This is a genomic window from Microcoleus sp. B4-C1 (assembly GCF_036705285.1).
Classification (GTDB): domain Bacteria; phylum Cyanobacteriota; class Cyanobacteriia; order Cyanobacteriales; family Microcoleaceae; genus Microcoleus.
In genome coordinates this window covers 21,713-79,383 of the sequence record NZ_JAUBUC010000024.1, presented here as the reverse complement: position 1 = coordinate 79,383, position 57,671 = coordinate 21,713, and the positions used below count along the sequence as shown (strand labels likewise).

Annotated in this window: 51 protein-coding genes (1 of these 51 cut by a window edge); 32 read left to right on the top strand and 19 right to left on the bottom strand. The window is 45.5% G+C overall.

Annotated features, from left to right (window positions below; translation table 11 throughout):
* The 5 genes from QUB26_RS12420 to QUB26_RS12400 all read left to right on the top strand — a co-directional run.
* Positions 1-1,109, top strand: partial view of an RNA-guided endonuclease InsQ/TnpB family protein gene (locus QUB26_RS12420; protein WP_445299603.1) — the 3' portion only. It extends 73 nt beyond the left edge of the window; the window shows 1,109 of its 1,182 coding nt (coding positions 74-1,182); its start codon lies beyond the left edge, outside the window; it ends in the stop codon at positions 1,107-1,109.
* 127 nt (positions 1,110-1,236) lie between these two features.
* Positions 1,237-3,249 carry an excinuclease ABC subunit UvrB gene (gene uvrB / locus QUB26_RS12415; protein ID WP_333318211.1) on the top strand — a complete coding sequence of 671 codons (2,013 nt, stop codon included), beginning with the start codon at positions 1,237-1,239 and terminating at the stop codon, positions 3,247-3,249.
* Positions 3,250-3,265: 16 nt separating this feature from the next.
* The gene (locus QUB26_RS12410) at positions 3,266-3,469 is read left to right on the top strand and encodes a DUF433 domain-containing protein (protein ID WP_333318208.1); all 204 of its coding nucleotides are present in this window, start codon (positions 3,266-3,268) and stop codon (positions 3,467-3,469) included.
* Positions 3,466-3,810 carry a DUF6883 domain-containing protein gene (locus QUB26_RS12405; protein WP_333318206.1) on the top strand — a complete coding sequence of 115 codons (345 nt, stop codon included), beginning with the start codon at positions 3,466-3,468 and terminating at the stop codon, positions 3,808-3,810. Before QUB26_RS12410 ends, QUB26_RS12405 begins: the two co-directional genes overlap by 4 nt.
* On the top strand, positions 3,807-4,205 hold the full coding sequence (locus QUB26_RS12400) for a DUF2281 domain-containing protein (protein WP_333318205.1): 399 nt from the start codon (positions 3,807-3,809) through the stop codon (positions 4,203-4,205). The genes QUB26_RS12405 and QUB26_RS12400 overlap by 4 nt, the downstream gene beginning before the upstream one ends.
* On the opposite strand, the gene QUB26_RS12395 is transcribed toward QUB26_RS12400, so the two are convergent.
* Both QUB26_RS12395 and QUB26_RS12390 read right to left on the bottom strand, forming a co-directional pair.
* The gene (locus tag QUB26_RS12395; protein WP_333318200.1) at positions 4,202-4,882 is read right to left on the bottom strand and encodes a DUF433 domain-containing protein; all 681 of its coding nucleotides are present in this window, start codon (positions 4,880-4,882) and stop codon (positions 4,202-4,204) included. The two genes, QUB26_RS12400 and QUB26_RS12395, sit on opposite strands and share 4 nt — an antisense overlap.
* An 87-nt stretch (positions 4,883-4,969) precedes the next feature.
* Positions 4,970-5,206 carry a hypothetical protein gene (locus QUB26_RS12390; RefSeq protein WP_333318199.1) on the bottom strand — a complete coding sequence of 79 codons (237 nt, stop codon included), beginning with the start codon at positions 5,204-5,206 and terminating at the stop codon, positions 4,970-4,972.
* Between the two features lie 437 nt (positions 5,207-5,643).
* Between QUB26_RS12390 and QUB26_RS12385 the strand changes: the two genes are divergently transcribed.
* Complete coding sequence (locus QUB26_RS12385; RefSeq protein WP_333318197.1) at positions 5,644-6,129, top strand: helix-turn-helix domain-containing protein; 486 nt, start codon at positions 5,644-5,646, stop codon at positions 6,127-6,129.
* A 188-nt stretch (positions 6,130-6,317) separates the two neighbouring features.
* Here the strand turns inward: QUB26_RS12385 and QUB26_RS12380 are convergent, their stop codons facing one another.
* Positions 6,318-6,908 carry a hypothetical protein gene (locus QUB26_RS12380; protein ID WP_333318195.1) on the bottom strand — a complete coding sequence of 197 codons (591 nt, stop codon included), beginning with the start codon at positions 6,906-6,908 and terminating at the stop codon, positions 6,318-6,320.
* A gap of 163 nt (positions 6,909-7,071) precedes the next feature.
* Complete coding sequence (locus QUB26_RS12375) at positions 7,072-8,109, bottom strand: NADP(H)-dependent aldo-keto reductase (protein WP_333318193.1); 1,038 nt, start codon at positions 8,107-8,109, stop codon at positions 7,072-7,074.
* Positions 8,110-8,296: 187 nt separating this feature from the next.
* Between QUB26_RS12375 and QUB26_RS12370 the strand changes: the two genes are divergently transcribed.
* The 5 genes from QUB26_RS12370 to QUB26_RS12350 all read left to right on the top strand — a co-directional run bounded on the left by QUB26_RS12370 (position 8,297) and on the right by QUB26_RS12350 (position 15,503).
* Complete coding sequence (locus QUB26_RS12370; protein WP_333318191.1) at positions 8,297-9,436, top strand: DegT/DnrJ/EryC1/StrS family aminotransferase; 1,140 nt, start codon at positions 8,297-8,299, stop codon at positions 9,434-9,436.
* Positions 9,437-9,725: 289 nt separating this feature from the next.
* A complete protein-coding gene (gene crtB, locus QUB26_RS12365) occupies positions 9,726-10,601 on the top strand; it encodes a cyanoexosortase B (RefSeq protein ID WP_333318217.1) in 876 nt (291 codons plus the stop codon).
* Positions 10,601-11,320 (top strand): cyanoexosortase B system-associated protein, encoded by a 720-nt coding sequence (locus tag QUB26_RS12360; protein ID WP_333237163.1) that lies wholly within the window; start codon positions 10,601-10,603, stop codon positions 11,318-11,320. Before crtB ends, QUB26_RS12360 begins: the two co-directional genes overlap by 1 nt.
* A gap of 132 nt (positions 11,321-11,452) precedes the next feature.
* The gene (locus QUB26_RS12355) at positions 11,453-13,030 is read left to right on the top strand and encodes a polysaccharide biosynthesis/export family protein (protein WP_333318189.1); all 1,578 of its coding nucleotides are present in this window, start codon (positions 11,453-11,455) and stop codon (positions 13,028-13,030) included.
* A gap of 187 nt (positions 13,031-13,217) precedes the next feature.
* Positions 13,218-15,503, top strand: coding sequence for a lipopolysaccharide biosynthesis (locus tag QUB26_RS12350; RefSeq protein ID WP_333318187.1), 2,286 nt, complete (start codon positions 13,218-13,220; stop codon positions 15,501-15,503).
* A gap of 605 nt (positions 15,504-16,108) precedes the next feature.
* Here QUB26_RS12350 and QUB26_RS12345 read toward each other — a convergent pair.
* The gene (locus QUB26_RS12345) at positions 16,109-16,387 is read right to left on the bottom strand and encodes a hypothetical protein (RefSeq protein WP_333291133.1); all 279 of its coding nucleotides are present in this window, start codon (positions 16,385-16,387) and stop codon (positions 16,109-16,111) included.
* 610 nt (positions 16,388-16,997) lie between these two features.
* Between QUB26_RS12345 and lpdA the strand changes: the two genes are divergently transcribed.
* Positions 16,998-18,434, top strand: coding sequence for a dihydrolipoyl dehydrogenase (gene lpdA / locus QUB26_RS12340; RefSeq protein ID WP_333237172.1), 1,437 nt, complete (start codon positions 16,998-17,000; stop codon positions 18,432-18,434).
* Between the two features lie 445 nt (positions 18,435-18,879).
* Here lpdA and QUB26_RS12335 read toward each other — a convergent pair whose 3' ends face one another.
* The 5 genes from QUB26_RS12335 to QUB26_RS12315 all read right to left on the bottom strand — a co-directional run bounded on the left by QUB26_RS12335 (position 18,880) and on the right by QUB26_RS12315 (position 30,546).
* Entirely contained in the window at positions 18,880-20,751 is a 1,872-nt protein-coding gene (locus QUB26_RS12335) for a tetratricopeptide repeat protein (RefSeq protein ID WP_333318185.1), read from the bottom strand.
* Positions 20,744-24,835, bottom strand: a complete 4,092-nt coding sequence (locus QUB26_RS12330) for a tetratricopeptide repeat protein (RefSeq protein WP_333237177.1) — start codon at positions 24,833-24,835, stop codon at positions 20,744-20,746. The genes QUB26_RS12335 and QUB26_RS12330 overlap by 8 nt, the downstream gene beginning before the upstream one ends.
* 24 nt (positions 24,836-24,859) lie before the next feature.
* Positions 24,860-27,691, bottom strand: coding sequence for a tetratricopeptide repeat protein (locus tag QUB26_RS12325; protein ID WP_333237179.1), 2,832 nt, complete (start codon positions 27,689-27,691; stop codon positions 24,860-24,862).
* A 433-nt stretch (positions 27,692-28,124) separates the two neighbouring features.
* Complete coding sequence (locus tag QUB26_RS12320; RefSeq protein WP_333237181.1) at positions 28,125-28,988, bottom strand: calcium-binding protein; 864 nt, start codon at positions 28,986-28,988, stop codon at positions 28,125-28,127.
* Positions 28,989-30,354: 1,366 nt separating this feature from the next.
* Entirely contained in the window at positions 30,355-30,546 is a 192-nt protein-coding gene (locus tag QUB26_RS12315) for a hypothetical protein (RefSeq protein WP_333237183.1), read from the bottom strand.
* A 1,698-nt stretch (positions 30,547-32,244) separates the two neighbouring features.
* Between QUB26_RS12315 and QUB26_RS12310 the strand changes: the two genes are divergently transcribed.
* Positions 32,245-32,559, top strand: coding sequence for a hypothetical protein (locus tag QUB26_RS12310; protein WP_333237185.1), 315 nt, complete (start codon positions 32,245-32,247; stop codon positions 32,557-32,559).
* A 710-nt stretch (positions 32,560-33,269) separates the two neighbouring features.
* Positions 33,270-33,470 (top strand): hypothetical protein, encoded by a 201-nt coding sequence (locus QUB26_RS12305; protein ID WP_333056545.1) that lies wholly within the window; start codon positions 33,270-33,272, stop codon positions 33,468-33,470.
* Positions 33,471-33,618: 148 nt separating this feature from the next.
* On the opposite strand, the gene QUB26_RS12300 is transcribed toward QUB26_RS12305, so the two are convergent.
* Entirely contained in the window at positions 33,619-34,368 is a 750-nt protein-coding gene (locus QUB26_RS12300) for a pentapeptide repeat-containing protein (RefSeq protein WP_333056487.1), read from the bottom strand.
* Between the two features lie 54 nt (positions 34,369-34,422).
* Here QUB26_RS12300 and QUB26_RS12295 point away from each other — a divergent pair, with 54 nt between their 5' ends.
* Complete coding sequence (locus QUB26_RS12295) at positions 34,423-34,935, top strand: phosphoribosyltransferase family protein (protein ID WP_333237187.1); 513 nt, start codon at positions 34,423-34,425, stop codon at positions 34,933-34,935.
* A gap of 358 nt (positions 34,936-35,293) precedes the next feature.
* Here QUB26_RS12295 and dxr read toward each other — a convergent pair whose 3' ends face one another.
* A complete protein-coding gene (gene dxr, locus QUB26_RS12290; RefSeq protein WP_333237190.1) occupies positions 35,294-36,484 on the bottom strand; it encodes a 1-deoxy-D-xylulose-5-phosphate reductoisomerase in 1,191 nt (396 codons plus the stop codon).
* Positions 36,485-36,611: 127 nt separating this feature from the next.
* Here dxr and QUB26_RS12285 point away from each other — a divergent pair, with 127 nt between their 5' ends.
* Complete coding sequence (locus QUB26_RS12285) at positions 36,612-38,195, top strand: DUF2079 domain-containing protein (protein WP_333237192.1); 1,584 nt, start codon at positions 36,612-36,614, stop codon at positions 38,193-38,195.
* Positions 38,196-38,203: 8 nt separating this feature from the next.
* On the top strand, positions 38,204-39,640 hold the full coding sequence (locus QUB26_RS12280) for a DUF2079 domain-containing protein (protein WP_333237194.1): 1,437 nt from the start codon (positions 38,204-38,206) through the stop codon (positions 39,638-39,640).
* Between the two features lie 173 nt (positions 39,641-39,813).
* Here QUB26_RS12280 and cas6 read toward each other — a convergent pair whose 3' ends face one another.
* From cas6 to QUB26_RS12265, 3 genes are all read right to left on the bottom strand, one after another.
* A complete protein-coding gene (cas6, locus tag QUB26_RS12275) occupies positions 39,814-40,581 on the bottom strand; it encodes a CRISPR system precrRNA processing endoribonuclease RAMP protein Cas6 (protein WP_333302430.1) in 768 nt (255 codons plus the stop codon).
* A 15-nt stretch (positions 40,582-40,596) separates the two neighbouring features.
* Positions 40,597-40,752, bottom strand: coding sequence for a hypothetical protein (locus QUB26_RS12270; protein ID WP_333237196.1), 156 nt, complete (start codon positions 40,750-40,752; stop codon positions 40,597-40,599).
* Positions 40,753-40,874: 122 nt separating this feature from the next.
* Positions 40,875-41,093 carry a hypothetical protein gene (locus QUB26_RS12265; protein WP_333237198.1) on the bottom strand — a complete coding sequence of 73 codons (219 nt, stop codon included), beginning with the start codon at positions 41,091-41,093 and terminating at the stop codon, positions 40,875-40,877.
* Positions 41,094-41,404: 311 nt separating this feature from the next.
* Here QUB26_RS12265 and QUB26_RS12260 point away from each other — a divergent pair, with 311 nt between their 5' ends.
* The 5 genes from QUB26_RS12260 (at position 41,405) to QUB26_RS12240 (ending at position 45,346) form a co-directional block, all read left to right on the top strand.
* Positions 41,405-41,767, top strand: a complete 363-nt coding sequence (locus tag QUB26_RS12260; RefSeq protein WP_172186333.1) for a ferredoxin-thioredoxin reductase catalytic domain-containing protein — start codon at positions 41,405-41,407, stop codon at positions 41,765-41,767.
* Between the two features lie 147 nt (positions 41,768-41,914).
* Entirely contained in the window at positions 41,915-42,322 is a 408-nt protein-coding gene (locus QUB26_RS12255; protein WP_333237200.1) for a DUF309 domain-containing protein, read from the top strand.
* A 314-nt stretch (positions 42,323-42,636) separates the two neighbouring features.
* Complete coding sequence (locus QUB26_RS12250) at positions 42,637-43,107, top strand: LptA/OstA family protein (protein ID WP_333237202.1); 471 nt, start codon at positions 42,637-42,639, stop codon at positions 43,105-43,107.
* Between the two features lie 173 nt (positions 43,108-43,280).
* Positions 43,281-44,009, top strand: coding sequence for an LPS export ABC transporter ATP-binding protein (gene lptB, locus QUB26_RS12245; RefSeq protein ID WP_333237204.1), 729 nt, complete (start codon positions 43,281-43,283; stop codon positions 44,007-44,009).
* 170 nt (positions 44,010-44,179) lie between these two features.
* Entirely contained in the window at positions 44,180-45,346 is a 1,167-nt protein-coding gene (locus QUB26_RS12240) for an LptF/LptG family permease (RefSeq protein WP_333264167.1), read from the top strand.
* 72 nt (positions 45,347-45,418) lie between these two features.
* Here the strand turns inward: QUB26_RS12240 and QUB26_RS12235 are convergent, their stop codons facing one another.
* Positions 45,419-46,786, bottom strand: a complete 1,368-nt coding sequence (locus tag QUB26_RS12235) for a hypothetical protein (protein ID WP_333318183.1) — start codon at positions 46,784-46,786, stop codon at positions 45,419-45,421.
* A 463-nt stretch (positions 46,787-47,249) separates the two neighbouring features.
* Here QUB26_RS12235 and pgl point away from each other — a divergent pair, with 463 nt between their 5' ends.
* From pgl to QUB26_RS12205, 6 genes are all read left to right on the top strand, one after another.
* The gene (gene pgl / locus QUB26_RS12230) at positions 47,250-47,969 is read left to right on the top strand and encodes a 6-phosphogluconolactonase (protein WP_333237210.1); all 720 of its coding nucleotides are present in this window, start codon (positions 47,250-47,252) and stop codon (positions 47,967-47,969) included.
* Between the two features lie 204 nt (positions 47,970-48,173).
* Positions 48,174-48,965, top strand: a complete 792-nt coding sequence (locus QUB26_RS12225; RefSeq protein ID WP_333237212.1) for an FHA domain-containing protein — start codon at positions 48,174-48,176, stop codon at positions 48,963-48,965.
* An 82-nt stretch (positions 48,966-49,047) separates the two neighbouring features.
* Positions 49,048-49,539 (top strand): FHA domain-containing protein, encoded by a 492-nt coding sequence (locus QUB26_RS12220; protein WP_333153305.1) that lies wholly within the window; start codon positions 49,048-49,050, stop codon positions 49,537-49,539.
* Positions 49,540-49,594: 55 nt separating this feature from the next.
* Positions 49,595-50,332, top strand: coding sequence for a PRC-barrel domain-containing protein (locus tag QUB26_RS12215; RefSeq protein WP_333226425.1), 738 nt, complete (start codon positions 49,595-49,597; stop codon positions 50,330-50,332).
* A gap of 284 nt (positions 50,333-50,616) precedes the next feature.
* A complete protein-coding gene (locus tag QUB26_RS12210) occupies positions 50,617-51,189 on the top strand; it encodes a hypothetical protein (protein WP_333237215.1) in 573 nt (190 codons plus the stop codon).
* Positions 51,190-51,257: 68 nt separating this feature from the next.
* Positions 51,258-51,638 (top strand): FHA domain-containing protein, encoded by a 381-nt coding sequence (locus QUB26_RS12205; RefSeq protein ID WP_445299602.1) that lies wholly within the window; start codon positions 51,258-51,260, stop codon positions 51,636-51,638.
* Between the two features lie 141 nt (positions 51,639-51,779).
* On the opposite strand, the gene QUB26_RS12200 is transcribed toward QUB26_RS12205, so the two are convergent.
* Positions 51,780-52,358, bottom strand: a complete 579-nt coding sequence (locus QUB26_RS12200; RefSeq protein WP_333237219.1) for a DUF1997 domain-containing protein — start codon at positions 52,356-52,358, stop codon at positions 51,780-51,782.
* Between the two features lie 208 nt (positions 52,359-52,566).
* On the opposite strand from QUB26_RS12200, the gene pheA reads away from it, so the two are divergent.
* Both pheA and QUB26_RS12190 read left to right on the top strand, forming a co-directional pair.
* On the top strand, positions 52,567-53,514 hold the full coding sequence (pheA, locus tag QUB26_RS12195) for a prephenate dehydratase (RefSeq protein WP_333237222.1): 948 nt from the start codon (positions 52,567-52,569) through the stop codon (positions 53,512-53,514).
* 34 nt (positions 53,515-53,548) lie between these two features.
* Complete coding sequence (locus QUB26_RS12190) at positions 53,549-54,190, top strand: pentapeptide repeat-containing protein (RefSeq protein ID WP_333237225.1); 642 nt, start codon at positions 53,549-53,551, stop codon at positions 54,188-54,190.
* Between the two features lie 33 nt (positions 54,191-54,223).
* Here QUB26_RS12190 and QUB26_RS12185 read toward each other — a convergent pair whose 3' ends face one another.
* Positions 54,224-55,162, bottom strand: a complete 939-nt coding sequence (locus QUB26_RS12185; RefSeq protein WP_333318181.1) for a PspA/IM30 family protein — start codon at positions 55,160-55,162, stop codon at positions 54,224-54,226.
* 208 nt (positions 55,163-55,370) lie between these two features.
* Positions 55,371-56,012 carry an LON peptidase substrate-binding domain-containing protein gene (locus tag QUB26_RS12180; protein WP_015174045.1) on the bottom strand — a complete coding sequence of 214 codons (642 nt, stop codon included), beginning with the start codon at positions 56,010-56,012 and terminating at the stop codon, positions 55,371-55,373.
* Between the two features lie 227 nt (positions 56,013-56,239).
* Between QUB26_RS12180 and QUB26_RS31980 the strand changes: the two genes are divergently transcribed.
* On the top strand, positions 56,240-56,380 hold the full coding sequence (locus QUB26_RS31980) for a helix-turn-helix domain-containing protein (protein ID WP_445299371.1): 141 nt from the start codon (positions 56,240-56,242) through the stop codon (positions 56,378-56,380).
* A 162-nt stretch (positions 56,381-56,542) separates the two neighbouring features.
* The coding region (locus QUB26_RS12175) for a DUF4347 domain-containing protein (RefSeq protein WP_333318179.1) at positions 56,543-57,671 on the top strand (1,129 nt) is incomplete at its 3' end.

The following is a 57,671-nucleotide window of genomic DNA, read 5'->3' as shown; positions in this document are numbered from 1 at the left end:
CTCAATTCGTTCGGAACAAGTGCATCCGATTTTGGATCGACAACCGAGGAGTAGGGCAAAAAGACTTGTATCGGCACAGCACTGCGCTCAGAGAAGAGTTTGCCTTTGTCAAAGATTTGAATTCTAGTGCTTGCCAAGCTTCTGTGGAAAGAGCTTATTCTGCGATTGCTCGGTTCTACGACAACTGCAAGAAAGCCGTTCCCGGAAAGAAATGCTATCCGACTTTCAAGAAAAACAGTCGGTATGTTGAGTACAAAGTCAGTGGCTGGAAACTTTCAGAAACTCGGAAGCAAATAACATTCACTGACAAAAAGGGAATTGGCAAGCTCAAACTAAAAGGGACGTGGGATCTTAACTTCTACCAAATCGATCAGATCAAGCGACTTCGCTTAATATGTCGCGCTGACGGCTACTACGTTCAGTTTGCAATCAGTGCTGATCACAATGTAGATACAACGCCAGCAGGTAAAACAGTTGGATTGGACGTGGGCTTGAAAGAGTTTTATACAGACTCCGACGGTCATACTGAACCAAATCCCAAGTTTTACCGAACAAGCGAGAAACGGTTGAAGTTTCGACAGCGACGTGTCTCTCGCACAAAGAAAGGCTCTGCCAACCGAAAGAAAGCAATTAATCGATTAGGGCGAGCACACCTCAAAATAAGTAGGCAACGTGAAGAACACGCTAAGAGACTGGCGCGTTACGTAATCCAATCTAACGATTTGGTCGCCTACGAAGATTTGAGGATTAAGAATCTTGCAAAGAATCACTGTCTGGCTAAATCGATTAACGATGCTGGTTGGTATCAATTCAGGAAGTGGTTGGAATATTTTGGCGTAAAGTTTGGCAGGGTAACGGTTGCTGTCAATCCTGCTTATACTTCGCAAAAATGTTCTAACTGCGGTGCAATCGTCAAAAAATCCCTATCAGTAAGAACCCACGTTTGTGAATGTGGATTTGTTATGGATAGGGATTGGAACGCCGCGATTAACATTCTGAAATTAGCCTTGAGTACGGTAGGGCATACCGGAACTTGGGTCAAAGACCCGAACGCTTTGGGAGATTCGACCTCTACTTTGGCTGGAGAAATCCAGTCGCAAGCAAGTTGAGTCTGTGAACAAAGAATCCCCTCGCCTTGATAGCTGGGGAGTGTCAAAAAGTCTAACTATTTTCTTAGAGAAATTGCAGAATATCTGCATTTTTGTTAAGATTTATGGGTAATAGCTACATTTTCCTATGGTAACTGCGGCAGCATCTTTTCAATTGCAAGCGCCCTTCCAGCCCACAGGCGACCAACCGCTAGCGATCGCCCAACTCGTCAAAGGCATCGAAGCGGGCGATCGATTTCAAACCTTACTCGGTGCCACAGGTACGGGCAAAACCTTCTCCATTGCCTCGGTGATTGAAAAAGTCGGCAGACCCACCTTAGTCCTAGCACACAACAAAACCCTGGCAGCTCAACTGTGCAACGAACTGCGAAATTTTTTCCCGAACAATGCAGTCGAATACTTTGTCAGTTATTACGACTACTACCAACCTGAAGCATACATCGCCGTCACCGATACTTTCATTGAGAAGACGGCAGCAATTAATGACGAGATCGATATGTTGCGGCACTCAGCCACGCGATCGCTCTTTGAACGCCGCGACGTAATTGTAGTTGCTTCAATTAGCTGCATCTACGGTTTGGGAATGCCCGCAGAATACCTGAAAGCTGCTATTCCTTTGCGAGTAGGAATGGAAGTAAACCAGCGGCAAGTTTTGCGAGATTTAGTCAACGTCCAATACAGCCGCAACGACATAGATTTAGGCAGAGGCAAATTTCGCGTCAAAGGCGATGTTTTGGAAATCGGCCCCGCTTACGAAGATAGAATTATTCGCGTTGAATTCTTCGGCGACGAAATCGATGCCATTCGCTACGTTGACCCCGTAACAGGTAAAATTCTGCAAAGTTCAACGGCTTTAAATATCTATCCAGCGCGCCACTTTGTCACGGCAGAAGATAAATTAGAGGCTGCTTGCCAAGGAATAGAACTCGAATTAGAAGACCGATTGGCAGAATTTGAAAAACAGGGTAAACTATTAGAAGCTCAGCGGTTGGAACAGCGGACTCGCTACGATTTGGAAATGCTGCGCGAGGTAGGATACTGCAACGGAGTTGAGAATTATTCGCGGCATTTAGCCGGGAGAAATGCCGGGGAACCGCCAGAATGTTTGATTGATTATTTCCCGAAAGATTGGATGTTGGTGATAGATGAATCTCACGTCACCGTGCCGCAAATTCGGGGAATGTACAACGGCGACCAAGCGCGCAAAAAAGTATTGATTGAACATGGTTTTCGCTTGCCCAGCGCGGCTGATAACCGCCCTTTAAAAGCAGAGGAATTCTGGGCAAAAGAGAATCAGTGCATCTTTGTTTCTGCTACGCCTGGGGATTGGGAAATGGAAATATCTGAAGGCAGAGTTGCAGAGCAAGTAATTCGCCCTACCGGAGTAATAGATCCGACAATTTTCGTGCGCCCGACGGAAGGACAAATTGATGATTTGTTGGGGGAAATCAAGGAGAGAGTAAGTCGGGATGAGCGAGTTTTGGTGACGACTTTAACGAAGCGGATGGCGGAAGATTTAACCGAATATTTGCAGGAAAGGACGATTAGAGTTCGGTATTTGCACTCGGAAATCCAGTCGATTCAACGCATCGAAATTATCCAAGATTTGCAGGATGGTAAGTTTGATGTATTGATTGGCGTTAACTTGCTGCGAGAAGGTTTGGATTTGCCGGAAGTGTCGCTGGTGGTAATTTTGGATGCGGATAAAGAGGGGTTTTTGCGATCGGGACGTTCGTTGATTCAAACGATTGGAAGGGCGGCGCGGCACATTCAGGGACAGGCGATTTTGTACGCGGATAATTTGACGGATAGTATGGTTAAGGCGATCGACGAAACGGATCGACGCCGGGGGATTCAGCTAGCGTACAATAAGATGCACGGGATTACGCCGCAGCCGATCGCGAAAAAGCGATCGAGTAATGCGATTTTGGCATTTTTGGATGTGTCGCGCAAGCTGAATTCTCAGCAGTTGGAGGAGGTTTACGAACAGGTAAACGAGTTATCTTTGGATGAGATTCCTCAGTTAATCGGGCGGTTGGAAGCGCAGATGAAGGCGGCGGCGAAGAAGTTGGAGTTTGAGGAGGCGGGTAAATTGCGCGATCGGATTAAGCATTTGCGGGATAAGCTATTGGGACATTAAGGAAGAGTGGGAGGATATGATGTTCGATCGCATTACCTTCGATCCAAAAATTATGGGAGGAAGAGCTTGCATTCGAGGAATGCGAATTACTGTTTCTTTGGTAGTGAGTTTAGTAGCAAATGGGATGAGTGTAGAGGAAATTTTGGCAGCTTATCCTTATTTGGAAGCAGAGGATATTAAAGCTAGTCTCCACTATCAACTCTCAACCTCAATGCTATGAATGCACCCACTCGTTTAGAGTTTCCCATTGCTAAGGCGCAATATCTCTTTAGCAGTGGCACGGAAGCAGGAGTAGGCGGAGATAAGCAGAAATTCTGGCGGGAGGTGATGGGGTTTGAGTCGCCGGAGGCGATTCGAGACGCAATTATAGCCCAAATCTCGCTAGAATTGTTACAGCCAGCCGGACAGAATGACTATGGAGAACGCTACCAAGCTATTATTTTAGTTACAGGGCGATCGGGGGTATCTTGGCAAATACGTACAGGCTGGATTGTTTTATCTGGTGAAGATATTGCTAGATTTGTTACCGCATTTCCTCAACGCTTTGGGAGACAGCAATGAGCAAATTTCAGTTATTGGATGCAGTGACTTTAACCGAAGCAGTCGCCCTCGCTGATGGCGAGATTGCACCGCCACAAACAGCAGGGACAATTGTTGAGGTTTTCAAGAACGGTGAAGCTTATTTAGTAGAATTATTTGGCGGATGGGTTAAAGCGGAAGTTGGCGGGGATTTTGTGCCTGCCGCTCAGGATGAACCGGGCGCATTTATGGAAACGATTGGTGTTGAAACAGTTTATCCGCATCAGTTGCAATTAGTAAAATCTGCCGACGAAATGATGGGGATTCGAGAGCATTTACTGTCGGTTTTAAATAATTTACCTGACGAGTTAGTGGCTGAAGTCTGCGATTTTGCGGAGTTTTTGCAGGAAAAACAGCAAAAAGTGCGATCGTATTAGGTAGCTGACTCACAAATTTTCTCTACCTTTTTATTGCCAAGGTCGATCGGGTTTGTTTCTTGAATCCGCCACGCAGCATAGGCTAGAACTTCTTTAAAGTCTTCTTCTTCAAGTTCTGGATAAGTTTGGCGTATTTCTGCTGTCGAATAGTGAGACGCCATCATTGAGATGATAGTTTCAACTGGTATGGGTAAGTTGCGAATGCAAGGTTTTCCCGCCATGAATTGTGAATCGGAGGTAATTCTAGTAAATTGCTGGATATCTTCTTTGCTATTCGTTGCAATTTCATTGTCCAGAATTACCATTCCAAGTCCCGGTATATACCGCACGGGTTGACCAAGTTTCATGGGGTCTACATCTCCCCAATCATAGGGAGGAATTTCATTATCGACGAGGTAAAGTTGACGCCAAGGCGATTTTGCCAATGCTTCCTCGGAAATGTCAGGAAAAAATATTAGCACTTCTGCGATGCCAACTGGAAAACCATTGAGTTTGCTCAAGCCATCTATAATGGCGGCTAAGACGGATAAGTCTAGATGGTTGAGGTTTTCTGCTTTTTCGATCAGTTGGTATACGGTTTCAGGATTGAGTGTTTCGCCCACAGCTTCGACTAAGTTTTCGGGGGTGAAACCTCGACATTTCAAGTATTCAGCTAGTTGTAAGCGAATTGTACTCATGGGTTTAGTTGAGAAAGATTCTAGGGTGAAGTGCGATCGCCCTTTACCATTGTCCTATTTTTTCGATGGAAAGGGCGATCGTACTTTTTACCAGCTTCCTAGTTCTTCGGATGAATATTCGCGTTCCAAGGAGTCCGCTTTTGATGAACCATTGTTATCCCAGGAATCTGACTCGTATTCCCATCCACGGTTTTTATCTTTCCGATCCTCATCTTCAGAGTGTAAGCGTTCTAAGGTAGTCACTCTGTCTTTGAGTTTTTGCATACCGCGCTGAATGTCCGAGAGTATAAGCTCTTGACGATTTGGGTATGACCCATAAACCATACGGGCTATCTCCCAACCATGAGGATGATCGAGCAGCTTTTCGAGTAGCGAGCGCGGGTCATTGTGTGGTATCATTGTTATAAGTCTGTAAAAAACAGCAGAATCTTTAGTGGCCTGATGCATACGAGCGCAGCCACTCTAGGATTCGATATTACGAAAAATAGAAAATTAGAGCGTCCTCACGACCTGCCAGTCTGAGGACGTTTTGTTTTCTATTTTAAAACTGTAACACCTTTGATCTGAATTGGCAAGATTATGTGCAGCAGTCTCTCGCAAAAATAAATGCACGACCGGAAGTGTAATACCTTGTCAAGTAAATACCTGTTAAATATTTAAAAAATAATCATTAAATATATAACCTGACTTACGCATCAAGTGCATATTAGCTAGACATCAAGTGCATATGTTAGCATATGCACTTGATGCACATTAAAGTCATGCACATAAAACATATGTCGATCGAGAAAAATCACCAAGATGACGGGGAAGACTGGGAGGAGTCGCCAACAGAGAAGATGTCGTTGGACTATGACTTGCTTAAACAGCTCGCTCAGCCTACGGATAAGAATCCCAAAAATGACTCACCCCTGCCGCTTGTTCATTCAGACCTGGACGAGTATGGTCTAGACCCCTACGAGTTCCGGCTCTATGCCCATGTTGTTCGCAGGACAGGAGGAAAACTCCACGGTGAGTGTTTTGCTAAACTGAAGAAAACAGCAGAAATCTGTCATATGAGCGTCAGAAAAGCCCAATATGCCCTAAAAACTCTGTGTGATGCGGGTTTAATACTGAAAGAACAGCGTAGGGGACGTACTGACGTGTACAGACTAACTCCCAAAAGCAACTGGAAGCCAAAAGAAGAACTCAAGCAGATTCGACAGAAAGCCAAAGAGTCTAAAGTTGAGGACTCAGAAGAAGAGTAAAATGCAAACAAGCTAAACCGTGGTACGGGCGGGACACCCGTACATCATCTGCGGTTAAAATATTCATTGACAACAAAAAGTGCGATCGCCTATTCCCAGCGCTGGGAAGGGATGTTAAACAAGGTTAAAATATTCATTAACCACAAAAAGGTCGATCGCCCAAAACAGCACCAAAACAAACTACTTGCTCAATACCGCAGCATCCGTACTGCTAGCAAAAACCGGACTAATAAACTCCTCCTTCTCTTCCAGCGTGATGTAACTTCAGCAAGTTGACTACAATAATCGACCTCAAAACCACTAATAAACTCCTCCTTCTCTTCCAACGTGATGTAACCCTTATCTACAGCTAGCTGCATCACTTCCTGAAGAAAACCTCTCAGCACATCTAATACGTGAATGCGATCGCACTCAAACTGCTTTTCCCAGCACGAAGTCCCAAACTCGATCCAAGTGCAGTTAATCTTATTGTCGATCGGTACCAACATAATAGTGAACCAACTCTCACCAAAGTCTATTTCTATTGGTTTACCTTGCGATAGCTTCGCAATTTCCTTGGGAAAGTAATTGTCAATCATCATACAGATATCTGGATCTAAAAATACCTCTTTTTGAGCATCACCTATTTCTATGAAAACTTTATGGTTGTATTCAAAACAGAAACATCGCCATCCCATTTCAAAATGAGAAAGCTCTCCCAATGGATCTTCAGGAGGATCTGCGTAGTTTTCTAAAAAACGTTCTCCTAATTGAAAAGTAAATTTTTGATGGCTATTCATCGCTGCTCATCCTAAACCATATAAAAACTTAATAAGTTGGGTTTCGTTTCGTGACCTCAACCCAACCTACTAATACCAAATTCGGGTTAAATTTCCCCTCTATCTCTTAGTCCGCGCAGGCGGACTTTGTGTGTGTAGAAGCGGTTTCAACCGCCGAGATATCTTACGGTGTCGGGTTCGGATACTTAGCGTGCACCGCATCGATTTCCGCTACAATCTCCCGATCCAAATTCACCTCCAAACTACCGATATTTTCCTCCAACTGTTCGAGACTGGTTGCACCGATAATAGTGCTCGTGACAAACCAGCGCGATCGCACATACGCCAAAGCCATCTGCGCCGGACTTATCCCATGTTTCCCCGCAATCTCAACATACGCTTTCACCGCATCATTCAGATTAGTTTTATCGTAACGCTGACCAAATCCCGCGAATAAAGCCAACCTTGAATTTTCGGGAATTCCATTCAAGTATTTACCCGTTAACAGCCCAAATCCCAAAGGACTGTAAGCCATCAATCCCACATTCTTAAAACGGCAAGTTTCTGCTAAATTTAGGTGAAATGTGCGATTGCTCAAACTGAAAGCATTCTGAATCGAAACAACTTTCGGCAAACCGTGTTTTTCCGCCAAGGTGCAGAACTCGCAAACTCCCCAAGGAGTCTCGTTACTCAAACCCAAATAGCGGATTTTGCCAGCTTTAATTAAGTCAGCAAATACCTCTAACTGTTCCAAAATCGGTACAGTTTCGTGTTCTTGGGCGATATCATAATCCGGGGCACCAAATAAGGGCACGTAGCGATCGGGCCAGTGGATCTGATAGAGGTCGATATAGTCAGTTTGCAAGCGCTTCAGGCTGTCATTCAGGGCTTTTTCGACATTTGGGCGATCGATCTGGTTTTTCCCTTCCCTAATCCACTTTAATCGAGTGCTTCTGCCCGCTACTTTAGTCGCTATAATGACTTTATCCCGCTGCTGTTTCGCCAACCATTCCCCGATATATTCCTCTGTTTTGCCCTGAGTTTCCGGTTTTCCAGGGACGGGATACATTTCTGCCGTATCGATAAAGTTGATGCCTTTGGCGATCGCAAAATCGAGCTGTTGGGCCGCTTCTGCAACGGTGTTCTGCTGGCCATAAGTCATCGTACCCAAACAGATTTCAGATACTGATAAATCGCTGTCGCCTAGTTTTTTGTATTCCATGAGTTTGATTGCGGGAAAAATATCTGATTCTATATTACAGAAAAACCTTGATTTAATTGAAAGCTCCAGAAAAGTGCGCGAGGCTTTCTCCTCTCTTCCTCTGTGCTCTCTGCGCCCTCTGCGGTTAAAAAAATAAAAAATATCCGCACTTAAATGTTAATATAAATAATTCGTATTCCTCTGATGTATGAGTAGTCGCCCGCCAAAAGTTCCGTTTGTAAATCTCTCCCTGCAACACCAGCCAATCCAATCCCAAATAGCAGAAGCTATTAGAAAAATTATCGAGCAAGGAGACTTTATTTTAGGCCATGCACTCGCAGAATTTGAAACAGCATTTGCAGCAGCTTCAGGAGTAAAATACGGCGTAGGAGTGGCTTGTGGAACAGATGCGATCGCTCTGGGACTCCAAGCTTGTGGCATTAATCCGGGCGACGAAATTATCATACCCGCTAACACTTTTATCGCCACCGTGATCGCCGTCCTCGAAGCCAAAGCTATACCTATTCTTGTAGATTGTGACCCGGAAACCGCCCTGATTGACCTCACAGCAGCCGAAACAGCAGTTACCTCGAAAACTAAAGCAATTATCCCGGTACACCTTTACGGTCAAATGGTATCGCCCCGGCAGCTTTTAGATTTTGCGAAGCGCCACGATTTAATCATATTTGAAGATGCCGCCCAAGCGCATCTAGCTTCCAGAGAAGGATACCGCGCGGGTGCCATTGGCAAAGCAGCAGCATTCAGCTTTTATCCCAGCAAAAACCTTGGTTCTTTTGGCGACGGCGGGATGTTAATTACTAACGATGCAGAGCTCGCAGAAAAAATGCGAACTCTCCGCAATTACGGAGCACCCAGCAAATATTTGCACACCGAAATCGGCAGCAACAGCCGCCTCGACAATTTGCAAGCCGCCGTGCTCAATGTTAAATTGCCTTACTTAGAAAAATGGAATCGCGATCGCACCGCCGCCGCCCAATACTACAATAGTCTATTAGAACCCCTGAAACGCAAAGGCATTGTACCCATCGCCAACCACAGCAGCAGCGGTCACATTTATCACCTATATGTTATCAAAATTACTGAGGAAAGCTCGATCGACCGCAACACCCTTCAGGAAAAACTCGCCCAACACGGCATTCAAACAGGCATACACTATCCCGTACCTTGCCACCTGCAACCCGCCTACCAAAACTTAGGTAATCGGGGCGACTTCCCCCACGCAGAAACCCTGTGCCAACAAATTTTATCATTGCCAATGTATCCCGGATTGAGCAATACTCAGATCGAGCAAGTTGTTCGGGCGATCGTACTATCATTGAATTGCTAATTGTTCATAAAAGTTATGCGGAACCTGTTTCCAGCAGTAGAGTGCAGTTATAAAAGCATTTAAGTTCCGAATTAACTCACATCAGGCACCCATATCAAAAACCCGTAGGGGCGGGTTCACCAATAGCTTTAAAGGGTGCAGACAGGTTAAATAAACCCGCCCCCACCCTGCGCGAGAGTCCTTTATTGATATTGATGCCTGATGTCGGGAATTAACAAATCTTTAACTCACACTTTAAAACCCCAAAGCGTTGCGAATCCAGCGCGGCAATCTTAAAACTTCTCAAACCATGCACATCCAGCGCAAAATTCGCATTGTTTTCAAGCGATACCTCCTGGCGGAAGGTATCACGGTGCTCCTAGTGCTGCTGTACGCCCCCCTGCTAGTACACTGGTACGACGGCTGGTTGAACAAAAGTATCAGCCTCGAACACGAATATTTCAGCCACGGACTAATTGGTTTGCCCTACGCAGCTTATATTGCTTGGATGAACCGAAAGTGCTGGCGCAGCTTGCCCAACTCACCGCATCCTTTGGGAGGCTTTTTGCTGGTACTAGCCACGCTTTTTTATCTGAGTCGCTTGAGCGATTTAGTAAATTTATCCCTCCCCATAATGCTGGCCAGCATTTGCTTATCTTTAAAAGGAATTCCCGGCTTACAATTGCAGGCGATGCCACTTTTATTCGTATTTCTGGCCTCGCCAAACCACATTCCTTACCTCATAGAACCCTACGCCTTGCCCTTACAGCAATTCATTGCTGAAACATCAGGCTGGATATTAATTAAGGTTGGTATCAACGTGAGAGTGGAAGAAATTTATCTGTACGTAAACGATCGCATTGTAGAAGTTGCTCCACACTGTGCAGGCTTAAAAATGCTGTTTACCAGTCTTTACGTTAGCTTAATTCTGCTGGATTGGACGGGAGTTTGGAACTCGGGCAAAAAAAGTCTTTTGTTTTTAGTGATTACATCCATTATTAGCATCACTTCCAACATTTTTCGCAATACTTTGCTAACTTACTTTCACGGAACCGACAGAGAGACGCTTTTTAATTGGCTACACGCCGGATGGGGCGGAGATTTGTATTCTGCTTGTATACTAGGGTTATTGGTACTTCTCCTCAACGGGATGGAAAAGTATTTCCCAAGTCAGTCTGGCAATTAATGAAACAGATGATTTCAGCACAGAAACTCCTGCGGCGGTATCAATTATCTAAAATTATGGTACTGGTGTTTTTGCTGGTATTAGTTGGAGCAGTAGCAATTCCAGGCTACGCGACGGGAAGGTGGCCTTGGACAAACCCGCCAACCCTTGCCAACCTCAAGCAATTAAGAAGTGTGCGCCAAAACGGGATAAAAATTCCTGGGTGGCAGGTTATAGCCGTTCAGAATAACGTTCAAATTGGCACTCACAGATGGTTAGTTCAAGAAATTAAAAAGGATAAAACAATTGCCATTTTATTGCTGTTGCCTCAAAATTACCCCAAAAACCAGCCCCAAGTAGAATGGCTAGATATCGATGGATTTCACCGATGGCAAACCGATTCTCATCGCACTTTGAGGTTTACAGTTAAATTAGCACCAATACCCGGCCAGCCACCGCCTACTGTCGAGGCGAGGTTTTTCCGAAGCTGGACTCCCCAACAAACTTTTGCTGTCGTGCAGTGGTACGCTTGGCCTAACGGGGGTTCTCCAGCAACCAGTCGCTGGTTTTGGGAAGACAGCATGGCTAGACTCTCGAACCGCCGCGCCTCTTGGGTTGCTGTCAGTATCATCCTTCCCATTCAACCGCAGGGCGAGATTAAGATAGCTCAACCATTGCTGGAATCTCTTGCCGAAAGTGTCCAGGCTAAATTAATTACAGAAACTTTTCGGTTTCAGTAAGCAGGTAGGTGCAAATAAATCAGTCTAGCGCGTGGGCGAGTTTTGCCAAAATCAACTGTTTTTTAGTAAATATCCGGCGGATTCAACTCGCCCCTAAAATATCTTATTGTTTTTTCTAGTCGCTATATTTAGATGAAACTTACAAATCAGGTCATTATTCAAAATATTACTTTTTTAAATCCTCTGAAAATGCGGCAAAAATCCACTATTAAAAATCGCCTCGCTTTTTACTTGGCAGGCCTGCATTCAACTGCTTGGACTCTATCTTTTGCTGCTGTATTCTGGGGTTTTAATAGCAAAAATTTTTCGCAAACGGCTTTAGCTCAATCTGTTGTTCCCAGAGACGAGCGACTCGTGGCGCCACCGCCACCGCCTGTACCGCCACCGCCGCCTGCCAATTTCAACCGGGATATTAACCCAGCTTTTCGGAATCGGCCCTACCGCCTGGGGCCGGGAGACCAGATTTCTGTTCAAGTTCAGCGCTTCCCAGAGCTAGGTTTTACGGGTGCAATCAGCCCTGAAGGGGTAATTGTACTGCCGCTAATCGGAACAGTAAATGTGCGCGGCCTTACTGTCGAAGAATCACAGCAGCGCCTCCGGGAGCGTTTTGGCCAATTTATCAAAAATCCTCAAGTCTCGGCTGCTTTGCTGGTTCAGCGCCCCGTAGTGGTGACGGTGACGGGGGAGGTGGCGAGACCGGGTTTTTATCCGCTGCAAACCCCCCAGCTTCCTGCGGCTTTGGCGGCGGCTGCTGGGACTAATCCTACGGCGGAACTGCGGGCGGTGCGGGTGCGGCGGACTCTGCCGTCCGGTGCTGTGGCGGAGCAAGTTGTTGATATTTTGACACCGTTGCAAACTGGTATTGCTCCGCCGGAGTTGCGTTTGGAAGATGGAGATGCGATCGTTGTACCGTATAAACAGGTTACGCCCGATCGCAAATCCGATCAAGATTTAGCGTCCAGGTACAGCCTCGCTGCTGCTGCTGTCCCCGTCCAAATCACTGTCACCGGAGAAGTCAGCAAACCGGGTTTTTACACGCTTCCGGCGGGTTCTGGTCGAATTTCGGCTGCTTTGGTGACTGCGGGGGGAGTCACGGGAAAAGCCGATTTGCGGGAGGTGCGAGTGCGGCGGACGCTGATGGACGGCTCCTCGGTGGAGGAACCAATCGACCTCTACACTCCCCTAGCAAACGGTAACGATTTGTTCGATTTTCCTTTGGCATCGGGAGATGTGATTGTCATCCCGGAATTGGACGCTAGTACCAAAAACCTAGACTACGATAAAGCTCTGGTTTCGCGGTCTACTCTGATTAAGCCCAGGATCTACGTTCGAGTTTTGAGTTACGCTAGTGGTGGTTTGACCTCGTTCTATGTTGAAAATGGCAGTCGGTTTTTGGATGCTCTCAACAACTTGCCTGTTAATCTTGCTGACTTGCGAAAAATAGCCCTGATTCGGTTCGACGAAAAGCAAGGTAGAGCAATCAACCGTTCGATAGATGCTAAAGCTGCTTTGGAGGGCAATGTTTCTCAGAACCCGATGCTCGAAGATAATGATGTGATTGTGATTGGTAGGAATTTGGTAGAGCGCATTGGTTATGTAATCAATACTTTTACTCGACCATTCCGCGATACTTTGGGATTTATTCTGTTCTTTGAGCAGTTGAGAAATGGGGTAACAGATTTGTTCGGCCCGTCACGTAATGATAGGTAGTCATACCATTTTAGATTTTAGATTTTAGATTTTAGATTTAAGATGGAGAATGACTTAGGCGATATGGGTTTTAATCACCGACCGAAAGTTCTAAGGTTTTTGGGGGATTTGTAGAATTAGTCCGCAATCATTAGTTATCGTTAACACTTAGCAATCTAAAATCTAAAATCTAAAATCTAAAATCGTCATGACTTTATCAGTTGTTAAACGTTATTTAATTGCTTTCGACCAATACAAGTGGGTGGGACTGGCTACTCTCGCGGTGACTGTTGGCGTGTCGGGAGTAGTGGCCGTGCAGCCAAAGCCGGCGCCAGTTTACGTTGCAATAGGTACGCTGGCCTACGACAGGCCGAGCGTGATTTTTTCATCGACTACTACTAAAATTCAACAGGAAGGACAAGAAATAACTAAAGATATGCTACTGGATACAAGGGTGGTTGAACCAGCAGCCGAAAAACTCATCAAACCCGAAGAAAAATTAAACAAAGAAGAAGCGAAAGAAAAAATACAAGCTTTGGCTAAAAAGCTGGAAAAAGATGTGCAGATAAAGATGCCAAGTAAGAATAATGACCCCAGCGCTTTGATTCAAGTATTGTATAAAAATGCCGATCGCCAAAAAGCAGTAAAGGTAGTAGAGACCCTGATGCTCGAAATGGTGGCTCGCAGCGAAACTCTTAATACTTCTAGACTTCGTGAGACGATCAACCAAATTAACAAGCGTTTGCCGACAGTAACTCAGGAACTCAGAGAGACGGAAGCAAAACTTGAAGCCTACGAAAAACGAGAAGGAACTTCAATTTTAGCAGCTCAGAGCGGTGCACTGCCGCAAGCGATTACCAGCAGCCAACAGCAGCAGCGGCAACTTCGCGTGCAGTTGGGAGGAATTGAAGCTCAAATTAACAGTTTGCAGGATCGCTTGGGATTGAATGTGGAGCAAGCTTACGTCGCTCAAGCACTCTCTGCCGATCCAATTATTGCCCAACTGCGAGTGCAATTGTTTTCGATCGAATCTCAGCTCAAAATTCTCCGCAGCGACTTGCAGGAGGAACACCCGAAAATTGTGGAATTGCTTAAACAAAAACTTGCTTTTGAGCAGCAGTTGCAGCAGCGGCAGTCTGAGGTACTAGGCGGTAACGGGGTGGCGGCTCCGCTCAGAAGTGCCGATCGAATTCGGGTAGACTCTTCTTTAGATCCGGCCAGACAGCAGTTAGCTCAAACTTTGATTGCTTTGCAAACGCAGCGGGATACGGTGCAACAGCAACTCCAAGGAATCGAGAAAACTGAACAAGAATTGCGTCGGGAACACGCGACAATCCCCAACAAGCAGTTAGAACAAGCGCGGTTAGCCCAGCAAGTCGCGTTCAAAAAAGCTCTCTACGACAAGATGCAGTCGGCTTTGGTAGATGCTGAGGCGGCGGTAGCTGAGACAACGGGGAGTTTGAGAATCGCCCAATTGCCGCAAACTGATGACGTTGAGTCAAACAAGAGAGGTTTGCCCGTGATGCTGGCGGTGGGCGGCTTTGTGGGATTGCTGCTGGGCGGGGGATTGATATTTTTGTTGGGGATGCTCAACGGCAAGTTTTACAGTTGGGAAGAAGTGCGGGCGGCTTTGGTGGAAAAAGAGGTGCCAATACTGGGAGTTTTGCCTGAAGTGACGGTGTTTGATTCCTACGGCGATGAAATAATGCCGCTCGCCTTGGAGGCAAATTCTCCCTATTTGGAATTTTACGAGCGGTTGCGTACTAATTTGCGCCGGATCGGGAACAAACCGGTGAAGGTGGTGTTGCTGACTTCGGCGGCGCCTTTGGAGGGGAAAAGTTTTAGTGCTTACAATTTGGCAATTGCATCGGCTCGATCGGGTAAACGGACTTTGCTAATTGAAGCAGATTTGCGATCGCCTTCTAACGTTGAATCTTTGAAAATCGCCGCTGATCCTTTGGCGACGGTGGAACCTTTGCACTATTACGGCAATATTAGCGAGTGCGTCCTTTTGGTTCCAGAGGTAGAGAACCTATACGTCGTGCCGAGTCCCGGCTTTTTGCGACAGGCCTCGGCCGTACTCGAATCCAGCGAAATGCGGAGGTTGTTTGAGGATGTTCGCAACCGCTTTGATTTTGTGGTTGTGGATTCTCCGGCGTTGAGCGAGTGCAACGACGCGCTGACGCTGGAACCGTACACGGACGGTATGATTTTGGTGGCGCGGCCTGGTTACACTTTGTCTAGTATGTTGTCTGAGGCTGCAGATCAGTTGCTGGAATCTGAGGATGAGGAGTCGCATAAATCCGGGCCGCGGCTGTTGGGAGCGATTATTAACGGTGCTGATATTCCGGTGAAGTTCCGCAATGATCTTGATATTGATGAATGGGAGTTGCCTGTGAGTGCGATCGGCGATCGGGCGATCGAAGTGCGATCGAGGCAATTACCGCAGCACTCAAAGCCTAAAAACAAGGCTATTAATAGTAAATTGAGATGATTTATCTGGCTTGATTCTTGTAAAGCAATCCTCAAGCAAATGTGAATGTTTTGTAGGTGCAACCTAAGCAGGTTAAGCCGAAAGCACCGTTAACAGCCAGTCGATTTTAGATTTGGAATTGATATCAATTCTGGTTGCTGTGGAATGATTAAACCGCAGAGGACACAGAGATCACAGAGTCAGAGAACAGAGAGAGGAATGATTCCTCTGCTATTAGATTTGAGATTTTAGATTTTAGATTGATATCAATTCTGGTTGCTTTGGAATGATTAAACCGCAGAGGACACAGAGAACACAGAGTCAGAGAGCAGAGAGATGAATTATTCCTATGCTGCCGAATTTGACATTAAAAATTGACTCCACAGATTCATCTGGGAGCGTGAACATTAATCTAAAATTTTTCGCTTGTCAACAGTCAACAGTCAATCGATTTTAGATTTTAGATTTTAGATTTTAGATTGACTTGCGCGAGATAAATGCTCTTTCTTGAGGATTTTAGATTTTAGATTTTGGATTGATTCCACGGATCAATCACGTGGCGGGTACCACCTTTGAAATTCGCTTGTCAACAGTCAACAGTCATTACTTGAAAATGTGTCATCGCACTATTGATTGGATTCCGGGCGTTTGGAGTGTTTTTTCTGGATAAACTGTTCCAAATCGGCGATCGCATCTTCAAAATCCGACAAATTAATTTTCGCAGGTCTAGTCTTCTTCGGCAAACTCGAAGACTGACTCGAAGGTTTAGCCGGAGGCGGTGGAGATTTCGGTTGTGCAGCTTGCGTGCTGTTCGATTCTATAGAATCGAACAATTCATCCAGGGACTCAAAAAATGATTGAGCCGAGGCCCGGCGTAAATCTTTCTGGTCGTCGTCATCCGTCATAAGCCACTCCATAGGGTCTAAAATTTGCCAACAAAGTCTGTCTGCCCCGGCGCGTGCAGATATTAGACATGAAAACCGACTAAAACAAGCAGGAGGACAGAATTTAACCGGGCGATGGGAATGCCTGTGGCTGAACTTGCTGCCCCATATAAAACCCAGGGCTGTTTCATTCTCACCAAAAACGAGGTTTTTGTAGGGGTAGTGCTACCCCTACTCCCCGTGCCTACCCCTGCCACCAACCATCGAATGGGGGTTTCAGCCAAAAGGGCCGGCACGGGGGCACGGCCCCTACCAAGAATGAAACCGCCCTGCTATAAAACCTGCAGCGGGCCTTGTCAGCCTTCAAACTATATTTAACTCTACACCCGCCTACTGAGTGATTTGAGACTTGGTGCAGACCCAGCTCAAAATCATTGACCCTGAAAAAATCTCAGTTAGGGCTCTTTCGTTGTCTAATTAACCCTAGTCTAGTCGAGAATAAGGAGACAGGACTTATGCAACTATTACCGCTGTTCAAGGGTTGCGATGGGAACGCGCCACCCCGAAAGGACGGAAATACGGTGTTTTTTGCTTGAGTCCTAAGATTTCAAAGGCATTAGGAGATTTTAAGGTGACTCAGGGATTTGATTACGATTTAGCAATTATCGGCGCTGGCGTGGGCGGACACGGGGCGGCCATACACGCGGTTAGCTGCGGGCTGAAAGTGGCAATTATCGAAGCGGGCGATATGGGGGGGACTTGCGTCAACCGTGGCTGCATTCCCTCGAAGGCGCTGTTGGCGGCTTCCGGGCGGGTGCGAGATTTGCGGAATGCCCACCACCTGAAGACTTTGGGTATTCAGTTGGGGAGTGTGGATTTCGATCGCGGGGCGATCGCCAATCACGCTAATACTATTGTTAGCAAACTTCGCGGCGACTTGACTAACAGCCTCAAACGTTTGAACGTCGATGTCATTCAAGGTTGGGGCAAAATTGCCAGTGCTCAAAAAATTACCGTCGAAACCGATAAAGGCGAGAAAACTATTACCGCCAAGGATATTATTCTCGCTCCCGGTTCGGTTCCCTTCGTCCCCCCTGGGATAGAAATTGATGGCAAAACTGTATTTACCAGCGATGATGCTGTCAGGTTGGAATCGCTACCGAAGTGGATTGCAATTATTGGTAGCGGCTATATCGGTTTGGAGTTTTCGGATATTTACACGGCCCTGGGCTGCGAAATTACGATGATTGAAGCTTTAGACCAATTGATGCCGACTTTTGACCCGGATATTGCTAAGTTAGCAGAACGAGTGTTAATTGCACCCCGCGATATTGAAACAAAAGTTGGGTTGTTGGCTAAGAAGATTATTCCTGGTTCGCCGGTAATTATTGAATTAGCTGATTTCAAAACTAAGGAAGTTGTCGAAGTTTTGGAAGTTGACGCTTGTTTGGTAGCAACTGGTCGCGTGCCGGTGAGCAAGAATTTGGGGTTAGAAACTGTTGGCGTGGAAACGATGCGCGGTTATATCCCAGTTAACGATAAGATGCAGGTTTTGGCGGCGGGAGAACCGGTGCAAAATTTGTGGGCGATCGGCGATGTTAATGGCAAGATGATGTTAGCCCATTCTGCGTCTGCTCAGGGAATTGCTGCGGTGGAAAATATTTGCGGGCGTGCGCGTGAAGTTGACTATTTGAGTATCCCGGCGGCGGCATTTACTCACCCGGAAATTAGCTATGTGGGGATGACTGAACCTGCGGCCAAAGACTTAGGAAAAATTGAAGGGTTTGAGGTCGGTTCTGTCAAGAGTTATTTTAAGGGAAATTCTAAGGCTATTGCGGAGGGTGAAACTGACGGTATGGCTAAGGTGATTTACCGGAAAGATACTGGGGAGTTGTTGGGAGTTCACATTTTCGGTTTGCACGCTGCGGATTTGATTCAGGAGGCGGCAAATGCGATCGCCCAGCGCGATTCTGTTAATACTTTAGCATTCCGAGTTCACACTCACCCGACGCTTTCGGAAGTGCTTGATGAGGCGTTTAAACGGGCTGCTGGAGCGGGTAGTCATTAATTTGTAGGGGCAGTTTTATTGTTTTAAATCCCCGGCTTCTTGAAGAAGTCGGGGATTTAAGTATTCTGTTTTAGGGCGGTGGTAGAGCAAGTTAAACGAGATGAAAGTGTTCGCAATTGCATCTTTTAGCATTGTCCAGAACAGGCAAGATGCCTGTTCCACAAAGAGTAAGTTTTTTTGTGGGGAGTAGGGTTTGGGCTTTAATTCTTTAATTCCTTGTATATTCAGAAGCTCTGTTAGAACTTTAGTACCTTTTTTGTGGTGATGACTATAATTCGCTCCCCCAAACTAAGAGTGACTATTTATAGTTAACAATCAAACTCGCTTAAATGTCAAGCCTGAGAAGGACTTGATTGGCATTTTGACCTATTTGTTCAATTTATTTTACTGATTTAACTATTTATTTAGCATAGTAAGTAACGAAGAAGCTAATTTTAGCTCAACTTTATTCCCAATCAAACTGCCTCCCAAAATATTGCTCTAATTCCTGATTGTAAGGTCGGAAATAATCGCTCAACCTGTCGCGAACCGATTGCTCGATCGGCTGGTAAGAACCGGGATTAGCATTTTGGTATTGAGACAATTGATATTCCGGCAAATCTAAGAATTCTAAAACTTGCTTGACGGTTGTCGCCGCACCTGCATAAAAATCTTCGCTTTTCAAAATTAACAACTGTTCTTGGGGAAAGAAAGTCCGCCAGTTTTTGATAAATTCTATGTACCTACCGCGAGCTAAATAATTCCCCGGTTCCTCGCCGATGATGTATTCTGGATTTTGATTCAACCGTTCAATTTCATCGCTAATTACTCGATCGAGCGATCGCGCTTCCCAATTTAAGTCAGTCAAGCGGTAGAATTGAGAAATCGCCCGATCGACCGGATTTCGCAAAAGTACAATCAGTTTAGCCTCTGGAAACAGGCTGTAGAGCCGTTCCGGTGCTTCCCGACAGTCAAAATAGCTCGGACTTGCTTCGCCCGTCAAAAATTGCTCTCCCGGAGGCATTGGCGGAAAATGAGCCAAATACCAATCAATCCCTCTGTCAAAGTGCCACGAGAAAAAATCCATCTCCTTTTTAATCGGAGTCAAAATTTGCGGGTGTTGAGCTAAATAAGTATACAGAGAAGTCGTCCCGCACCGCTGACAACCAATAATTATAAAGTTAGGAACTTTGACTGGTTTTAAGTTCCAATTTTGTGGAACAGGCATCTTGCCTGTTTCTTCTTGTGGAACAAGCATCTTGCCTGTCTCTTCTTGTGGAACAGGCATCTTGCCTGTTCTCTTACTGATAAGAGATGCAAAACTTTGTTTGTAACTGACAGTTCGATAAAAATCAATTGCCTCGGCAATTTTACCTTGCCTCGTCAAAGCTTCCCCCAAATTCAGATAAGGCCAAAAAGCCTCCGGTTTAGCTGCAACAACTTCGCGGCAAAAGTTCTCAACTTCATCTAGCTTGTTTTGCCTAACAAAAACTTCCCATAAATTGTAATAAAACCACCAAGGAAGATCGGGATTTATTTCTATTGCTTGGAAAAAGACCGCCGCCGCTTCCTCCCAATATTTTTGGTGGCTCAGAACAGCACCTAAATTATAATAAGACCAGCAATCATCTGGTTTTTGGGCGACAGTTGCGCGAGATGAGGCTAATGCGCGATCATACTTTTCTTGCTGCTGCAACAACTCCTCTAATTCCGCTGATACATTACCACAAGTCGGCATTGATGTCAAGAGAGATTGGTAAATAATAATTGCGCTTTTTGGGCGATCGTACTTGGCTAAATTCTTTCCTAACTGCAAATAAAAATCCCAATTTTCCGGTGTAATTTGCAATTGAGATTGTTCTAACACTAAGTTTAAATGCGACTTTGTTTGTCCGAGAGCGTATCCCAACTTCTCGTAAATTCCTGGCAAATCTCTGTCAATTTCAATAGCTTTTAAATACGTAGCGATAGCTTCATCCCACTGTTTTAGTTTAGTTAAAGCGTCGCCTAAATTGCAAAAAGACCAAGCAAAATCCGAGTTGAGTGCAATCTCGCGGCGGTAAGCAACAGCAGCCTCTTCCCATTGCTGAAGTTTCAGGAAAGCATCGCCCAAATTGTGATAAGACCACGAAAAATTAGGATTTAACTCAACCGCTTTTTTGTAAGCAGCGACAGCTTCCTCCCATTTTTCAAGTTTCAGTAAAACATCGCCCAAACTGTGATAAGACCAAGAAAAATTAGGATTTAATTCAATAGCTTGTTTGTAAGCAGCAACAGCCTCATCAAACCGACCGCTTTCTTGCAGAGAATTACCCAAAGTGTGGTAGTAATTATCCATGAAAAACTCCTGCAAGATTTATTAACTTCTCCAGCGAGTTCAAATCCACGCGCATATCTTTATGTCCCAGATATTTCTGAGTAGGGTCATCCACCAAATCGCCCAGTAAATAGTAATGTTCCAAACCGCACAAATTGCTAATCATCCAATAACAATGCGGAACGTAAAGGGGAGAAAAAATCTCAATTACCTTGGTTCCCGGACTGCAAAAAACTAGATTTGTCAACCCCCCTCCGTGGGGTGCGACAACTACTTTAGCAGCAGCCAAACACGATGCTTGTTCCGCTACCGACATCGTTTCCAACTTGACACGGCGAAACCCAAATTTTTCTAAATATTTAATTACCTCTTCATCGTTGACGAGTCGCCGATAGGATGCTTGTTGACGGGTGATATAAATTCGCTCTGAATAGTCTGTGTTTAGTGGCTGTTGTTCATTTAAAAATGTCTGTTTGAGATATTCACACTTCCATTTAGAAACCGCGCCCGATCCGTCATAAGATATTGACGGGACTATTAATTTATCGGCGGTAATGTGTAAATTGCAGCGACTTTCTAAAAGTTTATCTTGAGGAATTCCTAAAGTCTCTAAAGTTTCTGCTTGATAGGAAGAATCGCTGGCATTGACAACAAACTTATCTATAGTTTCTATGAATCCGCTCCGCTGCAAAAGGTCAAATCGCGTCATCACATCAAACATCCAATGAAAATAAGCAGCTCCACCCCAGCGAGCCGATAAAAAAGCTACATTTCCATCAACGTGTTCAGCGGGAGGCAATTTGTCGGAAGTGATTACCAATTCAGAACAGCCCATAGAAATATCAACAACAAGTTTATTGTTTGAAGTAATCACGGCGGTAGTCACAACATCTGCCCAAGCTCGTCCGTTTGGCAATACGGCAACAAAAGCTTTTCTGGAATGACTTTGATGTTCCCAAAATCTGCGGCTGGTGTCGATTGCTTTGGAATCAGATAAATTAATTTGACTCGCAGGATGGATGTCAATGCAGGTGAGGTTAGGATTGGATTCTGCTGCAACAATCAAATCTTCTGTAAACCCACAGTATTTTTTGAGAACACTTAAGGGTAATATTTGATTGCTGCATTTTTCCCGATCGCTCTCATCGGCTTCTCCTTGTTGTTCCAGAGCATAACCTATGTTATCGTAAACTTCAAACAAATCGGGTTTAATTTGCAGGGCTTGAACTAAATTAGTGATTGCAGGTTCCCACTGCTGTTTAGCCATTAAACTCAAACCCAATCCTTCGTAACACCAACAGGATTTTGGATCGAGATTAATACCTTTTTCGTAAATTGCGATCGCCCTTGACAATTCCCCTTGCTTCCGCAGTGCATCACCCAACTTTTTGTACAGCCAACTATGCTCAGATTCTAGCTCAATAGCACGACCAAAAGCTGCTGCTGCTTCGTGCCAATTTTCTTGTAATTCCAGAACTTCCCCCAAACTATTGTACAACCAACAATCATCTGGATTTAATTCAATAGCTTTGCGGTAAGCCACCGCGGCTTCTTCCCAATTTTCCAGTGCAACCAAAGCCCTACCTAATCTCTCGTAAGACCAACAGAAATCGGGATTGAGTTCAACTAGCTTGCGGTAAGCAACAGCAGCTTTCTCGCACTCAGAAAGCTCCATCAGCACATCGCCTAAATTGTTGTAAGTCCAACAAAAATCGGGATTTAACTCAATAGCTTTGCGGTAAGCAGCAGCGGCTTCGTCGTGTTGCTCAATCGCCTGTAAGGTTTCCCCCAAAAAGTGGTAAGCCCAACTAAAATTAGGGTTTAGTGCGATCGCCCGTTGGTAAGCGGCCCCAGCTTCCTCAAACATTTCTTTCTCTTGCAGAGCTTTACCCAACTTGTGGTAGGTTAAGTAGTTGCCAGACTTAATTTTAATAGCTGTTTGATACCGGGCGGTAGCCTCATCCAAATAACCGGAATTCGCCGCAATATCCCCCAATTTTTCCCAACCAAGAGACAACAGAGTTTGCTCTTCGCCCAAACTTTGATTGCCGATTTTTTTGACAATCAGTTGATAGCCTTTGTGTACTACTTCTAACTGACTTCCAAACATCTCCAAAAAAACATCTATCCCAATTTTAGTATCTTGCTCCGGGCTGTCGGGAAACGTAAACTCGTAATCGTCAAAAATCATCAATCCCCCAACTTTCACCAACCTCCAAGATAAAATCGCATCTTGCAGAGCACTGGTGGGTTTATGACAGCCGTCAATGTAAGCAACATCGTAATATTCCGCAGCCAAATTTATTAACAAATCTTGAGAGTAACCTTCTAATTCAATTACCCGATCTGCTGCTCCCGTTTTTACAATATTGCCTTTAAAATGTTGTTGAAAATACAAATCAATACAAGTAATCTTTGCCGTCGGATGAGTTAAAATATTATCCAGCAGCCAGCAAGCCGACATTCCCTGAAAACTGCCGATTTCCACAACTTGAAAATCCGCAATTCCGGTAAATTCCTGCAAATGCCGTTTCCAAATAGGAATATTGTGGGTAAACCAATCTTGGGTAAATTGATAATCTTTCGCCGCACACTCAGGCCAACCCCTCAATTCGCCCGCTTTTTGGTGACAAATAATTGCTTCTTCTAATTCCCCTAATTGCGGTAAAATATTTCCTAAATCGTTGTAAGACTGAGCATTGCTCGGAGCGATTTCAATTTGGTGGCGGTAAGTGGCAATTTGTGCGTATAAGTCCTGTTGTTTCGCGCGAACATCTGTGAGTTGGGCGACAACTTCCGCAGCATTGGGTTCAATTTGCAGCGCCATGCTATAAAATACGATCGCACCTTCCAACAGCTTTTGTTTCGCTAAAATATTGCCTAAATTTATATAAAACTCTGCTCCATCTAACTCAATTCCCAGCAATTTGTGGTAAATTTTCCCGCTGGCAAGTACCTCGATACCTTGACAATAAGTTTCGATTGTGCTGTCTAAACCCGAGGCGCTACGCTTCCGCAAAACATATCCCAACTTCTGATTGATTCCCATCAAATTCGGCTCAATCTGAACCGCCTGCAGGTAAGCGCTAACAGCTTCATCCCAGAATTTTTCACTGGTTAAGGCAATTCCCAAATTGACATAAAACCAAGGAACATTGGGATTTATTGCAATAGCTTTGCGGTAGCAAATAATAGCTTCTGGCCACAGTTGTTTTTGAGCCAAAGCTTCCCCTAAACAATTGTATGTCCAGTAGGAATTATCATTGATTTCAAGAGCCTGACGGTAACATTTAATAGCTTCATCCAACTCGCGCTTCTGCACCAAAACATTACCTAAACCCACGTAAGCACGAGCATAATTTGGATTGAGTTCGATGCTTTTGCGGTAACAGGCGATCGCCCGATCTAATTCTCCCCGCTCCGCCCAAGTTTTACCCAAACTGTGGTAAGATTCAAACGAATTTGGATTGATAGCAATGGCTTGTCGGTAATTGGCGATCGCCTCATCCCACCGTTTTTGGCCAATCAGCATTTCCCCCAAATTGTGATAAGCTGTTGCCAGTTGCGGGTTTAACTTAATTGCCCGCGAATAACATTCAATAGCGCGATCGCACTTTCCCAATTCAACCAAACTATTTCCCAGAGTCACGTGCTCCTCAGCAGTTGCCCAATTCGGCTCAATATTAAAAGCTTGATACCAACAGTCTGCCGCCTCTTCTCGCTTCTCTAACTGCGTCCAAATTCTCGCCAACTGCCGATAAACCGCAGCAAAATTCGGCGCTAGCGAAATCGCTTTTTCACAATTGGCGATCGCCTTTTCCCACTGTTTCCCCTGAGAATACAAAATGCCGAGATTAGCATAAACTTCCGGCAAATTTGGATTGCGATCGATCGCCGCTTCATACCACTGCTTAGCTTGCTCGATTTCACCTCGAACCTGCATCACCTTTCCCAGCGTCTGACAAGCTGCCGCCAAATTCGGTTCAATTTTCAACGCTGACTCGCAAGCAGCAACTGCCTCATTCAACTTTCCTTCGGCTAAATAAACTTCTGCTTGCCGACTCAAATCAACCGCTGCCTTTTCCATCTTCTCAATCGAGGGCATAATTAAACTTGCTCCAGACACCAACTAACTCAAACCCACCACCTCAACCATCCTTTTCAGCGAACTCAAGTTCACTAAAATATCCTCAGTCAGCGAATTCTGATACATCAACTGTCTAATAGGATAGCATTCAAAAGCCTCCCCCGTTAAAAAGTAATGTTCCAACTGCAAATATTGACTGATTCCCCAGTAATAATGGCTGATATAGTGAGGCGACACCAACTCAATTACTTTAGTTCCCTTGCCACAAAAAATTGTATTTGTCAATCCGCTGCCGTGGGCTGCAACTATTACCTCAGCGTGGAAAAAATGAGCAATTTGCTCTGCCAAAGACATCGACTCAGGAAAAATTGAAACAAAGCCAAAGTTCTCCAAAACCTCAACCACATCTTCCTCGTTCAAAACTCGTCGATATCTTGCTTTGCTGCGGCTGATGTAAATGCGTTTTGGATAGCTCGAACTAGGTATAATTTCCTTGAGAAACTCGCGCCTCAAAAAATCCATCGCCCACCCAGAAGGCCAGCCCAAATATCCCGCAAAAGACGGCACAATCAACTCGGTTGCTTGAATGTGAGGCACGCGATCGCTCTCCAAGACTTTCTCTTCTGGAATGCCCAGAACTCTTAGACTTTCCCGCTGAAATTGGTGCTGACAACTATTCACCAAAAACCAATCAATCTCCGTTAAATCCCTACCGCTGAGCCGCAGCAATTCTATCCTCGGCAAAACGTCAACCATCCAGTGAAAATAGACATTCCCCGACAAACCAGAAAGCACCGCCACGCTGCCGTCAATTTGCTTTAAAGCTGGAAAGGATTCTAACTGAAAAACGCTGTGTTTCCTCACATCATGCTTTTCGCATCCCGGTAAAAATCCCGGATAATCTCTCGACACATCAGCCAATAAATAATTGTCAGGAGTAATTACAGCGATCGCCTTGCAAATCAGCCAATAATTTTCCTGCGGCACAATCCAAACTCGCCCGTTGGGAATTGCCGCCACAAAAGTCTTGGGCGACTCCACAGGTAGCGGTTGCGAGTTGGACAAACGGCAAATTCCCCAACCCAAATGCACCGGATCGAACCACTTAGAAAGTCGCTGCAAACACAGCCCGCAAGTTAACCCCGCACAATCGGAATTTGCCAATTGGGAATTGGATCTCGCAAATTGGGAATTAGGAATATTTTCTGCACTTGCTTCGGGTGCAGGTTTCCAAAATATTTCCACATAATTGTCAGCCTCCAACTTAGCATTAACCAGCCAATCCCAACTCGATAAATAAATAGCGTGAGGAGGTTTGATAGAAGTGCTATCTGGCAAGATAAAACTCAGTTTTTTCCACTCTTTCTGCTCCCCATACCCGTGCAATTGCAACTCTAAAACTTTTTGATAATAATCGAGCGCCCGTTCCCAGCGCCCCTGTTTTTCCAGCAGTTTTGCCAACTCAAAATAAACCTGCGGTAAAGCAGGTTGAATCGTCAAAGCCATGCGGTAAACTGCAATTGCTGCAATGAACCGCTTTTGCTGGGCTAAGGAATTTCCCACCCGCCAGTAAATCTCTGCATTTTGTGGCTGAATTTGCAAAGCTTTTTGATAATAAGCGGTGGCAGATTCATGCCCGCCGTACTCTGTTAAAGCATTTCCCAAATGCAAGTAAATTTCGGCTAAATTATCGCAAATTTCAGCAACAGGTAATTCGCAAGCTGCACTTGACAAATATCTAGCCACACCATCTTTTTTATTTACTTTTAAATCTGTTAAATCCGTGACATCCGTGACATCCGTGACATCCGTGACATCCGCTACAAAATCCGTTGCCGAACTTCCCATCAATGCTGTGAGAAATCGATCGCACGCAGCGATCGCCCTTGACAATTCATCATCTTCTACCGCGGCAACTCTGCGCCTGTCTCCTAAGCGGCAGTAAGCCTCAACAAAATCAGGCTTCAGAGCTATCGCCCGCTCAAAATAAGGCATGGCTTCAGCAATTTTGCCCAAAACCATCAAAGAAAACCCGGCGTCTGTATAGCCTGAAATATAGTCGGAATTGAGCTCGATCGCGCGATCGAAACAAGCAAGCGCCGCCGAATGTTCCCCCTGTAATTGCCACGCTTTCCCCAGATTGTAGTGAGCCAAAACCATGTCCGGCTCCAACTCAATAGCTGTGAGGTAAGATGCGATCGCCCTATCGGGATTTTTGTCCAGCAAGGCTTGACCCAAATTATTGTGCAGCGTCGCCCAATCCGGCTTAATCTCGATCGCCCGCTGGTAAACCTCGATCGCCTCAGCAGCCCGATCGTCCTTGAGCAAAATCACACCCAGATTGCTGTAAGCTTCCACGTAATCCGGCGCCACGGCGATCGCCTGTCGGTAGGTATCCATTGCCGCTTCGAGCTGACTATTTTCACCTAAAACCACAGCCAGATTGTATAAAGCATCAAGATAATCCGGTTTTTGGGTGATCGCATTTCGGTAACAGTCGATCGCCCCCAACAAATTACCCTGCTTGTGAAAAACATTTCCCAAGTTATAATGAACTTCTGCCCAATCTGGTTTCAAATCCAGAGCTTTTCGGTAGTGAAAAACCGCCTCATCCAGCCACGCATAGTCGCTATAAAGTTGACCCAAATAAGCATGAGCCAGAAAAAACTGGGGCGAAATCTCCAAAGCTTGCACAAAAGCGTCTCTTGCCGCCGTCGGATCGCCTTGAGCTTCGAGAATTTCCCCTAAAGTCGTGTAAGTCGAGGGCGAAAACGGTTGAAGTTCGATCGCCTTTTTGCAAAACTCGATCGCCTCAGTTAACTTACCCCGGTTCAAATAAATTTGGGCTTGCCGGATATATTCTTCAGTGCTCATTGCTAGCGGTGCAGTTGCGGTTTCTTTACCGCTTCAGTAAAACCTAGAAATTCTAATTTAAAAACTTTCTATTTATATTTGGCCCGATCATACCAATTTAATGTGAAGTTGCACAGATCTCTATCCCCCTAAATCCCCCTTAAAAAGGGGAGTAGGGGTTGACTTCAAGAAGCTTCCGGTCCCCCCCTTCTTAAGGGGGGCTAGGGGGATCGAATTCTATGCAGCCTCATAAAAAATTGGTATCAGGCGATCGATTAATTTGATCAATAACTGTCGATCGATTTTTTTTTACTGCCCCTGCTTCAGTTCCTGCATTGAATATTTCAACCTCACCCCGCTTGTGGCAGAGTGAGGTTGAAATCCTTTAAAACTACCGGCTTTGTGAGAACAGCCCCGAATCTTATCCGGTGCCGCCCCACAACAGCCAGTTGTTTTAGAACAACTCGAAGTTGTTCGAGGTAATAGTCAGGCCAGGCTGCAACTGAGCAATAGTTAGCACGCCGTTGCTGCCGTTGAAGTACAACGCACCGCTTGTTGGGTCGTAGACCAACTTGTTCGTCGTGGCTGTTCCTGGAGTGGCTGCGTTGAAATTAGAAACGACGACAAACTCGCTTGCCTCGAAGCTGCTGCCCAAACCAGCGAACACACCGCCCTGCTTCAAGCGAATCTTATCTTCGCCTGGGGTAAAGTCAGTGATCGTGTCTACGCCGAAATCGCCACCAGCACTCGCGAAGTAGAACGTATCGCTGCCTGCACCGCCGATGAGGACATCGCTGCCTCTGTCGCCAGAGATCAAGTCATTGCCAGCGCCACCATCGACAGTATCGTTTTCTTTACCGCCGTAGAGAATGTCGTTGCCATCGCCACCGCTGACAAGATCGCTGCCTTGGCCGCCAAAGACTGTATCGCTGCCACTTCCGCCCAGTACGGTGTCGTTGCCTCTGTCGCCAGAAACCAAGTCGTTGCCATCGCCACCGTCTACCAGGTCATTCCCTTTACCGCCAAAGATGAAGTCATCGCCGCTACCGCCAGCGACCACATCGTTGCCACTGCCTGAAAGGACGGTATCGTTGCCGTCGCCGCCGCCGACACTATCATTGTTGCCACCCGATATAATCAGGTCGTTGCCAGTGCCACCAGCGATGACATCAGCGGCCTCAAAAGTCAGAATGATATCGCTGCCGGGGCTGCCGTTCAACCTGTTAGCGCCTACGGGGGTGCCAATAATGGTTGAGCCACCGCCACCGACACCGCCTGGTTGTGTAGTTGGTGTTGTTGGATTTGTTACCTGTGTCATTTACACTCCTCCTAAAAGATCAATCATTTTTCTACAATACACTTTTCCCTCCAAAGGGATTCAATAAATGAAACCGGACATCGGTTGAGACCCTAATTGACCCGGCTGCTATAAGCTGTCATGTAATTTAAATTGTCAGCAGCGAGCCTGGGAGCGCGAGTTGAATCCTGTATTCGTTGAGCAGCAAATCTCGGTTGTTTCCTGCTTTTGACTCTCGACTCCACCACTGCCTCCTCTAACACGAAAATATTCCACTTAAACGTTTGCGAGTTTACCATAATGACCATCGATATGGCTAGTCATTATTAAAACAATACCCGGAAGATACACAGAGACCATTTTTAATGGAAGTATGCTCTCCAGATTGAGAAGTTGCACCGGGCCGTTGGCACTGTTGATCGCCGGAGAGTTCGATCGCCCGCAATGAGGCTGGAACTGAGCTGCGATTTTTTTTAAGTACACTGTACTTGACCAGACTTTTGATTTTCGCCAATAGTTCCCCAGAAATCAAAAGTTTGTAACTCGCTTTGAAAGCAAGCCCACGCACGCTGGAGGCCGGATTCAATCAAAAGTGGCTCCCAATACAGTCCCGAACGAACTTTTGAGCCTCATCGCCTTGATGTTTCCAGCCAAATCCCTCACGCTCAATATAGAATTTTGGCTAAAAACCCAGTTTTTCAACCCCCATCCGTCATTTCAACCATGATCCGCATCCATCCGCACAATCAGACAATGTAGCGAGCGTCTTTTGGTCAAAAGTTGGGATGAACGGTGGGCCGGTAGATTTGTGAGGGTAATGTCACTAGATTTTAGATTTTAGATTTTAGATTTTAGATTTAGTCCACAGATGAATCTGGGAACTGGAACTAGGATATAAATTTTTGGGCTGCTGGCGAATCCTGCCCCAGTTATGGGTTAGCCCAATTGTAGTTATGAATAATTTACCTGTTTATCATGAATGCTGAAGCCGTCAATTTTTTGATGGCATCTATCAAAGCCAATGTAAAATTCTTACCTCGATACTCGCCGGATTTATCTCCCATCGAGCTGTAGTGGGCAAAAATCAAAGCGATTTTCCCTTCTGAAGCATATCCACCTTCAAATGTTCTTGATGAAGCGATTACTAAAACTATTAAGGCTCTTACTGATGAAAATGCTTGGCCATCCTTTCATCACTCTGGTCTCTTTTGAGAACAAATTAAATAGTTAATTTTTGCGGTACATTCGATGGCTAGTACCTGTGAGTGAAAATATTGAGTTTTTAGCAAAGACTTTTTTACTAATGGTTGTTAACTTCGAGCTGATCATTAACGATTAGCCAATTCCCCGAAATTTGATCCGGCAGTCATTCAGAGAAAATCTCTACTTATTCCGAGCGGTGTGCTTCTAGTTGCGCGGGTGCCGCGTTGGAATTGCTATGACTGTCGTACTTGTAGATGTGAGCGTGAGAGTCACTCTCGAAAATATAATTGATGGAAGTAGCTCCATAGTATGCCAGCGCTAGCAGCGACAATAGATGAAGAACTCTATAAATTGGTTTCTCAGATACTTCGTTCATTTTGACTCCTACTTTTTATGCAAATAACTAATTTGGATACCGTGACGGCACTTTTTTTTTGAAGTTCCCAAACATCTCGTACTTCCAAAAATTTAGCTGGCTCGCGTTATACACTCCTGATGCCCGATCGCCAAAAATAAGTCGTACTTGAGATTTGAAACAGTTTTTGTTGCCTATTTCATATTGCAGTCTCTGCCTTGAATTGTCTATCTAACTGCGGTAAGAGTTAGGGATTTTGGGCGCAAACGAACTCTACAATTTCCTGTTTAGAGCTGCTACGATTTGAATAAAGGGAGCCCGAAAAGCTTAAATGGCAAAGAGTCTAGCTGTTTTTCCACGCCTAGCCAGGATTTTCCCACCTTCGATTAATGGTACGCAGTGGCCGGAAGTAATGAAAATTCTTAAGTTGGTCAGCGGCCGACGAAAATATGTCTGAAGTTATATTTTTGCAAGCAACAGGCCATGTTAAATTACATATTAATTTTGAGCTTGGTTGAGGTGGCAGATAATTTTTGAGTAAAAAAATTTTGCGGTCGTTGTTCGACAATGTGAGTCTGACAATTTTGCCGGAACAATTTTAACTGAAAGCATCCAGGATACCCGCCACGTGATTCATTCCGAAAGCAGACTCAGTACCCAGAAATAAAAAACCTGTATCCGATAAAGGAACCCCCGAATTTATCTCGCGCAAGTCAATGCTTCAATTCTTTAATCTAAAATCTAAAATCTAAAATCGCGCAATCGATTGACTGAGCCGCACCGTTAATTCACGATGTGACAGAAGAAAATTAGGCATCAGTCAATTGGAGACTTTGGCGTGATACGTGGGCTAGGGCGTGCGTCAATCTCGCTTAGTTCAACGATTGGAGATTTGAGATTTATGCCACAGATGAATCGGAGAGCTTGAACAAGATCCTAAAATTTAGGGCAGCAGCCGACTCCTGTCGGAAACTTGTATCCGTTTTTGGGCTGGATCAAAAAGCAGAAGGCAGAATTTGATAGCGGTAAAAAAATACTGTTTTAGGATTCAGAATTTTTATTTGATTCTACCTTCTAGCTGCATTTTTTTAGTATGAAACAAGATAAATTACTCGCTGCCAAAAGCGATGCACGCCGAATAATTTAGGAAGAGATAAGCGAGTGTGTTGAAGCCAGTTACTTCCAAAAGTTATTATATTTTTTGCTCGCATTGAGCTGTTTGTACAACAGACTTTTTGCTAGTAATTTGCAAAAGGGATAGGGGCAGAACAACAGGCCAAAACAGAGGGCCGATTATTAAGGCTATCCAAGATATCACGTCTTTTTTAGATGTCGCAGTATCATTCCAAAAACTTTTGAACCAAACAAGAAAAACGATTAAGGCAATAGAAAAGTAGCTAATCATTATCATTTTTTGACCTCCCTGTCTATAGATGGGATAGAAGTATTTATAATTATTGTATCTCAGGCGGTGGCTCGCCGATCGCAACTTTATGCCCTGAGCCACAAGCTGCAAGTGTCTTAAACCAAAAGTTTCACAGCTATCCAAGTCCATAGCCTGCAATGTTGAGCGGACTTACTTCCGCTGCGCGGCGGCCTTGGGAACTAAAAGCCTTGTGTTCAGGGCTTTTCGAGGTTTTGTCAAACCTTGAGGCTACCACCCCAATCATAGCTTATGCGATCGAAGTCTTGGGTTTTATGTGATTTAAATCACGTATAATGGCAGACTTCGGTCACAAATCGAGCCAAGAACGATCGCACAGCTTAGCCGACTGCAATCACCCTACTTTTTTCTCAAATGCTAGATATTATAATAGTCGAGTTCAACGAGATTTCATGCAAGCTCTGACTTTAAAATCCGATCGGGCGATCGCTGAACTGTTCTATCAAGTCACCAATTCAGGCAATCTGACTCGCACTCAAAGCCACGGATTGCGCGAACTCTGCCAAAGCGCTCTCAGCGAAGATGCCAGAGATGCAGTCAACCGCCTGCTGCACGCCATCCGCCGCGGATGGGTCAGGATTTCCGATTAGTCTCCTCACACAAAAAGTTGAGATGAGTATTTTTACTTTCTCTCCTGTCAAGCTTTGCCAACAATAAGATTGAAGTGAGTAGGTCGATCCATTAACCCTCTCCAAAAAAAAATTGTAGTGCGATCGAAAAGCTCGAACCGGTTTCTTGAAGAAGCCGGGATTTTTGATTTGAAGCAGCCAGTCGATTTTAGATTTTAGATTTTAGATTTTAGATTTTAGATTGACTTCACAGATGAATGTGGGAGCATGAACTAGAGCTTAAAATTTTGGATCGATGGCCACTCCTGTCGGAAACTTGTATCTGTCTTTGGGCGGGTTATTAAGTATATCCACGGAACAAAGACCACACCAAGAAACTAGGTAAATGTAGGTAAAAGCGGGTTCCTAAACAGGCTAAAAGTTGTACCTTCAATTAAGCCCTGCGATTTAGCTAGCAGTCATTAGTAATCTCTTAATAGATAAATCTTAATTTATTTGTCACCGTTTCTTAACCAAAAGTAGAGATTTCGCAGTTGCCAAAAGCGAGAAATCGGGACGGGGTTTGTGTTTCAAGTTGCGGGGCTATCGAGGAAATATCCGATCCCCAAGTCCGGCTGACACAAATCACTCATCAAGAGCCAATCGATCACATTTACTCCCGTAGTTGAATCACATAAATTTTGGAAAAATTAGTTAATACTGTCAAAAGTGAGTTCAAAAAAAAACACATGATGACAACCCAAACGCTGTTACCTCAATTTACTATTGCAGAGCTAGTCTTTCAGGTATATCACTCCGGTCTGCTGACTCCCACTCACCGACAACAGCTCAAGACAGCGCTGTTAAATGACTGTCTTACCGAAGAAGATCAAACAGCCATCAACCGCTTGCTCCACGCAGTTCGCCGGGGCTGGCTGAAAGTTGTAGATTAAACTCGGTGCTAAATTTTTTGCCACTACTCTTTAAATGCACTGTCACTTGAAGGCAGAATTAAATCCCCTTAAAAAAATTAGGCATTAGCCTAAATGTAGGGTGCGCCATAGGCACCCTGCCGTTTTAACTTCTATTTTCTCAGCTTATTTAGTCACAGATTGTGCCGTCAGGCATCATGGCCTCTCTCAGATTCGCTTCATCCAAATTAGTCCCACGCAAAGAAGCTTGATGCAAGTTTGCTCCCCGGAGATTTGCTCCCTTAAGGGAAACTCCGCTCAAATCTGCTTGATGGAGATTTGCACAGCTCAAGTTAGCTCCACTCAAATCGGCTCCCTTCAAATCAGCTTTTTCCAGATTTGCTTCCGTCAAATTAGCCCAACTCAGATTTGCTTGAGTTAGGTTAGCACGGCTGAGGTCAGCTTGTGTTAAGTTTGCATCGGTTAAATTTGCTTTGCTCAGGTTGATTCCGCAAAGCTTTACTTCTGTCAAGTTGGCACCTTGCAAGTTAGCGTTAACTGCATAAACTTGAATCAAAATTGCCCCCTGAAGGTTTGCATCTCTCATGTCTGCACCCCTGAGACTCGCCCCCGTTAAATCGGCTCCACTGAAGACGACACTCCGCAAGATGGCGCCGCTCAAGTTCGCTCCCACCGCCTCGCATTCGCCAAAATTAGCGGACATGAGGTTGGCTTGGGAGAGGTTGGCTTGGCTGATATCTGCTTGATACAGATTGGCTCTGTAGAGGGTGAGACCGATCGAATTTGCACCTTTTAAATTAGCGTGACTCAGGTCAATATCGCGCAAATTTGTCCTTGACATATTGGCACCGCTCAGGTCTACTTTGTGAAAAACCCGTTCTCCGGCTGCATACCGTCTGAGAAGTTCATCTGCATCCATGTCATTTTCCCCAAAATATTTAATAATACCTTTGATATTTAAATAATATTAGGAATGAGTGACCTTTACGTTTCTTGGGCTGAGTACCATCGGAAAATTGAGGATTTGGCTGTAAAAATTGAGGAATCTCAGTGGAAATTCGATCGCATTGTCTGTCTGGCGAGGGGAGGGCTGCGGGTTGGAGATACTCTGTCGCGACTTTTCGACAAGCCATTGGCGATTTTAGCGGCCTCGTCATACAGTGGGGCTGAGGGAAATGTCCGGGGCGCGATCGAGTTTGCGCGCGATTTGACAATGGTGGGCGATAATTTGGGCAGCCGCATTCTCCTGATTGACGATTTGGTGGATTCGGGAATTAGTTTAGAGCAAGGTATCGCTTGGCTGAAGAGTCGCTACGGCGAGGATATTCAGGAAATTCGGACTGCTGTACTCTGGTACAAGGCTTGTTCTGTTGCAAAGCCGGATTATTATGTAGATTATTTGGCGGACAATCCTTGGATTCACCAACCTTTTGAAATGTACGAAAAGATGAGTGCGGCTGATTTTGCGGCACAAGTTGGGAGTTAGTCAATAAAAAACTAAAATCAGGTCAAGCTTTAATATGGTTTTGCCGATATTTTGCACTTTTTGGCATAGTCCGTCAGGGGTTGAAACCCCTGTCTCATAGCTAAAGTCCTCTGAAGAGGACTGGATATTTATCAAGGTTCGGCAGTCTGTTTCAACTCTGATATTGCACCAGTATCAGCAACAGGCAAGATGCCTGTTCCACAAAGAGTGAATTTTCTTGTGGAACAGGCATCTTGCCTGTTCCTAAAAGGCTTATTGAGAATGGTGCAAGATATAAGTTTCAACCGACTGTCTTCTATGAGACGGGGAATTTATTCACTCCTAGGGCTTGTGGGTAAGTGCAAGTCTGCTGATACAATTAGCGAACCGAAAGAATCCGATCGCCCAATTCCATACTATCTGCCAAAACTTCCTGCCGCGCCCACCTATCTGCCGCCAAAATATCGTCTAAACCAGGACTTTCACAGTTATCGGTTTGATGTTTATCGCACGCCTTCTCAATCAACTTCGGAATATCCAAAAACTGAATCTTCTCCTCCAAAAATAGCGCTACTGCCTGTTCGTTTGCCGCATTCAGCACCGCCGGCATCGAACCGCCCGCACGTCCTGCCGCATAAGCCAACTGCATACAAGGATACTTTTCGTGGTCGGGTTCTCGGAAAGTTAAATCCCCAGCTTTTACCAAATCGAGCCGTTCCCAATCTGTATGAATTCGCTCCGGCCAAGACAAAGCGTAAAGCAGCGGCAAACGCATATCCGGCCATCCCAATTGCGCCAAAACCGAGGTATCTTGCAACTCAATTAACGAGTGAATTATGCTCTGAGGATGGATGACAATATCAATGTCGTCATAATCCATTCCGAATAAGTAATGAGCCTCGATGACTTCTAATCCTTTATTCATCAAAGTAGCAGAATCGATCGTGATTTTCTGCCCCATCGACCAATTCGGATGTTTCAAAGCATCGGCTACTGTTACTCCTGCTAATTTGTCGATCGGCAAATCTCGAAAAGAACCCCCCGAAGCAGTGAGAATAATTCGCCGCAACCCGCCAACCATAACACCTTGGAGGCACTGAAAAATTGCCGAATGTTCCGAGTCAGCAGGTAATATTTTAACGCCGTATTTTTCGATTAAGGGGTTGACAACGGGGCCCCCTGCGATTAATGTTTCTTTATTGGCTAAGGCGATATCTTTGCCTGCTTTGATAGCCGCAATTGTTGGCAGCAAACCGGCACAGCCAACTATGCCAGTGACGACGGCTTGAGCGTCACCGTATTGGGCAACTTCGACAACGCCTGACTCGCCAGCAAGTAAAATAGGTTGAGGGTCGATGTCTGCGATCGCCTCCTTCAATTCCTGTAATTTATCTTCGTCGCAAACCGCGACAATTTCCGGTCGAAACTGGCGAATTTGCTGGGCCAGCAACGTTACATTTCGTCCGGCGGTTAACCCGACAATCCGAAATTGATCGGGGTATTGAGCTACAATATCCAGAGTCTGAGTGCCGATGGAGCCTGTGGAGCCGAGAAGAGTTATTGCTTTCACAATTGTTTAATGTTTTGTGGATTATTCTAATATTACGATTGCGGGGATAAAAATTAGTGGTTAACTATTGCGTGGAAAGCACATTCGATGGAATCATATTTTGAGTGACCACCTAGTGCCAGATTTCATGCAGAATAGGGAAAATTTGGCTGATGACCGTGAGGACATCAGTGTCTCGATCGCCGAAAATATAGAAGAAGGTCGATCGCAGCTACCGTCGAGTTTGGTTTGGGCGATCGCGACTGCTGCGGCAATTTTCTTGTTGTGTAGCAGTTTACGCCACGCTTTATTCCAATCAACTGCTTTCGATTTGGGAATTTTTGACCAAGCAATTTACTTAATCAGCCAAAACCAAACGCCTTTTTCTTCTTTAATGGGGATTCATATTTTGGGCGATCACGCAGCGGTAATCTATTATCCGCTAGCTTTGCTGTACAAAATTTACCCGGATGTGCATTGGCTGCTGTTGGTACAAGCAGTTGCATTATCCCTAGGCGCTTGGCCTACCTGGAGTTTAGCGCGTTTGGCAGGTTTGAATCAAGAACAATCCCGTGCGATCGCATTGATTTATTTGCTCTATCCGGTGGTATTTAACATCAATTTATTTGATTTTCACCCGGAAGTAATCGCTTTACCCGCACTTTTGGCCGCAATTTGGGCAGCGCGTTTAAATAAAATTGTGTGGTTTTGTACCGCTATTGTGTTAGTTCTCAGTTGCAAGGCGGTTTTGTCCATAACCGTTGCTGCTATGGGTTTATGGCTGTTTTTTTGCGAAAAAAAGCAACGTTACGGGGCGATCGCACTTTTGCTTGGTGCAGCTTGGTTTTTGATAGCTTCCCAGAAAATCATCCCCTTCTTTAGCGGCAGCGAAGTCGCTGGAGTCGGGCGCTACAGCTATTTAGGCAAATCCGTACTAGAAATTATCATCAATCTCATATTAAAACCACAGTTAGTATTAGGAAAAATCGTTTCCTTCGATACATTCAAATATTTATTTCTCCTCACCTTACCTGTGATTTGGCTGCTATTGCCATTTTCCGGCAAACTACGCCTAAAATATTTAACAGCGCTAATTCCTGCCATCCCTACCCTGCTGATCAATATCCTCTCTGACTTGTCATTTCAACGCAGCTTAGCCTATCAGTATTCAGTACCTGTAATTCCCTTTTTATTTTTAGCAGTAATCGCGAAGGAAGAAACCAGGAAGAGGGAAGAAATAAAAGGCAACAAGGAAGAAGATCAAGCAAATAAGCAACAGTTTTTAACAGGGGTGAATCTGCCACAAATTAAAAACTTCCGAATTTCTAAACTTTGGCGGGGAATTCAATTGCCGAGAATCATGATAATTTGGTCATTACTAATTTTCCTGGGTGTGGGCGAATATAAAGATTTTTATCTGTACCTAAATAGACTAGATACCTGGCAAGCTACACGCGAAGCAGTCGCACAAGTTCAACCGCAAAGCAGTATTTTAACCGATAATAGACTTGCCCCTCACTTTGCCCACCGCCCAATAGTAAAATTGCTGTCACAAATTTCGCCCCAAACAAATTTAGCTGAATTTCAATACATATTATTAAACCTGCGCCATCCCTGGCCTGATACTGAAAAACTTGGTGATACCTTAGCAAATCAACTGAAAAAGTCTCCCGATTTTAAATTAACTTATCAAAAAAACGAAGTTATGCTATTTAAACGAATCGCTGATTAAACAATAAAATGCTAACTTTAAAATTCCTAAAAACTCATCCAGTATTTTTAATGATTGTCGTGACAACGATAGTCTTATTTACCGCCAGCAGCGCGCGGCACGCTTTGTTTCAGTCAACTGCATTCGACTTAGCAATTTTTGACCAAGCAATTTATTTAATCTCCCAAAATCAAACGCCATTTTCCTCTTTAATGGCAATCAATATTTGGGGCGACCACGCCGCTTTTATTTTCTATCCACTAGCTTTACTTTACAAAATATATCCAGATGTTCACTGGCTTTTTTTAGTACAAGCTGTTTCCCTAGCTTTAGGCGCTTGGCCGAGTTGGAGTTTGGCACGTCAAGCCGGATTAAACGAACAAAAAGCAATTGCAATTTCAGCCGTATATCTGCTTTATCCCGCAGTATTTAATGTCAACCTCTTCGACTTCCACCCAGAAGTAATTGCTTTACCAGCATTGCTAGCAGCAATCTTAGCCGCGAGGCTGAATAAAACCTTGTGGTTTTGTGCTGCTATTGTATTAGTTTTGAGCTGCAAAGCCGTGCTATCTTTAACTGTGGCTGCGATGGGTTTGTGGCTGTTGTGTTTTGACAAAAAACGCAATTGTGGGCTCATAGCTCTCTTTCTAGGCGCGGGTTGGTTTCTGGTAGTTACTCAGGCAGTTATACCGTATTTTAATCAGGGAAGAGAACACGCGGGTATCGGGCGATATCAATATTTGGGAAACTCTGTTTTTGAAATTGCTATTAATTTAATAGTGAAACCAAATCTAGTTTTAGGGCGTTTGTTTTCTTTAGATACTTTTGGATATTTAGCGTTATTGCTATTACCTATAATTTGGTGGCTGTCCCCGCGTCATCTGTCATCTTTAATTAGTGCTGTGCCGATGTTGGCGATGAATATTCTTTCCGATATCCCCGCTCAGCGGGATTTAATTCATCAATATTCTGTGCCGATATTGCCGTTTTTGTTGGTAGCCGTAATTTCCAGTTTGGCAGCTACCAATCAGCAAAAGGGAAAAACAATATTTGAGAGATTGCCACTTCCTAATTATCCCTTGCCTAGAGTCATTGTAATTTGGTCGTTGATTGCTTTCTTAGCTTTAGCGAAATACGGCTATTTTTGGACTATTTATTTAAAGGGGATCGACACTTTGCCGGCTACCAAAGAGGCAATTTCTATTGTGGAAACCAAAGGCAGTGTTTTAACAAATGCTCAGATTGCTCCGCACTTAGCGCACCGCCCTGTGGTAAAATTAACTCAGGCTAACGCGCCACCTGCAAATCTCGCAGAATTTGATTATGTATTGCTGAACCTCAGATATCCTGGCTGGATGAGCGATCGAGAATTTGTTAAAAACCTAATAACTCAACTAAAAAACACCCCACAATTTCAACTAAAATATCAGCGAGACGACATATATCTATTTACTAAGAGTCATTAGTCATCAGTCATCAGTCATTTAACTGGTTCCCAGGCAGAGCCTGGGAATCGATGTCTAGAGGCTCTGCCTCGCTTGCGGAGGAAAATTGGAGGCGGAGCCTCCGGATCTGTGTTACCAGGCAGAGCCTGGGAACCAGTAATGCCCAATGCCCAATGCCCAATGCCCAATGCCCTCTAATCCTCCACTTTCAAAGCCCTTCTTGCCAACTTCACGTAAGTTTTCACAGTTTCATAAGGCATTTCCAAATCAGCAGCAATATCAAACAAAGATTCCCCCAATTCCCGGCGCGCCAAAATCGTCGCCCAAGTTTCAGCAATCTCAGCAGCGCGACTTCCACCTGTACGCTTTCTGTGCGCCATAAACTTCTGTGTCAATTCATCTATTCGCGCCGCCAATATGCTTTGTATCGACACTTCAGGGAGCGCTTCTGTCAACCATTGCGATCGCGTTTGTCCCAATCCAAAAGTTGTTTTGTGGCCCGTGCCGCAGTAAGGCGCTAACCGCCCCAAAGCATAAAATAATTGTACAAAATCAGGACGATTGTGAGCCGATCGCCCTAGCGCAAATTCCACAGCCCCCGTGAATCCCGTTACCATGCCTTTTTTGCCCGCGGCTACCTTTTGCGACTCCAATTTGTGGCGGCTAATAATTGCATTTTCATCAATCCAATTCAAAAATTCTGCTTGGTCAAAATTTACCCCCGAAAAGTTATTCCAGCGGCGTAAATAGCTGTGAAAAACATTTTCGGGAACTGGCAGAGGGAAGTGATGGCCTTTGCTACGAAAGCTTGTAGGAGTCACAAAACTAAGTTTGATGGTTGGCGACAATGCGGGTTCTGCTGTTAATAACTGCTGGTAAATTGTGGGAGCAAAAGCAATATCCCAAGAGCGAATTAGCAGCGGAGCATTTCGCAAATCTATCTCTTGGGGCAAATTTTGCAGCCACTGACTCAGCCACTACACTACGGGCTTTGAAAGTCCTGTTACGTACCAGCGATAAATTCGATCGCCCAAAAGCTGAAATTCTTTGCCGCCGAGGAGCAAATCACCTTCCAATCCCGAAAGAGTAAAGGCTTTTTCTGACAAGCGAATTTCAAAGGTGATACCCGCCACGTGATTTATCCGTGGAATCAATCCCAAATCGAAAATCGAAAATCCTCAAGAAAGAGCATTTATCCGTGGGGTAGCCTCTAAAATCTAAAATCTAAAATCTAAAATCTAAAATCGATTGACTGTTAATCGCGCAAAAGTTGCGATAAATCCGGGTCAGTTTGGTGTACTTGACCTAAAAACCAAGCGTGCAAACCTATAGCATACTGCGCGTACAGATAGCTAGCAGCGCCGGGAGTCAATTCAAGCACTAATGCGACTAACTCGGTGTCAGCCGGCCAAATCAGCCCAGAAGCAGGAGATATTCGATCGCCTGTGCCGGTGCGGTTCGGGGAAGTTGCCATCAGATGCCGTGCCTATAGCCGTCACAGAAAGAGCGCCGTGCTATCTTAGCCGATTTTTATCCCCTTTGGGGGATGATAGTTAAGGGCGATCGATCGCCCAAATCTTTTGGTAGCTCCAAAAACTCGCTCTCCCGCCAGTTTCCCCCACCCTCCGGGATAGACAAAAACCACTAAAAAACCAACAACCTAAAACTCAATCTTTGTCAAGGTTTTCTTCCTTGTAACTAAACAGAAATATACCAGTGTTTAAAATCACATTCTGCGCTACAATTGTCAAAAGCTCGTAGCATCCTCAACTCCGATCCTAAACTATGAACACAACAGAAAAATCTAAACTATCCAACGAAAAAACTTTGGAGGCAATGAAGAATTTCTCCGAAACCTACGCCAAGCGCACGGGAACTTACTTTTGTTCCGAACCTTCCGTCACTGCTGTCGTGATAGAAGGACTAGCAAAACACAAGGATGAACTAGGCGCTCCCTTATGCCCTTGTCGCCATTACGAAGATAAAGAAGCCGAAGTAAAAGCCGCCTACTGGAACTGTCCCTGCATTCCCATGCGCGAGCGCAAAGAGTGTCACTGTATGTTATTTCTGACGCCAGATAACGATTTCGCTGGAACTAATCAGGAAATAGGAATGGATCAGATTCAAGCTGTCAGAGATACTATGTAATTAGTTAAGTAGGCGGTCGTGAAATGGCAGTAGTTTTGAAAATAAGTCGAAATTTTTCTTGTTTTTAAGACTTAGCTATTAAAAAACAATCGATCGCCGCCTACTCAAACACACATCCGCCATCGAAAATCCCCTATCTCCAATCGAATGACAGAGGAAATGCCGATCGACTTTTGGCAAGGTATCGAACAGTTTAACAGCCAAGAATTTTATGCTTGTCACGATACACTAGAGGCTTTGTGGATGGAAGCAGGCGAGCCGGAAAAAAGGTTTTATCAGGGAATATTGCAAATTGCGGTCGCGCTTTATCACTTAGGAAATCAAAACTGGCGCGGTGCAGTAATCTTGCTGGGAGAAGGAATAAATCGGCTCAGTTATTATCAGCCTAGTTATGCTGGAATTGCTGTTGAAGACTTGCTCGGACAAAGTGCTAAACTTTTGAGCGCTTTGCAACAAGCTGGCCCGGAAACAGTTGCTGATTTTTTACCTTTATTCGCAGGTACAGAAGTTGCAGGCTTGCAATTGCCGCGAATTATCAAAGTACCAAAAAGTTAAATAAAAGTTAAATAAATGTTTGTATTAGGGTGCAGTATACTTGGCCTCTACACAGAGGAGGGCTGGCTTTCTTGCCCGCTGCACAAGCAGATTTATTTGCTGTGGAAGGAGCATCTTGCCCGTTCCCGGTTAAGACAGTTGCAGCCACTGAGCAAAATAGCCAATTAAATTCGCTGTTGTCTTGCTAGGATAATTGGTTGAGACTATCGGGTCAATCGATCGACCTCACGGGAATCTTTCTGACCGTTAAGATAAAATATCTAACTGGAGATAATGCCCTTCAGCAATTTCACAAATATTGAGACTCCAAGCTTATGATGTCCTCCGCTAAACTACTCAATTCCCGAATATTCAAAGGATTATCGCTGCTGTTGCCCCTCACTCTGGCAGGCGCGATCGCCTCTCCCACCTACCCGCAAGCCGGCCCTCCCCGCACTCTCAGTGTGCGATCGGACATTCAAGAAGCCGACTCCAAAACCGGCATCGTGACTGCCCGCGGCAACGTCCAAATCAACTATCCCGCCCGCCAAATACAAGCAACCGCAGCTCAAGCTCAATATTTCAGTCGCGAGCGCCGGATCATTCTCAGCGGCGACGTTTATGTATTGCAGCAGGGAAACAGCCTGCGCGGCGAAACCATCACATACTTGATTGACGAGGGGCGGTTTATTGCGCTCCCAGACAAGCCAGGACAGGTAGAATCTGTTTATCTGGTTGCCCCCGAACAAGATGCGGCAGCCCAAAATACAGTTGGCTCCCCACGTCCAACTACAGCCCCCCGGTAACAGTGGCTCGCAGCAGCGAAATTTCGCCTCAGCCAAAACATACTACTTGGGATAGATGCGAAATTTCGTCTTTATAAAACTCACAAACTTGAAAAGGTAAAATTTAAATTAGAGACTCGATCGCACAAAGCTGCAGTCTGAAATTGAGCTTGTAGAGGTTGCCGGGAGCGAAAATGAAAATTGTACTCGAAAATATTCACAAGTCCTACGGAAAACGCAATGTAGTTAGTCGCGTCAACCTGTCAGTAGCCCAAGGAGAAATCGTAGGACTGCTAGGCCCCAACGGTGCCGGAAAAACCACAACATTTTACATAGCAACCGGATTAGAAAAACCAAATCAAGGCACCGTTTGGCTAAACGATTTAGACATCACTAAATTGGCGATGCACCAGCGAGCGCATTTGGGAATTGGCTATCTCGCTCAAGAAGCAAGCATTTTCCGAAACATGACGGTGCGCGACAACATTTTGTTAGTGCTAGAACAAACTCAAGTGCCGCGCTGGGAATGGCGCGAGCGAGTCGATTTCCTATTGCAAGAATTTCGCTTAGAAAAAATAGCATCCAGTTTGGGAATTCAAATATCAGGGGGAGAAAGGCGGCGGACTGAACTAGCCAGAGCATTAGCCGCAGGGCGAGACGGGCCCATGTTTCTATTTTTAGACGAACCGTTTGCAGGCGTCGATCCGATCGCAGTAGACGAAATTCAAACCATTATTGCTAAACTGCGCGATCGTAAAATCGGCATCCTCATCACAGATCACAACGTCCGAGAAACCCTCGAAATTACCGATCGAGCCTACATCATGCGAGACGGCCAAATTTTAGCCTCCGGGGCTGAAGAAGAACTCTACAGCAATCCTTTAGTGCGACAGTATTACTTAGGTGACAACTTCGTGCGATAGTTTTTTATAGAAACTGCAAAGGGGGCGCCGGATAGATTCCGTAGGGGCGGGTTCGCCTAAATATAAATATCCCAGCCCAGATATCTATAAACCCGCCATCCCCCCTATAAAAACACAATACAGAAATTTCAATTTTAGATTGAGGAGCCAACTGCATTCATCGCCAAACTATGAAAATAGCAATATCCAATTCTTTGAATCCCATCAACTGGCTGCCGAGAATTTCAGTAATGGACTGGTACATTACCAAAGAACTAATCGGCCCATTTTTATTTGGCGTCGGACTCTTTACATCCGTCGCCGTCACAGTTGGAGCCTTATTTGAATTAGTCCGCAGAGTAGCAGAATCCGGCCTCCCCTACGGCGCAGCCATAGAAATTTTTCTCCTGCAAATTCCCTACTTCGTAGTATTGGCTTTCCCCATGTCAATGCTGCTAGCAACCTTAATGGCTTACAGCCGAATGTCCAGCGACAGCGAACTCATCGCCCTCCGCAGTTGCGGAGTTAGCGTTTACCGATTGATACTGCCTGCTGTGATAATGAGTTTAATTGTTGCAGGATTAACCTTTGGTTTGCAAGAGTTAGTTGTACCCGCCGCCAGCTACAGAGCAACTCTGACTTTAGACAGAGCCCTGAAGCGAGAAAAACCCATATTTCAAGATAGAAATATTATCTACACAGAATTTCGCAAACCAGAAAAAGGCGGCGACGAAATCCTGGCCCGCTTTTTTTATGCAGAACAATTTGACGGCCAGCAAATGAAAGGTTTAACAATTATCGATCGCTCCACCCCAGGTCTCAATCAAATCGTTTCTTCAGAATCCGCTACTTGGAATGCCTCAGAAAATACCTGGGATTTTTTCAACGGAACCGCTTATATAGTAGCTCCTGATGGCTCTTACCGCAATATAGTTAGGTTTCAACACCAGCAGTTGCAACTGCCCCGCACGCCCTTAGATTTAGCTGCGAGAGCGCGGGATTTCAAGGAAATGAACATTGCCCAAGCTTTAGAGCGTTTGGATATCCTTAAAAACAGTGGCGACGAACCGCAAATTCGCAAATTAAAGGTGCGAATTCAAGAAAAATATGCTTTTCCTTTCGTGTGCATGGTATTTGGTTTAGTGGGAGCCGCTTTGGGAACTCAACCGCGCCGCTCCGGTCGAGGAACGAGTTTTGGTATTAGCGTAGTTGTGATTTTTACTTACTACGTATTTTCTTTCATCACCAGTTCTATGGGTGTGAAAGCTGTTTTGACTCCGATTCTTTCGGCTTGGCTGCCCATCGTGTTTGGTTTGGGAATCGGGGGATTGTTGTTGGTGCGGGCTGCCGCTAGGTAAGTTTTACCAATAACATTGGGAATTGGGAATTGGGAATTGATAATATCGTTTTTGTGGCCGAACTTCCATCATTTAAGGATTAGAAAAAGTATTGATTTCGCCACCGCCAATGTAGCGTCCCGGATCCAGGGAGCCTGGTGTAGCAAAAGTTTGAGGTTGAATGGGCTGCACGCCCTGATTGGTATTTTGGGGAACAACTCCAAAGTTAGGCTGCTGTGGTAAATTAAGCTGACTCGGTGGAGGTGTTTGAAATTGAGAATTCGCTGAATTGGGAGAGAATTGAGGGCTAATTATCTTGCTTCCCCCAATCCCATTCGGAAAGGGAGATGGACTGACATTCGGAAGTAGAGGTGTTGGCGAAGGTATGGCTACTGGAAGTGCCACAGGTTGAACTTCAGTTGCGAAGCCGGAACCAGATAAATCAGTTTGGTAGGGATTTTTCGGCAAAGCCACCGGTGCAGCCCCTGCATTAATTTCGGGGAGGTTCGGCACTCTGGAATTTAACCCCGCCAATGATTCAGCGACTGTAGCTGTCGGTTTTAAGAATTCTTGAGATTCCTTGCTTACAGTATTTGTCGGAGTCACAAGGGGGGGAAGTGCTGTGGGAACATTCACAGGATTGGCTCCACTTTGAGCTGTAGCGGTCGTTGGGAGCAAATTTGTCGCATTTCCTGCTGCCGGATCGGAAGCCGGTCGATCGAGCAATGTAGCCTCGTCTGCAGTTTTCTCACCTGAAGCCGCCGTTGCCGAAGTGTTAGCAACGACGTATTTTTTCATAGCTGCTTGCAGCGGACTCAAAGGCAGAGAATTTTCGTTTTGTTTAGCTGAATTAGCATCACTCGACGCCTCGGATAAAGTTGCTGTCGCTGTACCCCCAGACTCAGGCTTAATCGTTTTTATCCCGGAAGTTAGTCTCTCGCTGCTAGATAAACTCAACGCTGATGTTGCGTTTGAACTTGGCAAGCTGGAATTTTGGGGGTTATTGTTTCCGGCCTCGACAGCAGGATTTGCTAAATTTGGCAAGGAGAAAAATCCGCTGCTTCCTACCTGCTTGGGTGCTGAAGATGGCTGAGGAGTTTCTAAGTCCCGATCTCGAAGTTCCTCGAATAAACCTTTGCTTTTTACTACTGATGAATTTAACAAGTTCAGTTCAGAAGCAGTAGAGCCATTAAACTGATTGACTAGCACTGGTGAGCTGTCGATTTCAGCCGCAATGGCGGTATCTTCAGCAGATAGTCCCGATAGCGAAGCTGGATTGTTTGTGGCTACTTCTTCTTCGCCATCTATGCTCAACCTTTCTGGATTTACAGAGACCTCCCAGATAAATAACCCTCCCGCACACAGCACGGCTAACGGAGCCCAAACCGCCGGTTGCGTCCAGTGGCGCAACCGCGCTATTAGATAGCGGACTGATGTAGGAAATCGCTTAAAAATTGACATAGTTTTGCTTCCTTCCGATCGTGCGGATTTAAAACTATTTTTCCTAGTCTACCACATCAATCTTGATTATTTTTGCTAGACCGGGGTAAGTGCGATCGGGATCATCTCGGTTTGGCTTTTACTGTCGGTGTGCGATCGTCCGGCTCGCTATATTTATAGACTTTGCTGTGCGGGACGGATCGGAGTCCCAAAAAACGCTTTTTACTTTCTGCCCAGATGCTCGGAGTACGATCGAACTTTTGATTGAAAGTTGCGAAAGCTCAATGCAACCGGTGAAAATCCATAAAGCACTGGTAGAAATATGTCTGGCTTTCCTTAAATCAAGGGGCATAAGATGATAAAATTTTATGGGATGCTGTGTCCTGCCAGCCGGGTCTGTCAGCCGATCGACCTCAAACCAAAATGTCAAGGTAAAATTGGCAATTGGTGAGAACAACACCCAAGTAAAGTTGAGAGGAAATTAATGAAAAAAGTAGTTGAAGTATTAGCAAATCGGGAACAACTAATAGATCGATCGCTCGATATTGTGCTGTCGAAAATCTCAGAAGCCATAGCAGAACGCGGACTTTGTACGATCGCCGCAGCGGGCGGAAGCACACCGGAACCACTCTACAGAGCGATCGCAGCCCAAGACCTGGCTTGGGACAAAATTCACGTTTTCTGGGGCGACGAACGCTACGTTCCCCCAGAACACCCAGACAGCAATCAAAAAATGGCGCGCCTCGCGTGGCTCGATCGAGTGAATATCCCCGCCAGCAACATCCACCCCATGCCCACAGGCGCCGGCGACCCCGCAGCCGACGCGGAGGCGCACCAAACCGAATTACAGCAGTTCTTCAAAGTATCCGACGGCGAGTTTCCTGCCTTCGACATCATTTTATTGGGCATAGGAGACGACGCCCACACAGCCTCTCTATTTCCCGGCACAGCAGCCTTGGAAGTCCGGGATGCCCTAGTAACTGTCGGCAACAAAGACGGTCAACCCCGCATTACCTTTACAGTCCCCTTAATCAACCGGGCCCGGTGCGTCATCTTCATGGTCGCAGGAGCCAGCAAACAACCCGCCCTAGCTCAAATTTTTGCCCCCGCAGCCGACGAAATGACCTATCCAGCCAGACTCGTTCAACCAGAAGGCGAACTTTGGTGGCTGCTCGATGCGGCGGCTGGCGAAGCAGTAAAATAGCCGACAGAGCAGCCAGCGTGCCAGCACAGTCAGCATTATCACTAACTCAATCTTGCCCATCACAGCTAACGTCACGGCGTCAGCTCAGTTGCTAGTATTAGAAGCAATATAAGAATTGTGGCGGTTAAAGTTAAAATTTGACCATATACACGAGTATTTTTATGAGGCTGATTTGAAAATCTGGCCGATAGCAAGGAGAAATCGATGATTGTCTGTCCCAATTGCAATCACCAGAACCCCGACGGGGCCAGCCAGTGTGAGGCTTGCTACACGCCTTTACCTGCTACCGCAAGTTGCTCGAACTGCGGTGCAGCAGTTCAGACAGACGCAGCATTTTGCGGTCAGTGTGGCTTTAACTTGCGTCCGGGTTCCATAGTTCCAGAAGTTGAGGTGACAGTAACGTCCCCCTCGCCTGTAGGCCCCACAGTGGTATCCTCACCGGCGCCGGATTTAGTGCCACCCGATCCCCTGATGGCAATGGAACCTCTAGTTACCCTGAATAAGGGGCTTAACTTGGAAAAAACTCCTGCCAGCATTCCGACGATTCCAGATCCCCCGCCTTCGCCCTCGGTTCCTGTTACAACTGAATCGGTGGCAACACCAGTAACTATCTCTCCTCCGGTTCCGGGCCAGCAGCCAGCAGGTGTAGCTAAAACTCAACTGCAACAGCAGTCGGCGCGCCTGCTACACGTTCAGACAAATACGCCGATGGAATTGCCTCACAGTCTGGCTGTGGTTCACATAGGCAAGCCAAATGACTTAGTGCCGCCGGATATTGATGTTTCGGGATTTGCTAATTCTGAGATAGTTTCTCGGGTACACGCAAATCTCCGGGTGGAGGGAGATGCTTGCTACCTAGAAGATGTAGGCAGTTCCAACGGCACTTACGTCAACAATACTCCGCTACCCAAGGGAAACCGCCACCGGTTGCGACCGGGAGACCGCATCTCTCTGGGCAAAGGAGACCTGGTTACGTTTTTATTTCAAATCTCTTAGAGCGAGTTTGGATTGGGCGATCGAAAGTCTAAAATCTAAAATCGCATCTTGAGGCGCTCTACCAAAACTCAATGCTGCCAATGTGATTAAGCTGACCTTGCTACATCCACTCCAGTCTATACCCGTCCGCAGTTGGATCTTTGAAGACGAGCAGGTCGTGCGGATCGGGCGCTCGACAGAAAACCACGTCGTTCTTTTTAGCGCTGTGGTTTCTCGTCGCCACATCGAATTGCGGCGCAGCGGCATAACTTGGGAACTGATCAATTTAGGTACCAACGGCACTTACCTCGATGGTAAGCCGATCGCTAAGGTTCCCATTGTGGACGGTCTGATCGTTCACTTGGCCCGCTCTGGGCCGAAAATTCAAATCAACGTAGGCCCGAATCAATCCTCCGTCCAGTTAGGACTTCTTAGCGTCAAGCCCAGGGAGGCTAAGGAAATTCACGCTCCCTCGGCCGGCGTGCACATGAGCACGATTCCTGTTCCCGACCACAAAGAAGTTGGCACTTCCAGGGAAGAGGACGAGTTAACCCAGGCAGATAATAATCGCCATTATTCGGAAGAAGAATATTAAATCGGCTTCTTTGGACGATCGACATTTTTCAAAGGCGGCACTCAGGAGTTTATTTATGAGTACATCACCACAGATTGTTAGGCGCAGTGAACTGCAGGGCCGCCGCACCATCGACCGCAGAACGGCGGAAGAGGTCGGCAGGGTAGATCGGGTTTGGCTCGATGCTCACTCCCAACGGGCGATCGGCTTTACTTGCAAGTCGGGACTTTTGGGGAGCAAAAAAACTTGGTTCGCTTGGGCGCAAGTTGATACGGTGGGGGAAAATGTTTTTGTCACCATTAACCCGGAACTGCCGGAATTGCATCAGCCGGAACAAGCTGTTTGTCCGATCGGGCTTGAGGTGCTCACGGACGCTGGAAATAAGGCAGGTGCAGTGGTTGACTACCTATTTGATGTCCGCACGGGTTCAGTCACCAACTACCTATTTAAATCGAGCGGCTGGCGCGGTGTTTTAGACGACATTTACTTGTTACCTGTGGCAGCTATTTCGACCATCGGCAGCAAGCGGGCGATCGTCTCTGAAGCTGCTGTATCGGAGCCAGTGCAGTACGCGGAGGGACTGCACAAAAAAGTCGGTCTGGTAGCAGAGTTTTTACATGAAGATTTCGACAGAACTCTCAAAAATGTGGCAGGTGTGAAGCGGGGCGCTCAAAGTCTGGCGGAAAAATTCCAAGATAAAGCTCTCGAAGTCAGGGATGTAGCTCAAGAAAAAGTTGCAGAGTTGAAGCGACAAAGGCAAGAATCTGTCCCGCCAGATCCGAATCCGGAGCCGCCTGAGTCAGATTTGAGCTGAAGTTTGGCCTTCCCGCTCGCTGGGGGACTAATTGCCGATCGCATTTGGGGGCCGCGCGCGAGGAAGGTCGATCGGTATTTTCGCTATGAGAGATTGATGCGTTGTCGCTCAAAATTCCAGTGCTGCTCAAAGCATTGTATTTTAAAGGTATTGCATCAATAAGGAAAATGTTAGCAACTCAAAATGACCTATGCTGTTTGATACAACTCACATCTTGCACTATTCTCAAGAACAGGCATCTTGCCTGTTCCACAAAGAGTGAATTTTCTTGTGAAACAGGCAAGATGCCGCTCCCTAAACAAGTAATTGAGAATGGTGCAATATCTCAGATACAATCCACAAGTATTTTATCTAGAGACCCCAGGATTAATAATTGGTTAACTTCTTTCTTTATAAACAGCAAGTCGTTGAGCAGTGACTGTCGCCCGACCGAGAACACGAATCAGCGGTGCAACCAGCACGGGTCTGAGTTAAATTCTCTGGTTCATCAGCGGCAAAAGGATTATTTAGCCGATCGAATTGAGCGACTCACCCATCGGCAGAATCGCTCCCTCACAGACCAAATTAATCAAGCGGTTAAAACCGTTGTCCATCACTGGGAAGTTCACCCGATTTATCACATCGTGTTTGGTTGTTACCGAGTACCGCAAAAATTTGCCCCTGCGCCAAAAGCTAACCCTCAAAAGTTGCTTCAAATACCTCAAGCAGCCAAAAGTTCGACTTTTAGGGCAGATAGGGGGAATAGTGGCCCACTGACGACGCCTTTAAAAAGCAAATTTTTTGCAGTTTTCTCCCAAAAAATCTCTCTGGAAGTATCCCCGTTGCTGTCTGGCGGTGGAGTGTCAAAACATCAGTGATTACCTTAACTCTTTTACATCCTATCCAGTCTGTCCCAGTTCAAAGTTGGTGTTTTGAATCAGAACCAGTGGTTCGGATCGGTCGATCGAACGACAATGATGTAATTATTTACAGCGCTGTAGTTTCCCGCCACCACGTAGAACTGTGGAATCACGCTAATGGCTGGGAAATTATTAATTTTGGTGCTAACGGCACTTATGTAGATGATAGACCGATCGCTCAGGTGTCCGTTGTGGACGGGATGACAATTCGCTTGGGCAATTCTGGGCCAAAAATCAGGATTCGGGTGGCCGCAACGAATCAACCGGGCAAAATAATCAAGCCACCGCAGCGCGAATTTCGCCAAAAGGACGAAGTTTCAAAAGACAAGTCAACTCCTTTGCCGGGGGGCGTGGGAATCATCGAAGACGATGAACTTGGAGGGATCACTCAAATCGATCTTGACTGACCGGCAGCTATCTATCCCTGCTGGCTCGTTCCGACAAATATCCCGATGCCCAAATCGAGCGTCTAAGTAATACGGTGGTAAGTTGCCTGATTTGTGCCTAAATATCCCTATACATTAATTAACAGCTTCTTTAGTAGGATTTCAGCCTTCTAAAGATAAGATAGGGGGGATCTCGATCGATCTTAGCTCACTTTCGCTGCTTGCCCAGCGGCGGTAATCTAAGAGCAACTGGTGCATCAACCGCTGTTTGACGCTCAGCAGTACACTCTTGAGCAAAGCATTCCCCGTTGCTTCTAAAATGGGTTTGGGCGTCAGCCAAAACGGCGGCGGTAATTCTACTTGCACTTCCAAATCCGCTTTTCCCCTCAAGTATGCTACCCCGCTGCTTTGGTGCACACAAAGCTTTCCTTTGAGATTGAGAGCAAAGCGATCGTTTATATAACCCACGCCACGAATTTCGCAGGCGACGGACTCCAAATTGATTGTGCCATCCGACTGGGCCCACACCCTCATGTCTACTGTGGGTTGAATGCTCAGCATCATAAATTGTAACGGTCGCATTTTTAGGCGGAAACAGTCCTCGCTTAGCTGTTGTGTGCGACTTTGATCGACAAGGGCGTTCACCAGTCGCCTCGGCTGACGCAGATAATGTTGAATGGGAACTCGTTCCTCTGGTACGGCGATCTCAACGGATTGGGAAGAATTAAAGCGGGTATACATGAGAAAATATCAAAATATAGGATTCCTAAGCATATCTTAATAAACTATCACCTTTTTTTAGGTGACATAAGTCGCGTCCTAAGTCGTGTACCCAGCAATGTCATCCGAGAAATCACTGATAAAAGCTTTCGGGACATCGCTAATTTTTCATCATACTTCCTAGCTGATGAGAGTAAAGCAAACATTTGTAACCTAAAATTGCCTGTAAATGAAAATTTCGTTAGCGAAGCCCTCGAAGAGGATCGCACATCTCGGCCCTGTTGGTACAAATGCAGAAACAGCGGCTCTAGCTTATGTCAATTGGTTGAGCCTGGAAACTAACTTGGAATGCACCCTGTGTCCTTATTCCACCATTTCTCAAGCGCTAGAGGCATCTGCCGTAGGGCAGGTTGATTATTCAGTTGTGCCCGTCGAAAATTCGATCGAAGGCAGCGTGACTGTCACCTTAGATACACTGTGGCGACTCGATCAACTCCGCATTAAACACGCCTTAGTTTTGCCAATTTCCCACGCGCTGGTGTCTAATGCCAAAAATTTTAACGAGATTAAAAAAGTTTACTCTCATCCGCAAGCGCTAGCTCAGTGTCAGATATGGTTGGGGCAGTTTATTCCCTCAGCTCAATTAATTCCGGCGAATTCTACCACGGAAGCATTGCAATATCTGGAAGATACAAATGTAGCAGCGATATCTTCGCCAAGAGCTGCTGAACTTTACCATTTGCCAGTGTTAGCTCACCCCATTAATGATTATCCCGATAATTACACTCGATTTTGGGTACTCAGCAGGAGTGGTGGAGAAATCGCCAACGTAGAACCAGGGGAGCACTCATCCCTTAAATCCATTACACAATCTGCTTCTAAGTTGATCCTCGATGCTTCATCGTCTAATTGCACCCATACCTCACTAGCTTTCAGCGTACCTGCCAATATGCCGGGAGCACTGGTAAAACCTTTGCAAGTATTTGCCAGTCGCGGTATTAATTTAAGTCGGATTGAATCTAGACCGACTAAAAGATCGCTCGGAGAATATATTTTCTTTATGGACGTTGAGGCTAACGCCTGCGAAGCATTTGTTCGATCGGCACTCGAAGAATTAAAAAATCACACCGAAACTTTAAAAATATTTGGTTGCTACAATGTACTGTCAGTAGTATAATTTATTTTTAAGTAAAACTTAGGAGGCTGGCGAGATGAATGCTGATGAACTTCTCAAGCGATACGCAGCCGGAGAAAGAAATTTTCATGAAACCAACTTGAAAGAGGCTTTTTTGCGAGAAGCTTTCCTAATTCATATTAATCTAGCCTGTGCAAATCTGAAGGAAATCAATTTTGCTTTGGCGAACTTAAGGGGGGCAAACTTAATAGCTGCCAAGCTAAAGAATGCTTGCCTAGTGATGACCAGCCTAAATGGGGCTAACCTAAGCAGAGCAGATCTAACTTTCGCAAGATTAACAGGAGCTGACCTGATTGAAGCAAACTTGGAAAACGCCAACTTGAGCGACACCAAAATGATTGGTGTTAATTTGAGCGGAGCAAACTTGGAAAACGCCAACTTGATGGAAGCAAACCTCCTAGATGCTTGCTTGGACAATACAAACCTCGAAGAAGCAAATTTAAGCGATGCTAAACTGCGGGGAGCGAGTCTCAGAAAAGCGAACTTGAGAAATGCTTTTTTATGTGAAAGTAACCTGGAGGGCGCAGATTTGAGAGAAGCTGATTTGAGCGGTGCTAATTTGAGCGGGGCATTTTTATGCGGTGCTAATCTGGAGGGAGCTAAGCTAGATGAGGCAAATTTAAGTGGGGCAATACATTTTTGCGTCAGACAAGTTTGAACTCACGGAATATATAACAGAAGAATCCGACAATTAAGGACTAAAAAATATACTATTGACTTGGCTGAAAGTGAAGTCTATTTGCTGCTGTACCTTAGCAAAATGAAGCTGCATCTTGAGGATCTCTTTCTTGGAATTAGCTTGAGCAATCTTACTTTCCAAAGCCAGCAAGTTGCGATTGAGAGTTTCTACTCGCACAGTTTGGTAGTCTAAGTCAATTTTTAGTTCTGCCGCCTGATCGACTTGAACCTGCTGGCGAACCACGGCGAGGCGGATTGAATTCTTATCCTGTGTCTGAAGAGCTAGCAAAGCTCGCTGCTGCAACTGGTGGGCTTGAGATTCAGCTTGATTGTACAGCCACTGAATCCGCAGTTGGGCGGAAATCGCACTGCCAACAGCCTGACGCAACTCTTTGAGAGGTTCCTGAATTTCTAAGATTAATAGTTCCCAAAGATTCATCAGTTCGGTGGTAAATTCTTCCCGTTCAACAGAGGCTACCAGTGCTTCTAATAGCAACAAATTTGGTTGCATTTGCTGCGTAATTGTCTCAAATATTAACAGTGCTTCGGACATTTGCCGATCGTAATTTTTTTCGGAGACTGCACCGGATGAGTGCTTTAATATTTTTTCCGTGCTGTCTACCTCAGCTTCTGAATCTGAACTTGAAGCTACAAAGGCCTGTAATTTTTCGCGGGCGATCGCACTTAGCCTTTGTCGCAGCAAATCGCAGGCCGCCCGCTGCACTGGCCCTGTTTCGCTTTGACAAATCTTGATGACTATTTTTAAGCCGGCATCGCCGTAATTCAATGTCTCTCTCAGGGCGGCGATTCGATGTTCGTTGACAGAACTAGACAGCCGATGTTTAACTCCTGCTAGCCCGCCGAGCACTACACCCCCCACAGGAGGTGGCAGTTGACCGCCTCTAACTGCATCGTATGGTTTCGGTTGGTCGTGATTTTCTAACACAAGCATTTACTGCTATAAGGAACCTATCCGAACCTGTTTGAAGTTAAGAATTAAACAGATAGCAGTTCCCAAAAAGAATGGAACTGTAAGCCCGCGATCCGAACCCTTCGTCCATCAGTCAATCGAAAATCAAAAATCAAAAATCGAATGATTTGTGTGTAATTCTTTCTTCAGTGCAGGTCAAACCGATCGTGCTTTTTCCTAGGCAAATTGGCTACTTGAGCGTATCTTTAAGTACAGTCCTCGCTGCCAAGTGATTGCGAGTAGAAGTCAAAATTTCGGTTTCGCGTTCCAATCTCGCAGCAGTATCTTGCAATTCTAAAAGAGTTTGCTGTTCTGTCGCTGCGCCGTAAAGGTAGCTGGCTACCCAGTAGGACAATTCTGTAGGCAAACTGGGAATGTCTTCGGGCAGGTCGATCGGCTGATCCATCAATTTGCTGGAGAGGCGAACTACATCTCTCAGCAGTTGTTCGACATCTTTTCCCAAAGGTCTGAGGTCTTGTTGTGGCGGTGCGTCTTCGATCCATTCTACTAGACCGACTAAATAGGGTTTTTCCCGAACGGCGTCGAGGACTCGGAACCGCTGCTGGCCGAGAGTCATAATTTTCATGCGATCGTCGGGGAGGCGCTGACAGTGAATCACTTCGGCGCAACAGCCAACGGCAGAGACTTTGTTTTGGTTGGGGTCCCACATGAGCACACCGAAACGCCGATCGCCTTCCAGAATCGTATTCATCATGATTCGATAGCGAAACTCGAAGATTTGCAGCGGCAGCGGTCTACCTGGAAATAGAACCACTTCCGGCAACGGAAATAAGGGGAGTTCGCGAACTGCTACAGAGGAAGAGGATGCCATTGTCGCTCAAAGGTGACGGTACTTGCGCTTATTTTTCTTACTTTAACTGATTAAAGGCAATTCCGGGCGGGGTGAGGGGCGATCGGGGGAAATGCGACGCGGGCGATCGCTATCACAGATCGGAGTGATTACGATCACCGTACTACGGTCTCAACAATGAAAGAGTAGATTTTGTGTCGCTTATAAACGATTACTCGTAAAAAAGCAACTTTATATCGGCAGATTTTATGCGCGACGTGAGACAACAAACGGGACTGACTCAAGAGCAGTTTCCCGCACGTCTTGGTGTGGTGTTCTCTAACCTGAACCATTGGGAGAACGGACTGGCCACGCCTTCCTCGCGGGCGATGCAGAAAATCGAGCCGTAGACCAAGCAGTTAGGAGATCAGGGGCAGAAGTGGTTGGAACGGTTCAGGTTAGTTGTGACGGAACAACTTAATTATTTCTAATAAAAAAAAATCAGAACCGAGTGCAAGTTTGATTTTTCTCAATTTACAAATCACCCAAAAAAACACGAACCCCTGATTAACATGATTAATTCCAACATCCAAAAGGCGATTCTTTTCATCGATGCTAAAATTGCCGATTATCAAACATTGGCAGCAGGAGTAGAAGCAGGAACAGAAGTAATTATTCTTGACGCTACAAAAGATGGCATTAGCCAAATTACTGAAGAACTTGCAAATCGCCACGCTATTTCGGGAGTGCATATTGTTTCCCACGGTGCGCCCGGTTGCGTGTATTTGGGAAATGCCCAACTCAGCCTAAATACTCTGAGCAAGTATGCCCAACAACTGAAACAGTGGTTTGTAGCGGATGAAAGAGCATCATCGAGCTTGTTTCTTTATGGCTGTCAAGTCGCCGCAGGAGATGCAGGTACAGAATTTATCGCCAAATTACGGACTTTGATTGGCGCAAATATTGCGGCCTCAGCGAACTTAACTGGGAATGCTGCATTGGGCGGTGACTGGGAGTTAGAAGTCGCTCTAGGAGAAGGCAAGTTTGCCTCTGCGTTTACTCCAGAAGTGATGGCAAATTATGCTTCTGTATTATTGCTCTCTTCTTCTTTGTCAGAAGTAGAAAAAAGTTTAGCAGATGCCAAAGTTAGCATATCTGCCACCGCAAAAAAAGCCCTCCAAGATATCCTCGATACTTTAAAGCCATTAACTTTTGAGATTAAAGCCGATTCAATTACAGCCACTTATAACGGTGCTGGCTCTCTAGCAGATATATTGAAATCTGTGGGAGTTTCTACCACTACAGCAAGTCCGATATTAACCGGATCAATCAACAATCCCAGCTTAACCATAGGCGCTTTAAACACCGACAACCCCACTTATACCTTCTCTGGAGCAATCAGCGAAAAAACCGTAAAATTTGATTATCAAAAAGGTCAAGAGTTAAAAGTAGCCTATACCGGAGATATTTCTTTAGCTGATCTATTGAAAACTGTTGGCGTGACCGACACCCAAGGCAGCGCGCTATTAACCGGCTCTATAACCGCTCCTAGCTTGACAGTGGACAGCAGCAAGTCCCCTTCCGCTTATAAGTTCTCAGGAGCAATCAGCGGAAAAACCGTAACATTTGATTATCAAAAAGGTCAAGAGTTAAAAGTAGCCTATACCGGAGATATTTCTTTAGCTGATCTATTGAAAACTG

Coding starts and splice junctions, on each gene's coding strand:
- uvrB (WP_333318211.1), top strand. CDS start 1,237: ATGGTAACTGCGGCAGCATCTTTTCAATTGCAAGCGCCCTTCCAGCCC.
- QUB26_RS12410 (WP_333318208.1), top strand. CDS start 3,266: ATGATGTTCGATCGCATTACCTTCGATCCAAAAATTATGGGAGGAAGA.
- QUB26_RS12405 (WP_333318206.1), top strand. CDS start 3,466: ATGAATGCACCCACTCGTTTAGAGTTTCCCATTGCTAAGGCGCAATAT.
- QUB26_RS12400 (WP_333318205.1), top strand. CDS start 3,807: ATGAGCAAATTTCAGTTATTGGATGCAGTGACTTTAACCGAAGCAGTC.
- QUB26_RS12395 (WP_333318200.1), bottom strand. CDS start 4,882: ATGAGTACAATTCGCTTACAACTAGCTGAATACTTGAAATGTCGAGGT.
- QUB26_RS12390 (WP_333318199.1), bottom strand. CDS start 5,206: ATGGTTTATGGGTCATACCCAAATCGTCAAGAGCTTATACTCTCGGAC.
- QUB26_RS12385 (WP_333318197.1), top strand. CDS start 5,644: ATGCACATAAAACATATGTCGATCGAGAAAAATCACCAAGATGACGGG.
- QUB26_RS12380 (WP_333318195.1), bottom strand. CDS start 6,908: ATGAATAGCCATCAAAAATTTACTTTTCAATTAGGAGAACGTTTTTTA.
- QUB26_RS12375 (WP_333318193.1), bottom strand. CDS start 8,109: ATGGAATACAAAAAACTAGGCGACAGCGATTTATCAGTATCTGAAATC.
- QUB26_RS12370 (WP_333318191.1), top strand. CDS start 8,297: ATGAGTAGTCGCCCGCCAAAAGTTCCGTTTGTAAATCTCTCCCTGCAA.
- crtB (WP_333318217.1), top strand. CDS start 9,726: ATGCACATCCAGCGCAAAATTCGCATTGTTTTCAAGCGATACCTCCTG.
- QUB26_RS12360 (WP_333237163.1), top strand. CDS start 10,601: ATGAAACAGATGATTTCAGCACAGAAACTCCTGCGGCGGTATCAATTA.
- QUB26_RS12355 (WP_333318189.1), top strand. CDS start 11,453: ATGAAACTTACAAATCAGGTCATTATTCAAAATATTACTTTTTTAAAT.
- QUB26_RS12350 (WP_333318187.1), top strand. CDS start 13,218: ATGACTTTATCAGTTGTTAAACGTTATTTAATTGCTTTCGACCAATAC.
- QUB26_RS12345 (WP_333291133.1), bottom strand. CDS start 16,387: ATGACGGATGACGACGACCAGAAAGATTTACGCCGGGCCTCGGCTCAA.
- QUB26_RS12335 (WP_333318185.1), bottom strand. CDS start 20,751: ATGGATAATTACTACCACACTTTGGGTAATTCTCTGCAAGAAAGCGGT.
- QUB26_RS12330 (WP_333237177.1), bottom strand. CDS start 24,835: ATGCCCTCGATTGAGAAGATGGAAAAGGCAGCGGTTGATTTGAGTCGG.
- QUB26_RS12325 (WP_333237179.1), bottom strand. CDS start 27,691: ATGAGCACTGAAGAATATATCCGGCAAGCCCAAATTTATTTGAACCGG.
- QUB26_RS12320 (WP_333237181.1), bottom strand. CDS start 28,988: ATGACACAGGTAACAAATCCAACAACACCAACTACACAACCAGGCGGT.
- QUB26_RS12315 (WP_333237183.1), bottom strand. CDS start 30,546: ATGAACGAAGTATCTGAGAAACCAATTTATAGAGTTCTTCATCTATTG.
- QUB26_RS12310 (WP_333237185.1), top strand. CDS start 32,245: ATGGCAGACTTCGGTCACAAATCGAGCCAAGAACGATCGCACAGCTTA.
- QUB26_RS12305 (WP_333056545.1), top strand. CDS start 33,270: ATGACAACCCAAACGCTGTTACCTCAATTTACTATTGCAGAGCTAGTC.
- QUB26_RS12300 (WP_333056487.1), bottom strand. CDS start 34,368: ATGGATGCAGATGAACTTCTCAGACGGTATGCAGCCGGAGAACGGGTT.
- QUB26_RS12295 (WP_333237187.1), top strand. CDS start 34,423: ATGAGTGACCTTTACGTTTCTTGGGCTGAGTACCATCGGAAAATTGAG.
- QUB26_RS12285 (WP_333237192.1), top strand. CDS start 36,612: ATGCAGAATAGGGAAAATTTGGCTGATGACCGTGAGGACATCAGTGTC.
- QUB26_RS12280 (WP_333237194.1), top strand. CDS start 38,204: ATGCTAACTTTAAAATTCCTAAAAACTCATCCAGTATTTTTAATGATT.
- QUB26_RS12265 (WP_333237198.1), bottom strand. CDS start 41,093: ATGGCAACTTCCCCGAACCGCACCGGCACAGGCGATCGAATATCTCCT.
- QUB26_RS12260 (WP_172186333.1), top strand. CDS start 41,405: ATGAACACAACAGAAAAATCTAAACTATCCAACGAAAAAACTTTGGAG.
- QUB26_RS12255 (WP_333237200.1), top strand. CDS start 41,915: ATGACAGAGGAAATGCCGATCGACTTTTGGCAAGGTATCGAACAGTTT.
- QUB26_RS12250 (WP_333237202.1), top strand. CDS start 42,637: ATGATGTCCTCCGCTAAACTACTCAATTCCCGAATATTCAAAGGATTA.
- lptB (WP_333237204.1), top strand. CDS start 43,281: ATGAAAATTGTACTCGAAAATATTCACAAGTCCTACGGAAAACGCAAT.
- QUB26_RS12240 (WP_333264167.1), top strand. CDS start 44,180: ATGAAAATAGCAATATCCAATTCTTTGAATCCCATCAACTGGCTGCCG.
- QUB26_RS12235 (WP_333318183.1), bottom strand. CDS start 46,786: ATGTCAATTTTTAAGCGATTTCCTACATCAGTCCGCTATCTAATAGCG.
- pgl (WP_333237210.1), top strand. CDS start 47,250: ATGAAAAAAGTAGTTGAAGTATTAGCAAATCGGGAACAACTAATAGAT.
- QUB26_RS12225 (WP_333237212.1), top strand. CDS start 48,174: ATGATTGTCTGTCCCAATTGCAATCACCAGAACCCCGACGGGGCCAGC.
- QUB26_RS12215 (WP_333226425.1), top strand. CDS start 49,595: ATGAGTACATCACCACAGATTGTTAGGCGCAGTGAACTGCAGGGCCGC.
- QUB26_RS12210 (WP_333237215.1), top strand. CDS start 50,617: ATGCCGCTCCCTAAACAAGTAATTGAGAATGGTGCAATATCTCAGATA.
- QUB26_RS12200 (WP_333237219.1), bottom strand. CDS start 52,358: ATGTATACCCGCTTTAATTCTTCCCAATCCGTTGAGATCGCCGTACCA.
- pheA (WP_333237222.1), top strand. CDS start 52,567: ATGAAAATTTCGTTAGCGAAGCCCTCGAAGAGGATCGCACATCTCGGC.
- QUB26_RS12190 (WP_333237225.1), top strand. CDS start 53,549: ATGAATGCTGATGAACTTCTCAAGCGATACGCAGCCGGAGAAAGAAAT.
- QUB26_RS12185 (WP_333318181.1), bottom strand. CDS start 55,162: ATGCTTGTGTTAGAAAATCACGACCAACCGAAACCATACGATGCAGTT.
- QUB26_RS12180 (WP_015174045.1), bottom strand. CDS start 56,012: ATGGCATCCTCTTCCTCTGTAGCAGTTCGCGAACTCCCCTTATTTCCG.
- QUB26_RS31980 (WP_445299371.1), top strand. CDS start 56,240: ATGCGCGACGTGAGACAACAAACGGGACTGACTCAAGAGCAGTTTCCC.